49 protein-coding genes and 1 pseudogene (2 of these 50 only partly in view) are annotated in these 57,671 nt (G+C 42.6%); 39 read left to right on the top strand and 11 right to left on the bottom strand.

Going from position 1 to position 57,671, the window contains the following annotated elements; genetic code table 11:
* On the top strand, positions 1-540 hold the final stretch of the coding sequence (locus MKX60_RS22815; protein WP_341061060.1) for an S-layer homology domain-containing protein. Its footprint begins 3,570 nt before the window's first position; the window shows 540 of its 4,110 coding nt (coding positions 3,571-4,110); its start codon lies beyond the left edge, outside the window; it ends in the stop codon at positions 538-540.
* A 112-nt stretch (positions 541-652) separates the two neighbouring features.
* On the opposite strand, the gene MKX60_RS22810 is transcribed toward MKX60_RS22815, so the two are convergent.
* Positions 653-1,138, bottom strand: a complete 486-nt coding sequence (locus tag MKX60_RS22810; protein ID WP_076298799.1) for a DUF2975 domain-containing protein — start codon at positions 1,136-1,138, stop codon at positions 653-655.
* 221 nt (positions 1,139-1,359) lie between these two features.
* Between MKX60_RS22810 and MKX60_RS22805 the strand changes: the two genes are divergently transcribed.
* Genes MKX60_RS22805 through MKX60_RS22795 form a run of 3 tightly spaced genes read left to right on the top strand, consistent with a single transcriptional unit; the run spans position 1,360 to position 2,651 of the window.
* The gene (locus MKX60_RS22805; protein WP_076298800.1) at positions 1,360-1,878 is read left to right on the top strand and encodes an ankyrin repeat domain-containing protein; all 519 of its coding nucleotides are present in this window, start codon (positions 1,360-1,362) and stop codon (positions 1,876-1,878) included.
* A 1-nt stretch (position 1,879) separates the two neighbouring features.
* Positions 1,880-2,242, top strand: coding sequence for a DUF4180 domain-containing protein (locus MKX60_RS22800; protein WP_076283444.1), 363 nt, complete (start codon positions 1,880-1,882; stop codon positions 2,240-2,242).
* A 28-nt stretch (positions 2,243-2,270) separates the two neighbouring features.
* On the top strand, positions 2,271-2,651 hold the full coding sequence (locus MKX60_RS22795) for an iron chaperone (protein ID WP_076298868.1): 381 nt from the start codon (positions 2,271-2,273) through the stop codon (positions 2,649-2,651).
* 85 nt (positions 2,652-2,736) lie between these two features.
* Here MKX60_RS22795 and MKX60_RS22790 read toward each other — a convergent pair whose 3' ends face one another.
* Entirely contained in the window at positions 2,737-3,675 is a 939-nt protein-coding gene (locus MKX60_RS22790) for an ArsR/SmtB family transcription factor (protein ID WP_076298801.1), read from the bottom strand.
* Positions 3,676-3,820: 145 nt separating this feature from the next.
* Between MKX60_RS22790 and MKX60_RS22785 the strand changes: the two genes are divergently transcribed.
* On the top strand, positions 3,821-6,574 hold the full coding sequence (locus MKX60_RS22785; protein ID WP_076298802.1) for a glycoside hydrolase family 2 protein: 2,754 nt from the start codon (positions 3,821-3,823) through the stop codon (positions 6,572-6,574).
* A 96-nt stretch (positions 6,575-6,670) separates the two neighbouring features.
* Here the strand turns inward: MKX60_RS22785 and MKX60_RS22780 are convergent, their stop codons facing one another.
* Positions 6,671-8,365 carry a M3 family oligoendopeptidase gene (locus MKX60_RS22780; RefSeq protein ID WP_341061059.1) on the bottom strand — a complete coding sequence of 565 codons (1,695 nt, stop codon included), beginning with the start codon at positions 8,363-8,365 and terminating at the stop codon, positions 6,671-6,673.
* A gap of 299 nt (positions 8,366-8,664) precedes the next feature.
* Here MKX60_RS22780 and MKX60_RS22775 point away from each other — a divergent pair, with 299 nt between their 5' ends.
* The 8 genes from MKX60_RS22775 (at position 8,665) to MKX60_RS22740 (ending at position 17,381) form a co-directional block, all read left to right on the top strand.
* Entirely contained in the window at positions 8,665-9,087 is a 423-nt protein-coding gene (locus tag MKX60_RS22775) for a VOC family protein (RefSeq protein ID WP_076283449.1), read from the top strand.
* A 226-nt stretch (positions 9,088-9,313) separates the two neighbouring features.
* Complete coding sequence (locus tag MKX60_RS22770) at positions 9,314-10,498, top strand: GntR family transcriptional regulator (protein ID WP_341061055.1); 1,185 nt, start codon at positions 9,314-9,316, stop codon at positions 10,496-10,498.
* 234 nt (positions 10,499-10,732) lie between these two features.
* Positions 10,733-11,998, top strand: coding sequence for a glycoside hydrolase family 125 protein (locus MKX60_RS22765; protein ID WP_341061053.1), 1,266 nt, complete (start codon positions 10,733-10,735; stop codon positions 11,996-11,998).
* Between the two features lie 42 nt (positions 11,999-12,040).
* Positions 12,041-13,345: an ABC transporter substrate-binding protein gene (locus tag MKX60_RS22760; RefSeq protein WP_341061051.1), complete on the top strand. Its 1,305-nt coding sequence runs from the start codon at positions 12,041-12,043 to the stop codon at positions 13,343-13,345.
* Positions 13,346-13,410: 65 nt separating this feature from the next.
* Entirely contained in the window at positions 13,411-14,298 is an 888-nt protein-coding gene (locus tag MKX60_RS22755) for a carbohydrate ABC transporter permease (protein ID WP_341061049.1), read from the top strand.
* 32 nt (positions 14,299-14,330) lie between these two features.
* Positions 14,331-15,218, top strand: coding sequence for a carbohydrate ABC transporter permease (locus MKX60_RS22750; protein ID WP_340970470.1), 888 nt, complete (start codon positions 14,331-14,333; stop codon positions 15,216-15,218).
* A 33-nt stretch (positions 15,219-15,251) separates the two neighbouring features.
* The gene (locus tag MKX60_RS22745; RefSeq protein WP_341061048.1) at positions 15,252-16,307 is read left to right on the top strand and encodes a glycoside hydrolase family 76 protein; all 1,056 of its coding nucleotides are present in this window, start codon (positions 15,252-15,254) and stop codon (positions 16,305-16,307) included.
* A gap of 12 nt (positions 16,308-16,319) precedes the next feature.
* Entirely contained in the window at positions 16,320-17,381 is a 1,062-nt protein-coding gene (locus MKX60_RS22740; protein ID WP_341061047.1) for a glycoside hydrolase family 76 protein, read from the top strand.
* A 103-nt stretch (positions 17,382-17,484) separates the two neighbouring features.
* Here MKX60_RS22740 and MKX60_RS22735 read toward each other — a convergent pair whose 3' ends face one another.
* The 4 genes from MKX60_RS22735 to MKX60_RS22720 form a co-directional block, all read right to left on the bottom strand.
* Complete coding sequence (locus MKX60_RS22735) at positions 17,485-18,411, bottom strand: glycoside hydrolase family 88 protein (protein ID WP_341061046.1); 927 nt, start codon at positions 18,409-18,411, stop codon at positions 17,485-17,487.
* Positions 18,408-18,590, bottom strand: coding sequence for a hypothetical protein (locus MKX60_RS22730; RefSeq protein ID WP_341061045.1), 183 nt, complete (start codon positions 18,588-18,590; stop codon positions 18,408-18,410). Before MKX60_RS22730 ends, MKX60_RS22735 begins: the two co-directional genes overlap by 4 nt.
* 97 nt (positions 18,591-18,687) lie before the next feature.
* Positions 18,688-19,023, bottom strand: coding sequence for an AraC family ligand binding domain-containing protein (locus MKX60_RS22725; protein ID WP_341061044.1), 336 nt, complete (start codon positions 19,021-19,023; stop codon positions 18,688-18,690).
* A gap of 365 nt (positions 19,024-19,388) precedes the next feature.
* On the bottom strand, positions 19,389-20,057 hold the full coding sequence (locus MKX60_RS22720; RefSeq protein WP_341061043.1) for a DUF559 domain-containing protein: 669 nt from the start codon (positions 20,055-20,057) through the stop codon (positions 19,389-19,391).
* 296 nt (positions 20,058-20,353) lie between these two features.
* Between MKX60_RS22720 and MKX60_RS22715 the strand changes: the two genes are divergently transcribed.
* A complete protein-coding gene (locus MKX60_RS22715; RefSeq protein ID WP_042188986.1) occupies positions 20,354-20,731 on the top strand; it encodes a DUF1304 domain-containing protein in 378 nt (125 codons plus the stop codon).
* A 144-nt stretch (positions 20,732-20,875) separates the two neighbouring features.
* Here the strand turns inward: MKX60_RS22715 and MKX60_RS22710 are convergent, their stop codons facing one another.
* A complete protein-coding gene (locus MKX60_RS22710) occupies positions 20,876-21,763 on the bottom strand; it encodes a fructose bisphosphate aldolase (protein ID WP_341061042.1) in 888 nt (295 codons plus the stop codon).
* 771 nt (positions 21,764-22,534) lie between these two features.
* On the opposite strand from MKX60_RS22710, the gene zwf reads away from it, so the two are divergent.
* From zwf to MKX60_RS22695, 3 genes are all read left to right on the top strand, one after another.
* Positions 22,535-24,070, top strand: coding sequence for a glucose-6-phosphate dehydrogenase (zwf, locus tag MKX60_RS22705; protein WP_339796281.1), 1,536 nt, complete (start codon positions 22,535-22,537; stop codon positions 24,068-24,070).
* 72 nt (positions 24,071-24,142) lie between these two features.
* Positions 24,143-25,036: a phosphogluconate dehydrogenase (NAD(+)-dependent, decarboxylating) gene (gene gnd / locus MKX60_RS22700; RefSeq protein WP_042188983.1), complete on the top strand. Its 894-nt coding sequence runs from the start codon at positions 24,143-24,145 to the stop codon at positions 25,034-25,036.
* A 166-nt stretch (positions 25,037-25,202) separates the two neighbouring features.
* Positions 25,203-25,847, top strand: a complete 645-nt coding sequence (locus MKX60_RS22695; protein ID WP_341061041.1) for a class I SAM-dependent methyltransferase — start codon at positions 25,203-25,205, stop codon at positions 25,845-25,847.
* Between the two features lie 86 nt (positions 25,848-25,933).
* Here MKX60_RS22695 and MKX60_RS22690 read toward each other — a convergent pair whose 3' ends face one another.
* Positions 25,934-26,689: a DeoR/GlpR family DNA-binding transcription regulator gene (locus tag MKX60_RS22690; RefSeq protein WP_042194054.1), complete on the bottom strand. Its 756-nt coding sequence runs from the start codon at positions 26,687-26,689 to the stop codon at positions 25,934-25,936.
* A 319-nt stretch (positions 26,690-27,008) separates the two neighbouring features.
* Here MKX60_RS22690 and MKX60_RS22685 point away from each other — a divergent pair, with 319 nt between their 5' ends.
* The 16 genes from MKX60_RS22685 to MKX60_RS22610 all read left to right on the top strand — a co-directional run bounded on the left by MKX60_RS22685 (position 27,009) and on the right by MKX60_RS22610 (position 47,512).
* A complete protein-coding gene (locus tag MKX60_RS22685) occupies positions 27,009-28,160 on the top strand; it encodes an iron-containing alcohol dehydrogenase (RefSeq protein ID WP_341061040.1) in 1,152 nt (383 codons plus the stop codon).
* A gap of 27 nt (positions 28,161-28,187) precedes the next feature.
* Entirely contained in the window at positions 28,188-29,654 is a 1,467-nt protein-coding gene (rhaB, locus tag MKX60_RS22680; RefSeq protein WP_341061039.1) for a rhamnulokinase, read from the top strand.
* 38 nt (positions 29,655-29,692) lie between these two features.
* Complete coding sequence (gene rhaA / locus MKX60_RS22675) at positions 29,693-30,949, top strand: L-rhamnose isomerase (RefSeq protein ID WP_341061038.1); 1,257 nt, start codon at positions 29,693-29,695, stop codon at positions 30,947-30,949.
* Between the two features lie 49 nt (positions 30,950-30,998).
* Positions 30,999-31,844: a rhamnulose-1-phosphate aldolase gene (rhaD, locus tag MKX60_RS22670; RefSeq protein ID WP_341061037.1), complete on the top strand. Its 846-nt coding sequence runs from the start codon at positions 30,999-31,001 to the stop codon at positions 31,842-31,844.
* A gap of 163 nt (positions 31,845-32,007) precedes the next feature.
* A complete protein-coding gene (locus MKX60_RS22665) occupies positions 32,008-33,102 on the top strand; it encodes an NADH:flavin oxidoreductase (RefSeq protein ID WP_042188971.1) in 1,095 nt (364 codons plus the stop codon).
* A gap of 107 nt (positions 33,103-33,209) precedes the next feature.
* Positions 33,210-34,649, top strand: a complete 1,440-nt coding sequence (locus MKX60_RS22660; RefSeq protein ID WP_341061036.1) for an SWIM zinc finger family protein — start codon at positions 33,210-33,212, stop codon at positions 34,647-34,649.
* Between the two features lie 48 nt (positions 34,650-34,697).
* Entirely contained in the window at positions 34,698-36,575 is a 1,878-nt protein-coding gene (locus MKX60_RS22655; protein WP_341061035.1) for a HEAT repeat domain-containing protein, read from the top strand.
* Between the two features lie 6 nt (positions 36,576-36,581).
* On the top strand, positions 36,582-37,676 hold the full coding sequence (locus MKX60_RS22650) for an ATP-binding protein (RefSeq protein WP_341061034.1): 1,095 nt from the start codon (positions 36,582-36,584) through the stop codon (positions 37,674-37,676).
* Positions 37,676-40,015, top strand: a complete 2,340-nt coding sequence (locus tag MKX60_RS22645; RefSeq protein WP_341061033.1) for a DUF5682 family protein — start codon at positions 37,676-37,678, stop codon at positions 40,013-40,015. Before MKX60_RS22650 ends, MKX60_RS22645 begins: the two co-directional genes overlap by 1 nt.
* Before the next feature lie 2 nt (positions 40,016-40,017).
* The gene (locus MKX60_RS22640) at positions 40,018-41,238 is read left to right on the top strand and encodes a VWA domain-containing protein (protein ID WP_076298826.1); all 1,221 of its coding nucleotides are present in this window, start codon (positions 40,018-40,020) and stop codon (positions 41,236-41,238) included.
* A gap of 403 nt (positions 41,239-41,641) precedes the next feature.
* The gene (gene miaB, locus MKX60_RS22635) at positions 41,642-43,228 is read left to right on the top strand and encodes a tRNA (N6-isopentenyl adenosine(37)-C2)-methylthiotransferase MiaB (RefSeq protein ID WP_042188958.1); all 1,587 of its coding nucleotides are present in this window, start codon (positions 41,642-41,644) and stop codon (positions 43,226-43,228) included.
* Positions 43,229-43,256: 28 nt separating this feature from the next.
* A complete protein-coding gene (locus MKX60_RS22630) occupies positions 43,257-43,706 on the top strand; it encodes a RicAFT regulatory complex protein RicA family protein (RefSeq protein WP_042188957.1) in 450 nt (149 codons plus the stop codon).
* A 165-nt stretch (positions 43,707-43,871) separates the two neighbouring features.
* Entirely contained in the window at positions 43,872-44,642 is a 771-nt protein-coding gene (locus MKX60_RS22625) for an NUDIX domain-containing protein (protein ID WP_042128449.1), read from the top strand.
* Between the two features lie 30 nt (positions 44,643-44,672).
* The gene (locus tag MKX60_RS22620) at positions 44,673-45,212 is read left to right on the top strand and encodes a cysteine hydrolase family protein (RefSeq protein ID WP_341061031.1); all 540 of its coding nucleotides are present in this window, start codon (positions 44,673-44,675) and stop codon (positions 45,210-45,212) included.
* A gap of 57 nt (positions 45,213-45,269) precedes the next feature.
* Positions 45,270-46,721: a nicotinate phosphoribosyltransferase gene (locus tag MKX60_RS22615; RefSeq protein WP_076283476.1), complete on the top strand. Its 1,452-nt coding sequence runs from the start codon at positions 45,270-45,272 to the stop codon at positions 46,719-46,721.
* Between the two features lie 101 nt (positions 46,722-46,822).
* Positions 46,823-47,512, top strand: coding sequence for a DUF6273 domain-containing protein (locus MKX60_RS22610; RefSeq protein WP_341061030.1), 690 nt, complete (start codon positions 46,823-46,825; stop codon positions 47,510-47,512).
* 111 nt (positions 47,513-47,623) lie between these two features.
* On the opposite strand, the gene MKX60_RS22605 is transcribed toward MKX60_RS22610, so the two are convergent.
* Positions 47,624-48,967 carry an amino acid permease gene (locus tag MKX60_RS22605; protein ID WP_076298829.1) on the bottom strand — a complete coding sequence of 448 codons (1,344 nt, stop codon included), beginning with the start codon at positions 48,965-48,967 and terminating at the stop codon, positions 47,624-47,626.
* Between the two features lie 322 nt (positions 48,968-49,289).
* On the opposite strand from MKX60_RS22605, the gene MKX60_RS22600 reads away from it, so the two are divergent.
* From MKX60_RS22600 to MKX60_RS22590, 3 genes are all read left to right on the top strand, one after another.
* Positions 49,290-50,300 (top strand): 2-oxoacid:acceptor oxidoreductase family protein, encoded by a 1,011-nt coding sequence (locus MKX60_RS22600; protein ID WP_341061028.1) that lies wholly within the window; start codon positions 49,290-49,292, stop codon positions 50,298-50,300.
* A gap of 25 nt (positions 50,301-50,325) precedes the next feature.
* Positions 50,326-52,632 (top strand): thiamine pyrophosphate-dependent enzyme, encoded by a 2,307-nt coding sequence (locus MKX60_RS22595; protein ID WP_341061027.1) that lies wholly within the window; start codon positions 50,326-50,328, stop codon positions 52,630-52,632.
* A 78-nt stretch (positions 52,633-52,710) separates the two neighbouring features.
* Positions 52,711-53,415, top strand: coding sequence for a hypothetical protein (locus tag MKX60_RS22590; RefSeq protein WP_076283481.1), 705 nt, complete (start codon positions 52,711-52,713; stop codon positions 53,413-53,415).
* A 439-nt stretch (positions 53,416-53,854) separates the two neighbouring features.
* Here the strand turns inward: MKX60_RS22590 and MKX60_RS31750 are convergent.
* Positions 53,855-53,998: pseudogene (locus tag MKX60_RS31750) on the bottom strand (IS110 family transposase); the annotation flags it as partial.
* Positions 53,999-54,202: 204 nt separating this feature from the next.
* On the opposite strand from MKX60_RS31750, the gene MKX60_RS22585 reads away from it, so the two are divergent.
* From MKX60_RS22585 to MKX60_RS22575, 3 genes are all read left to right on the top strand, one after another.
* Positions 54,203-54,943: a LytR/AlgR family response regulator transcription factor gene (locus MKX60_RS22585; protein ID WP_076283482.1), complete on the top strand. Its 741-nt coding sequence runs from the start codon at positions 54,203-54,205 to the stop codon at positions 54,941-54,943.
* A 1-nt stretch (position 54,944) separates the two neighbouring features.
* A complete protein-coding gene (locus MKX60_RS22580; protein ID WP_076283483.1) occupies positions 54,945-56,231 on the top strand; it encodes an ATP-binding protein in 1,287 nt (428 codons plus the stop codon).
* Between the two features lie 121 nt (positions 56,232-56,352).
* Positions 56,353-57,671 carry the 5' portion of a serine hydrolase domain-containing protein gene (locus tag MKX60_RS22575; RefSeq protein ID WP_341061026.1) on the top strand. It continues 736 nt past the right edge of the window, so the window shows 1,319 of its 2,055 coding nt (coding positions 1-1,319); its start codon is at positions 56,353-56,355; its stop codon lies beyond the right edge, outside the window.

Below are 57,671 nucleotides of genomic sequence, written 5' to 3'. Positions count from 1 at the left end.
TGGGCAAAAGATGCAGTGAATGATATGGGTTCCCGTTTAGTTATCGAAGGGACTGGCAATGGTCAATTTACACCTGATCAAGCGATTACCCGCGCAGAGTTTGCGGCGATTGTCGTTCGCGGTCTCGGAATAGAATTGAGTCAAACAGCAACACCATTTTCGGATGTTAAAACTACGGATTGGTATAACAGTGCGATCAATACTGCATATGCATATCAATTAATCAATGGTTTTGAAGATGGCATGTTCCGCCCTGATGACCAAATTACCCGTGAACAAGCGATGTTGATTATCGCCAAAGCGATGAAAATTACAGCGCTAAAGGCTAACCTTCCTAATCAATCCGCTGAAGGATTCTTGAACCCATATACCGATGCCGGCAAAGCATCTGACTGGGCGATTAGCGCAATTGCTGACTGCTTGCAGGCAGGCGTAATCATGGGACGAAGCAGCAATGTACTTGCTCCCAAGGATGATATGACCAGAGCTGAGGTTGCAGCGATCGTTAAGCGGCTTCTTCAAAAGTCTGATTTAATTTAAAAATTGGCTCACAATATACATTGAAAAGAAAGAGTATTCATTCGATAACCTTCGAATGAATACTCTTTTCTTTTGGCTTTATTAAATTCTAATGTTGATATTTGACTGTTAATCATACATTTTTTGGCTTTATATCTGGGGCGTTTTTTAATGGCTTTTGAAGTGCGTCCACAATGGCTGCGATGATGCTTGTTGCTAAAAGACCCATTAGACATAATGATGTAGGACCCGCTGGATCATCACTATCTGTAACTTTAGCAAGCACCCTTAAGCTTACTAGTCCTAACAAAATGAGGAAAATGACAGTAAAAGCACATTTCTTTATAATCTTCAAAGAGTTAAGGGATAATTCAGAGAAAGCATTGTTCTTTTCGATGTTGTTTAATAGTTTATATGCTTGGTACAGCGCAACAGAAAACGCAATACAGAATCCGTAAGCACATACTAAAAAGGGAATCAGGAAGTAAGCCGTATCTGGATGTACTTTTGCATCTCTTACCGCTATCTCAGGCAACCAGATACACAAAGCAAGCACTGCAATTCCAACCAGAAAAATAATTACTTTTAAAAAAGTGGTTGAACCTCGTTTAACATTCATTTAAAACACCTCAATTATTTAATGACTTCATGATTTTAGCATTTAATTTATTGATTTACAATAAATTTGTATTGTTTTTTGTGTTTGTTATTTTACGAGAAATGGTTATCGTCTTTAAAAGACGACAACATCATTTCTTCTTGTTAGCAGGAGAATGGCTTCACTATCCAGAAAAAATAAGCTAAATCATTTCTTCATCAATTGAAAAGAGGCGAAATCTAATGGAACTACGGCAAAGTATTAATGAAGTTTTTCAGTCGGCACAACATGGCGATGCTGCACGGCTAACAGAAATTTTAGAATTCCATCCGGCTCTTGCAAATACGGAAAATAACGAGGGCCTCACACCTTTGGGATATGCAGCACATTTCGGTAAAGAAGCAGCGGTGCAGGTATTGATAGACCATGGTGCTGAGGTTGATGCAGTATCCCATTCCAAGATTAATTTCATTCCTTCTAATACTGCACTTCATGCTGCAATTGCTGGGGAGCGGAATATGGGTGTTATCCAACTGCTATTGAACAAGGGTGCTCAGACACATATTTTTGATAGCGATGGGCACACTGCCTTGCATTCTGCAGCTTTTCATTCGGATAATGTGGAGCTGATATGCTTGTTAATCGAACACGGAGCTGACATCCATGCTAAAATTGAAGGTGGTGAATCAGTATTAGCTATAGCTATCCAACAAGGAAACCACAACGTAAAAGACTTTCTTATTGAAAAAGGAGCAATTTAGAATGCAAATCACATTAAACCGTAAAGACAATTCAACAGTAGCTTTGATTTCCAGCGAAGGTATTGTAATTAATAATGTAAATGATGCACTCGATCTAATGGCAAACGTGAGATATCAAGAATGCGATAAAATGATTCTAAGAAAAGAGCAAATCACAGATGATTTTTTTGAGTTAAAGACGGGCCTTGCCGGAGAGATTCTTCAAAAGTATACAAACTATCAGATGCGAGTTGCTATTGTGGGAGAATTTACTGGCTATAATAGTAAAAGTCTGAATGATTTTATTTACGAATGTAATCAGGGGAATAAAATATTGTTCAAGAGTACAGAAGACGAGGCATTGGCAGCACTTCATCAAAGTTAAATGTGAACTTGAAACAGAGAGGGGACTTATTGTGGAGGCTAAAATCACGTATGAATCGATCGATGACTATATTTCCAAGTTTCCATCTGAGATTCAGGAAATCCTTAGTACAATAAGAAAAGTAATAAAAGAAACGGCACCTGATGCGATTGAAAAGATTAGCTATCAGATGCCTACTTTTACACTGCACGGAAATTTAGTGCATTTTGCGGCTTTCAAAAACCATATTGGATTTTATCCAACGCCTAATGGTATTGACGCTTTCAAAGAAGAATTATCAGTCTATAAAGGAGCAAAAGGATCCATTCAATTCCCTCTTAATCAGCCGATGCCCTATGAATTAATTAGTAAGATCGTGAAATTTAGAGTGGCTGAGAATATCAAAAAAGTTGAAGATAAGCGTAAGTAATTGGTGTGTAAAGAAAACATTGTCCACTGGCACATCTGAAGCTTTCGATCTACACTGGTTTCAGGTGTGCAATTCTTACGTGTTATCATGTACTCGATACTGAACGACGCACAAACGACAGGATAATATCCTGTGAGTAGTCTCCGAAACCACTTCCGAATAGATTAAGTCCTCGTCTATTGAGGGCATCCTCGCGAATCTCAAATCGTACTCGAATGGGCTCATTAAATGCCAGCTTCAGTGAGCTAATTGTAGTAGGGGAAGAAGCAGTTCCATTTATTTTGCTACCCTGTTCTGAGATACTCCACTCTGTCAGCATTCCATATTCTGTACCCCCCTTCCATCGTTCGGGTGTTAACTTTCCTTTCCGGTTACCGAAATCTGATGGACAAGTCCAAGTACCGACATGTAGGTCATTTATAGTTAATGTGATGTCACTTGCCCAATCTTCCCGAAATGCAGGTGCTTCAGAACAAACCTCAGCCGAAATCCGAATCTCATCAAGCTCGACACCAGGGGGTAGTGGATTGGCAAAATAGTATTCGACATAGCCAGAGTCAGCGAACCATAAGAGAGATGCATCAACTCGTTCCGGCATGTAGAATACCCGTGGATCATCCTGAGAACCGATGACTCCGCCGTCTTTTCCAGTCATACCACAAGAGGGTTGAATAGAACAGTGGGAGAACATCCCGATGGGCATATGTATTTCTTCCGTTTGATGCAGACCATCGCCTAGCTTCGAAGGAAGATCGAGATGGATGGATCGGCAGGTGACCGCACATATTTTCTCGCGATTTGCACCCTGTGTAGATGAGATTAAGTTAACTTGCTCAAGGGTCTGTACATTGATTGAAATTGTTGGTTGAGCTACGCCAAGTGTCTCGGCCAATTGACTGACACTCATGGGCTTGTCACCAAGGGCTTCAAGAATACGGACTCTGACATCTCCAGAAAGTGCTTTAGCAACATCTAAGATGCGTGATGCGGGGTACCGTATCGTTTCTTGCGAAATATCATTCATTGGTTGTATTCCTTTTCGTTAGGATAGGTTGAGGATATTGTACACTGAAGATTCTATATTGTAAAATTATAATATACATTGCGAATTTTATATACTGGTGCTAAAATGAGCTCAACTTCTTATTTTGAAAGGCTGTGCTCATATCATGACAACTTCCGTACTGAATGTTGAGAGTCTTCCGATTCCTCGTCCCGAACATCCGCATCCACATTGGCAGCGCAACGAATGGATGAATTTGAATGGGGAATGGTCATTTAGCTTTGATCCGAGCAATGAAGGAATTAGCGAACATTGGTATTCCAATTCCGAAATCGCTTACAGTTCGATGATTACTGTTCCTTTTTCTTGGGTAAGTCCATTATCAGGTATTGGCAGTGATCATAAAGGGATAGGATGGTATCGGCGGACTTTGAAATGGCAGACTACCGACTCACAGACACGACTATTTTTGCGATTCGGGGCAGTAGATTATTCATGTGACGTTTGGATTAACGGAGTGCATGTTGGTTCACACCAAGGTGGATATGGTTCATTTGAGTTCGAAGTTACTCAGTACTGGGTTGAAGATTTAGACAATACAATTGTCGTTAGAGTAGAGGACTTCGATCATGATTACCAAACGCGTGGCAAACAAGGTTATGGAGAAATTCGCGGAATCTGGCAGCCCGTATGGCTAGAATCTCGGCCTCAGACTTATATGAAAGATGCTAAGTTTGTGACCACTATTGATGGGCAAGTGAACGTGACCACAAGAATCTTTGCACAAGAAAATGGATCGGCAGATTTCACGCTGAAATTCGCAGAGAATTCTATATTGCATACTGAGAAAATAGATCTTATCGCAGGGGAGAATGAATTTAAGCTCTCTATTCATATAACAGATCCAATTTTGTGGAGTCCAGATACACCTTATTTGTACGAAGGCGAACTACAACTTAACGGATCTTTTGGCACAGACACAGTCAGTACCTATTTCGGAGTTCGAGAAATCCAAACTGTGCGTTTTGATGAGCGTGGTTATCGCTGGATTACCCTCAATGGTAAGCCGATTTATTTAAATGGTACCCTTGACCAGTCTTATCACAAAATGGGATATTTCACTTATCCGTCTGATGAAGATATGCGGGATGAAATCTATCTAATGAAACGTTTGGGACTGAACTTTGTGCGTATTCATATCAAGCCAGAAGAACCACGCAAGCTATATTGGGCGGATAGACTGGGTATTTTGGTGATGGAAGACATGCCTTGCTTTTGGGGAAATCCCGATGAAAAAGCACGTAACGCGTATGAACGTGAAGCACTTGAGATTATTGAACGAGACTATAATCATCCATCGATTTTCTCATGGGTAATGTTTAACGAGACTTGGGGCTTGAAGACGAACGCTCAGGACACTAGTCTGACGAGTGATGTACAACAGCAGTACAGTTATCTCAAAGTAACACAGGAATGGGTTCGGGAACAATATCGCTGGGCAAAACGACTAGATCCATCTAGAATCGTTGAAGATAACTCGCCTTGTAACTATGATCATGTGGAATCTGATATCAATACTTGGCATTTCTACATTAATGGTTATGATCAGCTTAGAGCTCATTTGAATGAGGTTGTAGACAAAACTTTCCCAGGTTCAGACTTTAACTGTATCGGAGGTAATGTACAATCTGATGCCCCGCTTATGAACAGTGAATGTGGTAACGTGTGGGGAATCGAAGGCGGCGCAGGGGATAGTGATTTAGCGTGGCATTACCGCTATATGATGAATGAATTCCGGCGGCATGATAAGTTATGTGGTTTTGTGTTTACCGAATTTCGCGATGTTACGAACGAGTTCAATGGTTATTATCGGTTAGATGGCAGCGATAAAGATTTTGGTTATGATGACTTTGTTCCCGGGATGACGATTTCTGATCTGCATTCTCCGGACTTCATCGTGATCGATGCACCGCCGTGTCAGACCGTAAACGCAAAGGATGAAGTTAAAGTTCCGCTCCTTCGTTCCAGCTTCTCAGATAAATATCATGGACAGCATGTGCAGATGAAGTGGGAGCTTTGGTACGACAATTTGGGAACAAGAGTTGTTGCACAAAGTGAGCATATGTCAGTGAATTGGGACGGATATGGAGTAGCAGATTTACCACCACTATTTATTATTATGCCCGATCAGGATGCAGTTGCAGTGCTAGCAGTTTCTTTGATAAATAATAAGGGAGAGGTAATCACTCGCAACTTCATTACGTTTGATGTAAGAAGCGGTAATCAAGGCGAAAGGTTTGAAGGGGATGGAGATTGTATTAGTATCCCTGTTGGTGCGTATAAAGAACACAACTTTAATCAACAATGGGAAGCTATTCAATGCGCAAAAATCAATGGAGCTGGGCAAGGCCGTTATGCATATGATGTAACTCTTCCAGATGGTATGGAGAAAAAGATGATTGGCGAGATCGAAATCATGTTCGAAGCCAGCGCAAAGCGAGTATTGGCTCGAAATGTTGAAGGCGCAAAGCAAAATGAAATGGGACTTGATCTCATGCATGGTGCAGATGCTAGGGTGGAGTATAATCCGAATACGTATTATATGACCGACGAAGAACGTCATCCTTCACGTGTGAATGTTCTGATAGAAGGTCAACGGATTGGCTCCTTCTATTTGCCAGATGATCCGGCCGACAGCCGAGGTGTATTATCTTGGCATTATCAGCCATTAGCGAATAAGTTGGATGAGGCGGGCTCTTACGGCTATCTGTGTAAAGTAAGTGTACCGGGGCAGTTAGCAGCTAAACTAGATCGCAATCGTACTTTCCGTTTGGAGCTTCAAGCAGAGGGTGGAGGCTTAGCCTTATATGGTCGCAATGCGGGTCGTTACCCTATAGATTTATTGATTCGTTATCGATAACATACATGGGTGAAGTTGGATCATTCAATTTTAAAAAGCAATCCAAGCCATAAGGCAAGGATTGCTTTTTTTGTGATGAGCTTATCAGAGTATGGATTAAAGCTCTTTATCATTAATGCTGTTCAGCCAACCTTCAATATCCCCAATAACGGAGCTAATGCAGCCATCTTCAAATGGTGAAGTCAGACCCGCTAGTTCAACCAGTTTAATAAAGGACTTGCTTCCACCAGCTTGGCATAGCTCCAAATAATCGCTCCAAGCAGATTTGAAATCTTCGTTCGAACGTTTCCAGAATTGGAAGGCACATAGCTGTGCTAGTGTGTAGTCAATGTAGTAGAACGGTGAGGCAAAGATGTGGCCTTGTTTATGCCAGAAGCCCCCTTGTTCCAGATAAGTGTTACCTTCATAATTACGATGTGGTAAGTATTTCTTCTCGATGTCTCTCCAAGCTTGCTTGCGTTCAGCAGGAGTTGCTTCAGGGTTGCTATAAACAAAATGTTGGAATTCATCGACAGATACCCCGTAAGGAATAAACTGAAGGCTATCAGATAAGTGATTAAAGCGGTATTTATCTGCATCTTCTTCAAAGAACAAATTCATCCAAGGCCAAGCGAAAAATTCCATACTCATGGAATGAATCTCACATGCTTCATAGGTTGGAAAAGCATATTCTGGCACATTAATATTGCGGCTTTCATAAACCTGGAACGCATGACCCACTTCGTGAGTTAAGACATCAATATCCCCAGAGGTTCCGTTGAAATTTGAGAAAATAAAAGGGGCTTGGTATTGGCTGAAATAGGTGCAATATCCGCCGCCTTGTTTTCCTTTTTTGCTTACTAAATCCACCAGATTATTGTCCAGCATGAAGGTGAAAAATTCATCCGTTTCAGGGGAGAGTTCTTTGTACATCTTCTTACCGTTAGCTACAATCCAGTTTGGATCCCCTTTAGGGGTAGCGTTCCCGGTCTTAAAGCTAAAGTTCTCGTCGTAATATTTCAATTCATCTAGACCCAGTCGTTCAGTCTGACGTTTCTTTAACTGCTGGGAGACAGGTACGATATATTCAAGAACTTGTTTGCGGAAATTAGCAACCATTTCAGCATTATAGTCGGTACGCATCATACGGTCATAACCTAGCTGAACAAAGTTGCTGTACCCAAGCTTTTTAGCTATGCGGTCACGGACCTTGACGAGCTCGTCATAGATGCGGTCAAATTCAGCCTCGTGTTCGGACATAAAACCAAACCGAGCTTCAGAAGCGCTTTTACGCATATCACGGTCTGTAGACAATTCGAAAGGTGCGAGTTGAGGCAGTGTACGCTCTTCACCTTCAAAAAGAATCTTGGCAGATGCGATAAGCTGGGAGTATTCAGTTGATAGTTTGTTCTCCAATTGTAAATCTTCAATGATTTCCGGACTAAACGTCCGCAGCGATACTTCAGCAAGCTGGAGTAACTGCGCACCCCATTCCTTTTCAAACTCGGCTCTATATTTGGAATGTACGAGTGCTTTGTAGTAGTCAGTTATGTATTCCTGAACGACAGGCCCGATTTCGTCCATGAATTCTTGTTCGGCTTTGTAAAATTCATCTGTCGTGTTGATAGAATGACGAACGCTAACCAATGTCTGCATCGTGTCAAACTCATTGCGAAGCTTGTTAATGGCAGTGACGGAAGCTTTTTGCACCTCTAGTGGTGATGTGTCGTTGAGATCTTTCAGCAGGGCGTTAAAGTCTTGCTTGAATTTCTCTACATCCGGTCGCTCATAGCGGTAATCATCAAATTTCATAAAAAAATCAACTTCCTTTCTATACCAGATAGTCTCTATTATATAATCTGAACAGCCATTTACGATAGACCTGTGTAAGCTTTTTATGGTCGAAAAAAGAACAAATGTACAAAAGTGTAAAAACTTGTTAAGCGGAATGTGGTTTGATATTATCTATGAATATAGTAGATCTTATCAAGAAAAAATGGTCCATCCAGTTATGCGAGAGCAGATGAAGATGCATTGGGAAGAAGTACTGAACACAATTAATGAGCGCACTCGTACAATTTAACGAAGCGAAAATAGGAGGCTTGATATAGATGAAACCCCGAATTACAGTAATAACACTAGGCGTGGATGATTTGGAGAGAGCTTTGGTTTTTTACAGGGATGGATTAGGATTTCCGACCGAAGGGATCATTGGCAAAGAATTTGAACATGGAGCGGTTGCCTTTTTTGATTTGCAGGCAGGCTTGAAGCTGGCACTTTGGAATCGGAAAGATATGGCCTATGAGGCAAAGGTTCCATTATCCCCAGCCAGTTCAACAGAAATAACGATTGGCCACAATGTAGGAAGTAAAAAAGAAGCAGATCAGGTTATGGAGCTAGCTCAAAAGGCTGGTGCGAAGATCGTTGACCCTTTACATGATACCTTTTGGGGAGGGTATTCCGGTCACTTTATGGACCCCGATGGGCATTTGTGGGAAGTCGCATGGAATCCAGACTGGGAGCTCGAGAATTAAAGGAGTCTATTCAGAGCTTTGTTACTTAGCCTCTCTTAAACCGTATTCTCAGAATACGGTTTATCTCTGTTTCTATACGAATCTTAGAATTTTTTCGCTTTACACTCTGAACCCTTCCTCCCTCTTTTTTCAACTGCTTCAGTACAAATGTCGACAAACTTAATATATCATGATATATTATTATGTATAAAGATGAAAAAATTAGAGTCAGGAGATAACGAAAGTTATGAATGAGACAACGTCATCCAAACCGATGTATGAAAAAATATTTGATGAAGTGAAGCAGCTTATTGTTAATAAATCCTATGGACAAGGGGAGCGAGTTCCTTCAGAAAAAGAACTGGCCGAAACCTATAATGTAAGTCGGATTACGAGTAAAAAAGCTCTGGAAATGCTAGCGGCCGAGCATTTGATTGTGAGAAAACCGGGAAGAGGTTCGTTTGTGGCTGATCCAGCAATCGATTACATAGAATCAGCTATGTCTCCTGAGACGATTTCCGACGATACTCCCTTTAATTCCTTTAACCACGAAGAGAAAACGATTGGTCTGATTATTACCGACTTTGGCAACAGTTATGGAACAGGCTTGATTTATGGGATGGAACAGGCTTCCCGTGATAATGATTGCTTCCTCGTTCTACGAAGAACATTTGGCGTACCAGAGAACGAAGAACAGTCTATTCAGAAGTTGCTTAGCTTGGGTGTGGATGGTCTGATTGTTTTTCCGGCTCAAGGCGAATTTTTTAATGCTGAGATTCTAAAATTGGTGATCGGCCGTTTCCCTTTAGTTCTGGTAGATCGCCATCTGAAAGGAGTAGCGGCTGCTTCGATCGGCACGGATAACATAAAAGCTGCACTTAAAGGGACGGAGTACTTATTTGATCTCGGGCATACTCATATCTCTTTCCTCTCTCCACCTCCAGCGGATACGACCGCTCTTGAGGAGCGGGTGGAGGGGTTTATACAAGCACATGCGGAGCGGGGGATAGCTGTAGATAAGGGGTTGTGGGTTAGTGATTTAACCTCAACATTACCAAATTCCTTTAATGATGAGAATATTGAACACGATATCTCACGGCTAGTTTCTCATTTACAAGAGAATCCAACAATAACGGCGCTTTTTGCCGTGGAATATAATATTGCCCTGCTGGCAAGAACTGCGGTTGAACGACTTGGGCTGCGGATTCCAGAGGATATTTCGATCATTTGCTTTGATAGTCCACCAACTCCACTCGGATCGGGTTATGCGTTCACTCATTTGCGGCAGAATGAAGAAGAAATGGGGCGACTGGCAGTTGAGAATGTCCTGCAAATTATGAACGGACAGACTGTATCGAATAAGATAATATTGGAAGCTGAGTTGATTTCTGGTGAATCTACGGGTTCTGCTAAACTATCTAATTCTAATTAATTTTATGCGATTATCCATAAATTAGTTGTTATAAAAACCTATCTCTTTGGATGGGTTTTTTTGTTTGTTTTAGATAGATGTTTATCATTATAGAAGTATTGATATATCATTATCAATAAATAAACATATTGACATACTAACCGCATGACAATATACTAATTTGTGAAAGCGCTTCAAAGGAAAAAGAAAAAGGGGGTATTATAACTGAAAGCAACCAGAGAAATCCCTGAATCAATGAAGATACTGGCATCTAATGTAAAAGCACAGCTGAGTGATCGTCCAAAATTAGCCGAAATGTTCGAGAAATGTATGGCTAACACCTGGAATACAACCTTAAAAAGAATGACGAATGGCACTACTTTTGTCATTACCGGAGATATTCCAGCGATGTGGCTGCGGGACTCGGCAGCTCAGGTTAGACCCTTTCTGATCCTTGCCTCCGAGGATGAAGAAATTGCGGACATGATTGAGGGACTTGTACAAAGACAATTCGCCTGCATCCAGCTTGACCCTTATGCCAATGCGTTCAATGAAGAAGTTAATGGAAATGGCCATCAGGAGGATCTTACAGAGATGAGCCCAGGAGTATGGGAAAGAAAATATGAGATTGATTCATTATGCTATCCGATCCAACTGGGTTATCTGCTCTGGAAGAATTCGGGCCGAACTAGTCAGTTTAATGATTCATTTGTTAAGGGTGTAGAAAGAATTATTGCATTGTGGACTACTGAACAGAAACATGAGAGCGATTCCAATTATCTTTTTCAACGGATGAACTGTCCACCTACGGATACATTAGTGCGTGAAGGCAAAGGAACGTTGACAGCATATACAGGAATGACTTGGTCTGGATTTCGTCCTAGCGATGATGCCTGTGAATACGGGTATTTGGTTCCTGCCAATATGTTCGCTGTGGTTGTTTTAGAGTATGTGTGTGAAATTGCCCGAGAGATCCTAAGGGATCAGGAACTGGAATTGAAAGCTAGAAGACTTTCTGAACAGATTAATGAGGGAATACGCCAGTATGGAATCGTAGACCACCCAGAGTTTGGGACAGTCTATGCATATGAAGTAGATGGCCGTGGACAGGTGAATTTGATGGATGATGCAAATGTGCCGAGTCTGCTCTCAATCCCTTATTTGTCTTATGTGAGTGCCGATGATCCTATCTACAAAAATACCCGAAAGCTTATTCTAAGTAGCAATAATCCTTATTTCTTCGCTGGAAAGGAGGCTTCAGGTATTGGAAGTCCACATACGCCTAGTCGTTATATCTGGCCTATAGCTTTAGCGATCCAGGGAATGACATCTACCAGCAATGAGGAACAGGAATCCTTACTTAATCTTCTGGAGAAGACGGATGCGGGCACCGGATTTATGCATGAAGGGTTTCATGTGGATAATCCTGACGAATTTACACGTCCATGGTTCTCATGGGCAAATATGATGTTCTGCGAGCTGGTGCTTATGCGCTGCGGGTTACAAGTTAAGCGGGGTTAATGTCTACAAGTTTTTCAATCGACTCTAAAGGGGATAGAGAACATGAAAAAATGGCTTGTTACCACACTTGCTTTGGTTATGACAGCTTCACTTGCTACGGGCTGCGGTGGCAGTAATGGGTCTACCGGTAAAGAGTCCGGAACTGCAAGTAAATCAGGGAGCGGTGATGGAAAAAAGACGGAGCTTACCTTCTGGGGGGATTGGGGCGGTGAGGGACAGAAACAATTTGAGACTATGGTCGATGCCTTTAATAAATCTCAGGATAAGATTCATGTAAAGTATGTGCTGCAGCAGGATATGATCACGAAGTTCCTGACTTCCGCAACCAATGGCGGCACTCCTGATGTGCTGTTTTGGGATCGCTGGAGAACTTCATTGTATGCTCCAAAAAACGTCCTGCATCCTGTTGACGAATACTTAACGCGTGACGGTATCTCCAAAGATGACTTCTACAGCGAATCCCTTCGTGAGCTTTCATACGATGACAAATTATATGGGCTGCCGCTTACCGTAGATGCTCGTGCTCTTTTCTATAATAAGAAGCTGCTCGCAGATGCAGGACTTCAGCCTCCAACAACATGGGATGAGCTAGAGGCGGCTGCTACGAAGCTCACCAAATGGAACGGCAATAAATTGGAAATTGCAGGTTTTTCAATGGGGGATTTGGGGCTTTTTAATATGTATCTTCAACAGGCTGGCGGTACCATGCTTACGGAGGATGGAAAGACCAATTTTAATAATGATAAAGGCAAACAGGTGCTAGAGTTCTGGGATCGCCTGATGAACAAAGATAAGGTGTATAAAGTAGGGTTTGAGCTTGGACTTGGGGAAGGGCAAGATGCTTTTGTCACAGGCAAAGTTGCTATGTTGTATTCCGGTCCGTGGATGCTCAGCACTTATAACAAATATGGTAAAGATCTAGATTATGGAATCGTTCCCCCTCCAGCTGGACCAAACGGGGATAAAGGCAGTGTTATGGGTGGATTTGGTCTGGTGATTCCAGAAGGCTCCAAACATAAGGAAGAGGCGTGGGAGTTCATTAAATGGTGGACAGCGAACAAGGATAACGCATTGCTCTGGGCCAAGACCAGTCTGAATCTGCCTGGCTATAAGCCGTCTATGGAAGATCCATTCTTCAAAGATGATCCCAAGTGGCAGCCGTTTCTAGAAACACTGGAGTTCGCTAAGGTTCGTCCAAACCACCCTGGTTATTCCGTGATGGAAACCGACGCGTTGGCACCCAATTTGCAGCTAAACCAGCAGAACAAGCTGAGTATTGACGAAACCTTGAAGAAATCACAAGAAGAAGGCGACAAAATGCTTAAGGATAATGAGGTCGTGAAGTAATAAGTAAGACATTTGAAGTAAGGGGGAGGTCTTGCCTCCCTTTTGCTTAGGAGGGGGTAGCTGAAATGGCTTCCATCAGAAAGCTAGAGAAACATCAGGCGCGGACGGCTTATCTGTTTATTACACCCACGATATTGTTGTTTACAGTATTCACGGTCATCCCCGTGGTAATGGCGTTGTATTTAAGCTTTACCAATTACGATGTACTTAGTAGAAATGATTGGATCGGTTTTGATAACTATCGCCGTTTGATAGAAGATAGTTTGTTATGGAAAACATTCCGAAATGTATTTTTTTATTCGATCATTTTCGTTCCGCTAAATATCCTGATTTCGCTGCTCCTCGCGATTCTACTTTGTCGAAGCTGGCGTGGGGTGAAGCTGTTCCGCACTCTGAATTATCTGCCAACTCTTACATCCGCCGTTGCTGCTGCTACCGTTTGGATCTGGCTTTTGTATCCTGAATTTGGTTTGGTTAACGGATTGTTGTCCTATGTTGGGATTACAGGTCCAGCTTGGTTATCCGAGACCCGAACGGCGATGTTGTCCATTATTATGCTTACCCTCTGGCAGTCGGTAGGTTCTAATATGATTATCTACTTGGCAGGTCTGCAAGGTGTGCCTGACTATTTGTATGAATCCGCAAGGCTGGACGGTGCCAATAAACTGGATTGTTTCCGGTATATTACTTGGCCGCAACTACGTCCTACGACCTTTCTAGTCAGCACGATGGCAATCATTGGTGCGTTACAGTTGTTCGACCAAGCTTTTGTGCTGACGCAGGGTGGTCCAGCGAATATGACGAAAACTCCAGTTTATCTGATCTATCAACAGGGCTTTAATCAATTGCAAATGGGGTATGCGTCTGCACAAGCTTTTGTGCTTGCTGTGGCGATTCTCATATTCTCACTTATAAACATGCGGATCACAAAGGCGGAGGAGTCCATTGTATAAGCGGGCTTGTCATGCAGAAAGGGGATAGAGGTATGGATACTAGTGGAAGTTCGTTATTAAAAAGACGCTTAAGTAAATCTATTTATTATATAGTGTGCATTGTTATTGCAATCGTAATGTTTCTACCTTTCTATTGGAGTGTTCTTACATCTTTGAAGCCTGACGAAGAGATATTCGCCATGCCCATTCGGTGGTTTCCTTCACATTTGACCTTAGAGCACTATCGTAAGGCGTTTACAACGGTTCCATTTGCCCTCTTTTTCTGGAATTCACTTGTGCTTGCTGTAGCGGGTGTACTGGCGAATCTGTTTTTTGGTTCGATCAGTGGCTACGCATTCGCAAAGTTGAATTTTAAGCTCAATAAGCCAATATTCCGCGTGCTGCTAGCGGCGATGATGATACCGGGCATTGTGACGATGATTCCTACAGTTTATGTCATGCGTCATATTCCATTTTTCGGAGGTAACGATATTTTTGGCAGTGGGGGGAACGGGTTGATGAACTCCTTCTGGGGAATTATTCTTCCGGGAGCTTCAGGAACTTTTGCTGTGTTCTTTATGCGGCAATTCTTTCTTACCCTACCTAGTGACATGATGGAAATGGCCCGGATCGAAGGCTGTGGAGAGTTTAAGATATTTTGGCGTATTTATTTGCCGCTGACCAAACCAGCGCTGGCGACTTTAAGCATCTTTACTTTTCAAGCGGGCTGGAATAGCTTCCTATGGCCCATGATTGTACTAAATGACCCGGATAAAGCAACGATCCAGATGGGACTTCAAGCCTTCTCCTATAATTTCCAAACGGATTACGGTCCAATGATGGCTGGTGCGCTTGTTGCGATTCTGCCGATATTGGTGCTCTTTCTGGCACTACAGCGTTATTTTGTGCAGGGGATTGCATTCAGTGGTATAAAAGGTTAATTCTATAAAAATCGAATCAGGGAGAGAGTTTATATGAACCAATTGGAGATCGGGATTTGGGAGGAACGGGCGAATCAAGCACAAGCTGCGCTAGATTCATTATTCTGGAATGACGCGATCAAAATGTACAATATAGAAACACCTTGTCCAAACGGAGAATGTAATACCATTTTTCATTATTGGTGGATGGCTCATGCTGTGGATGTATTGGTAGATGGAATACAGCGAACTAGAGAGGAATGGTATGCCGAACGGCTTTCCGCCCTTCATGAAGGTCTTCTTCAGCGAAATGGGGGAGTATGGCCCAACGAATTGTATGATGATATGGAATGGATGGCTCTCGCGTGGCTTCGTGCTTATCAAGCAACAGGAGAGGAAGTTTATAAAGATACAGCCCTTCTTTTATGGGAAGACATTCAGACAGGCTGGAACGAGCATATGGGTGGTGGGATCGCTTGGCAGAAGTCACAGTTGGATTATAAAAACACACCTGCCAATGCACCAGCAGCTATACTGGCGGCTCGTTTGTATCAAGCCTTCGGTGAAGCTGAGAATCTAGAATGGGCGCTAAAAATTTATAGATGGCAAAAAGAGCATCTGGTAGACCCGACGACGGGTTTTGTATGGGATGGCATGAATCGCACGGGCAATGGCCAGATCGATAAGGATTGGAGATACTCCTATAACCAAGGTATCTATATTGGCGTAGCTGTAGAACTCTATCGTATCACTAAGGACCCATCCTATTTGGAGGATGCTCGATTAACTTTTTCCGCTGCTGCTCATGAGCTTGCTGAGGCTAAGGGCGGTGTACTTCCAGACGAAGGAAATGGAGATGCTGGATTGTTCAAAGGAATCCTGATTCGGTATACGGCAGAATGGGTCAAAGCTGATGTCGCAGCTGTTGAAGCTGTCGATTTTCTGCGTAGGAATGCTGAATCTCTCTGGGAGCAAGGAAAGTCAGAGGACGAAGCTTTGTTTGGCACAGATTGGACTTTGTCATCTACTGGTGTAATTCAGCTCAGCTCCCAACTTAGTGCAATGAAGTTATTGGAGAAGATGGCTGAATTAACTAAGGATCAGATTTGAGGTGAACTTTTAATGACACAAGCTAAAGAAGCCCTAGAAGCGCTTAACTGGCAGGAAAGGTCGGAGTGGTTCCAACAATGTCTAGAACGTAATTATTATAATGCGGAGACGGGGATCATGAATCAATGGTATCCCAGAGAGTATAACGTTCCAGGTGAGAATTTTTATTACTGGTGGCAGGCTCATGTCATTGATATTCTAGTGGATGGCTACGAGCGTAGCGGAGATCCTGCATATTTACTGAGAATCAAGGAATTGAGTGAACATCTCCAAGCTTATAACGGTGGGACTTTCAGGCATAATTACTATGATGATATGGAATGGACGGCATTGGCGCTGCTACGAGCTTATCGGGTAACTGGATATGAAGCCTACTTAGACGCTGTGCTAGATCTATGGGAGGATATAAAATCAGCTTGGAATGAACATTTTGGAGGCGGTTTGGCCTGGAAGAAGGATCAGCTCGATTATAAAAACACACCTGCCAATGCACCAGCCGTCATTCTAGCAGCTAGGTTATATGAACTTTTTCAAAAGCAGGAGGATCTGGAGTGGGCACTCCGTATCTATGAATGGAACAAAACATATTTAGTGGATCCTGCGACTGGTTTTGTGTGGGATGGAATGAACAGACTTGGGGATGGCCAGATTGATTTCGATTGGGAATTTACTTATTGTCAGGGAGTGTTTCTAGGTGCGGGCTTAGAGCTGTATAAGAATACAGGGGATGTCCATTACTTAGAAGATGCGAATCGAACTGCTAGTACATGTATTGATCGTCTATGCGATCCGATGAATATGATGTTGCCTGATGAAGGCATCGATGATACTGGATTATTCAAAGGGATTCTGATTCGTTATCTGGTTCAACTTTGTGGAGAGGTTCCTGAGGCTAGCGGGATTCGTGAGGTAATCATGGCCAATGCTCAGCAGTTATGGGAAAAAGGTCTGGATAAACAGCTGGGTCTTTGTAGTCCATCGTGGGAATTGAAACCGGAGCTTCCGGTTCAACTGAGCATTCAACTCAGTGGCTTGATGTTGCTGGAAGGGGCCGCTGTACTCATGGAGAAGTAACTTAAAGTCGTATAAAGAAGCTTCTCTTTTGAAATGGTGCATTGTTCTTCCATTTAAAAAAGAGAGGCTTCTTTTTTGTTATTTTAAATTAATCGTTTATCTGTTAGAAAATCCGATGTTTCCAACCATTCAATTTAGCGACAGCTTCAATATAATAGTAGTCTCCATAGATCAGCGATACATCGATAAAGGAAGTGCCGCTGCCCGTTCCATGCAATAAAATCGCTTCATACTCTGGCTGCTCCCAAGTCGCGTAATTTTCGGTCAGTGAGCGGAGAATTCGCTCCGCTGCATTAGCGTAGAGGCTTTTTTCGCCTACAGGTACGATTGCTGCAAGCTCTAACAAACCTGAAGCGGCGATAGATGCCGCAGAGCTATCTTTGAACATCCGTTCGTCATCCGCTAGACGGAAATCCCAATAAGGAACTTGATCCTCAGGTAAAGCCGAGATGAAATAATGGGCAATCCGCTTAGCGGTGTTCAAGAACCGTTCATCTCCACTGTGGCGATAGGTATTGATGAAGCCGTACAGCCCCCAAGCCGTTCCGCGGCTCCATGAGGATTCAGCTGAATAACCTTGACCGCCAAAATTCTCAATATATGCCCCGGTCTCCGCATCGAAAGATAGAATATGTTTGGTTGATCCATCCTCGCGAATACCATGTTGCATCGTCGTCTCTGCATGGCTACTAGCAATATGCTTATACCGTGGATCACCAGTTACTTTGCTCGCCCAGAACAGTAGAGAGATATTCAACATGTAGTCGATAATTGCCCAGCCATATTTATCTTCATTCCATGCGCGGATGAATTTGCCTACAGGATTATAGCGGGCAGCGAGGAAATTCGCCGCTTCAATCCCCCTACGCAGGGCATCTTCGTCACCCGTAATCGTATGTTTGATTACAGCCGTCGGAAGGAATTGAAATCCTACATCGTGATGCATCTCAACCGTTGGTTTGATAAACCATTCTTCCAAGGTTCCGTCCCAATGCCAAGCGGCTTCCTTGTATAAGTCTTTTCCAGTCATATTATGCATGATCCAGAGGAGCCCAGGCCAGAAGCCTGTGGTCCACCAGTCTGAACCATAACATCAAATTTTCCATCTTTCCCTGCAAAATGTGGGCATTTGTCACCAATCTGCTCTACCATCTGTTCTACTTTTGTGTCGAGTCTGCACATAAGCTCTTGCCAATAGGATGATGTCATAATTACTGCCTCCAGTGTGGTGGTTAAGATATTATGAGTATAGCTTTCCTAGCGGCTGAAAAGTTTTGTTTTGCTACAATGAAATGTTTGAATATTGTCATGATAAAGGGTTGGAGGATGGTGAAAATGTTGGCAGGTTCTCCGCAACATGTGGATCAATATAGAAGATGGATCTTTCAAAAGGACAAGCGGGAGAGACCTCAGAATAGATCCGGTGCAGCTGATAGGGCTGGAAAAAGAATAACATCCCCCTGCGGATATCGTACATCTGCTGATTGACAACAACATTTCCCTGCCCGCCATGCACGAACATGATTTCACAGCATTGATGCCAGTGATAATAACCTTTGTAATAGTCGTCTGTATATATTTTGTAATCCCAAACTAAGGGCTTATGTTCTACAAAAACAACGGGTTCGAATAGCTGCTTCATAGGCCCTCCAAGATGACAAAATACAAACATTTTTTTATTCCATTATAACTTTAAGGGTTATGAAAGCGATACAATAAAATGAATTGAGTAATTCTATCGGGAGACAGGTCGCCATGTTAGATTACATAAACAGAAGGCCAGAATCCAGAATTCAAAATCTTAAAGCTGAACTCGACTTAAAAACTGCAAAAGTGCAGTTTTTATCAGTTAATTAGGTGTTGGTTAAGGATATTGCTGCAAATATACAGGAATATGACTCTAAATTAACCTTGGTTATCTATAAAATTAGTGAAAAACTGTATTTATGCAGGAAAACTCCTCCGTGGATGAATAAAGGACTTAAAAGATGTAAAATTGCAGGATTTCTACAAGCGGTTCATCGCGTTGGGCTGGAGTTCATACTTTACAACATATTTGCCTTCTGGTCCGGTTACAGGTGAGAGCGCCCCTTTGGTGCAGAGGGAATGCAGCATTCGAACGGCTGATCGATGATTGATATTTAAATGAATCTCTACATCAATTGGGCGTAATGGGCGAGCAAGCGTATAGGCAAGTCGGATGATTTCCCGTTCCGCCACACTCTCCAGACTAACTGGAGAAGATTTTGACTGATATCGGCTAAGCAGCATTCGCAACAGTGTCATGCAAATCTCGGGACGACTAGCGACGTCGTCGTATGCAAATGAAATAACTTGAAATCCCATTGCAGATAAGAAGGTTTCTCTGTTCAATTCATTACAGTATTTATTTCTATCCATATCTCGAACATGTGGACCAAAACCTTTGATTTCGATGACTAGCTTCACATACCGAGTGATGTATGCAAAGTCACAGAAATAGGATTGACCCCGCCAATCGAGCACTTCGAATTCTGGATGTAGATCGTCAAAATTCAATCGAAGAGACCACCAAACGTTGCGGCAAAATAGCTTCTCCGCTTCCCGATGTCCACGTTCCAAGCGACCTTTGCGTTCCCCTGATCTTTTTTGTAAATGGTATTGAATAAATGAAGCATGCGCCGTTTCGAAGTTCATCTTTAATCATTCCCCCTTAATCAACAAAAGAACGTCCCGATCCATTCAAAAAGGAATGAATCGGGACGTTCTTCGTCTCGTACATTTAATTATAGTTAAGATTCTATTAGTTGACCAGACGAATAGGACTTTAAAAACTTCATAAATCAGTAGCTTGATTTCCGCATTCTTTTGTTGATTACTAAGAAGGGGATTTGAGTGGCTTTAATATGAAAATGATGATGGAATGTACATCTTTTAATTAATATGTGATACAATTAAATTGCACACAAACTAAATTAAGAGGAGTTAATCAAATGATCATAGCAGGTAATATCATGGTCGGTCTCGTTGCGTTAATACATATTTATATTGTCTATCTGGAAATGTTCGCTTGGTCAAAGCCCAAAGGGCTTCGAGTTTTTGGAATGACGCAGGAAGTTGCGGATGCTTCTAAAACTCTAGCAGCGAATCAAGGGTTGTATAATGGATTTTTAGCTGCTGGTTTAATTTGGGGACTGGTTCATCCGAATGTGAATTTCGGCCACCAAGTTGTAATCTTTTTCCTCTGCACTGTTATAGTGGCGGCGATTTATGGTGCACTGACGGTGAAAAAATCTATTTTGTTTATGCAAGGCCTTCCAGCTTTCATCGCTTTAATACTAGTAGTTTCGACTTATTTTCCTGTGACTTAAGCAGAAGCGGCAACTAACTGTTTGCTAGCAATACCCTTAAAAAAGTTAATCCAAATTAAAAAAAAGGGCTGTTTCCCAGCAGGTAATATCCTGTCAGGGAAACAGCCTTTTTATGTCTTACGTCTTCACGAGGGGAAGGGCTACTTATTGAATAGATGCAGCATAAATCGCTTCGACAGATTTGGAGAGGAGTGCGTTAAACTCTTCGTCTGACTGCCCGGCACTTAGTCCTTGCGATAAAGCACGTGAGAAGCTGGCGATTAATCCTTGATTATGGGCGAGCTTATCGTTGGCCTCAGCTTGAGTGTAACCGCCGGACAAAGCGACAATTCTTAAAACGTGAGGATCGTCCATTAACTCGCGGTAGAAGTTATTCTCCGTGGGTATGGAGAGCTTAAGCATGACCTTTACGTCTTGGCCCAGCTTAGACAATTGAGCTGAAAGTTCTTCTTTTAACAGCTTTTCCGACGCTGTTTTATCAGCAGAATGGATATCAACCTCAGGCTCGATAATCGGAACCAGTCCCGCTTCTAAAATTTGCTTGCCGACTTCAAACTGCTGTTCAACTACTTTTTTGATGCCGGAAGGATTGGCTTCTTTAATCACCGAGCGCATTTTCGTTCCAAAGATATTCCGTTCGTTGGCCCGCTTCAGAAGATCACTTAAGCCGGGAATTGGCTTCATGAGCTGTACCCCGTTTTCTGGCTCGGCAAGTCCTTTATCGATTTTCAGAAATGGGACAATGCCTTTTTCCTCCCACAGATAATCAGCAGTATATTTTCCGTCGATGAGACGGTCCATTGTGTTCTCAAATAAGATTGCACCCAGTATATTCTTCGAATCAAATGCAGGGCTCTTGATAATGCGCGTTCGCATCTCGTGAACCATTGCATACATTTGATCTTCATTGGAGTAGCTGTCCTCTTTAATGCCATATTGCAGCAGCGCTTTAGGTGTACTTCCACCACTTTGGTCCAAGGCAGCTATAAATCCCTGTCCCGTCCGAATTCGATCCCATTGCTTCATATTCATGAAAAAATCTCCTTCCTTTCGTAAACTGAATGGAAATTCATGCGTTCTTTAATTATAACACTTAAAATACTGGCCTTAAACAAGAGGCAGGGTGAACAAGGAGGTAACCGTCCAACATGAGTTGGTAGCAACCAAAGAATTAAGGACTTCTGAGTCCGATTCAACCAAGGAGATCAGCGCGAGTTGACGTAAAGGACTGCATTGCAGCTATTTGTTTAGTTGGCGCATTTTTGAGAGAAATCGGACTGTATAGCTCTTATCATCTCTCCGAAGCGTACTCTGATAATCTTCCTCGAAGATGACCTTTTTTATGCTTAAAAATCTAAGTTGAGATTAAAAGCAAGATCGATTTGTAATATTTTATGGACGTCGTCCATTTCAAAATGATCAATTACTTGAAGTTAGTTTGAAGATACGAGCGAACACGAGTAAAGGTGGCGACTGGAAATTTTATTCTTGTTACAAAGTGGCTGGTGTGATGATTTTCTAATTGGAGGGGGTGGATCGAAATTGGCTAAAGCCGCACTGGGATTGAGATTTTTCTTTAATCAACATGAATATCCGAGTAATTTAATGCGAATGATCCAATACTATTTTCTTTGTGACATTAATCATAATTACCAATTCATAGCTTTGTGAAAATAATAACTTTTCGTAAATGTCGAAATGAGGTTGACGTATGAAAATATCAGTCGTATGATTGATTCTACTGAGTATGTTAGTAATTAAAAGTAAGTATATAAATAATGTATAACAACAGGAGGAATGAAAGTGGAATCATCAACATTTGTGCTATTCGGCGCTACAGGAGATTTGGCAAAACGTAAAATCTATCCTGCACTATATAACCTCTTTTTAGATGGTCAAATTTCAGGTCCTCTTTCTGTGATTGGATTAGGAAGAAGAGAAGTTTCGAACGAAGCCTTCCGTAAGCAAGTACTGCAATCCTTACAGACTTTTTCTAGACAACCAGCCGTTGACTCACCGCAATTGCAGGTGTTCTTGGAGGCTTTTGAATATAGCGTACTAGACGTAGGGAATACCGAAGATTACTCCAAGCTGCTGGAGCATGTTAAACGTCGCGAGCAGTTGTTCAATATTCCGGAGAATCGGATGTTCTATTTGTCTGTGGGTCCTGAGTTCTTCAAGGAAATCGCAGCTAATATTCACTCAAGCGGTCTGGGTTCCACGAAAGGCTGGAAGCGTCTGATTATTGAGAAGCCTTTTGGCACAGATTTGAAATCAGCAAGAGAGCTGAATGATAGCTTGAATGCCGTATTTACTGAAGAAGAAATCTTCCGGATTGACCACTTCCTAGGTAAACCGATGGTGCAAAATTTAGAAGTTCTGAAGTATTCTAATCCAGTGCTAAGAGCGCTGTGGAAAAATAGATATATCGCGAATGTTCAAATTACGGCGAGTGAGACTGTCGGCGTTGAAGAGCGGGCAGGCTATTATGATAAAGCTGGCGCACTTCGTGATATGTTCCAGAACCATATGCTGCAGTTGATGATGATGATGGCAATGCAGCTTCCTAAAGGCAGTACACCTGAAGAAATCCGTGGGAAGAAAATATACGTCATGGAGCATCTTATTCCAATTAGCAAAGATGAGGTTAATAAACATGTTGTCCGTGGACAATATACAGAAGGTGAAATCAAAGGGAACCCTGTTGCAGGTTATTTGAATGAGCCAGGCATTAACCAATCCTCGCAAAATGAGACGTTTATCGCAGCGCGTTTATTTATAGATGATCCGCTCTGGAATGATGTACCTTTCTACGTTCGTACAGGTAAGAGAATGAAGGAGAAATCCACACGTATTGTTATTGAGTTTAAAGAACCGTTTAATGATAGTAATAACTTGAACAAAGGAAATGACGTACCGAATTTGCTGATTATCGAGATTGGACCGAATGAAGCCATAACGCTACAACTTAACACGAAAGATCAGCTGCAAAAAGGAAAGCTTGAGCCTGTCCGCGCTACTTATGAAGCGGGTACTTCAGATGTTCCGGAAGCCTACGAGAATCTAATCTTCGATGCACTTCGTGGAGATGCTACCTTCTTCGCTCACTGGAGAGAAGTAGAACTGTCATGGCAGTGGGTTACACCTATCCAGGAAGCGATGGAAGAGGGGCTTATGCCACTTCACACTTATGCTTCAGGTTCATATGGTCCAGATGCAGCTATGGAGCTATTGGGTGAAGATCGCTGGTGGTTCGATGAGGCAGATCAGGAGACAGAAGTTCTCTCTGCTCAGGCAGAAGTTGCAGCAACAGAGGAATCTATACGGCCAGGGGCGTAAGCCCCTGCCTGTTTTTTTTACCAATTTTGGAGAAATTACATCATAAGAATCTATATATCGGAGGGGAATTACATGAAAGTAGGATTAGTTGGATTAGGAAAAATGGGCTTCAATTTGGGCCAGAATTTGCTGGATCATGGACATGAGGTTGTTGCATTTGATTTGAATGCACCTGCTGTAGAGGAAATGAAAGCTAAAGGTGCCAGTGGAGCAGTAACGCTCCCTGAGTTGGTACAACAATTGGAAACGCCTAGAATCATTTGGATTATGGTTCCACATCAGGTTGTGGACTCTGTCATTGCTGAGATCACACCTTTGTTATCAAAAGGAGATATCGTTATTGAAGCGGGCAATTCACATTATAAGGAATCCATTCGCCGATATGAGCAATTGAAGGAACATGGAATCAGCTTTATGGACGCAGGTACATCCGGAGGGATGGAAGGAGCGCGTAACGGCGCTTGTTACATGGTTGGTGGAGATCCTGAAGCTTGGGAGGTTGTTGAGCCCATCTTCCGTGATACAGCTGTGGAAAGCGGCTTTTTATATGCCGGCAAAGCTGGTAGTGGCCATTTTCTAAAAATGGTTCATAACGGTATCGAATACGGCATGATGGCTGCCATCGGTGAAGGCTTTGAGGTGCTGGAAAAGAGTGAGTTTGATTACAACTTTGAGGAAGTCGCTCGGGTGTGGAATCATGGATCTGTCATCCGTTCTTGGCTGATGGAACTGGTTGAACGTGCGTTCTCGAAAGATGCTAAATTGGATGAGATCAAAGGGATTATGCACTCCTCCGGAGAAGGCAGATGGACGCTCGAAACTGCATTTGATCTGCAAGCAGCAACACCGGTCATCGCGATGGCGTTATTAATGCGCTACCGTTCACTTGAGACTGATACCTTCACTGGTAAAGTAGTGGCTGCGCTTCGGAATGAATTTGGTGGACATGCCGTTGAAACGAAGTAATTAATGTTAATCATTAGCCCGAATTTCCTCGCAATTCATTCTGAGGTGAGATTTGGGCTTTTGTTTTGCAAAAATTAATAAATGGAGAGAATAGATCGAGTACGACTTTAACCTTTTTAACATATTTTAGAGTTAGATGGGGAAATTACGATAAGGGGGAGTTGACATGCGAAGCGGAATTCGAGAAAGACTTCATTTTCTGTATAAATTTCTGCATGCGCCCCGACAACTAGGAAGCGTTACTCCCAGTTCGCGCTGGCTGGCAAAAACGATGCTCGACATCATTCCGTGGCAACAAATGCATAATATAGCTGAGCTGGGTGCTGGTACTGGAGCCATCACAAGATTTATTCCAAGCGGGAAAGAGACCGGGATGAATGTGCTCCTGTTTGAGAAGGATTCTGATTTTCGTCATCAACTAAGACTTAATTTCCCTGACCGTATTTTTTTTAACGATTGCCTGCGGCTACGACTTGCGCTTCATAATAGAAGTTTGGAGAAGTTAGATTGCATTGTAAGCAGTTTGTCTTTTAGGAATTTCTCAGCCTCAGATCGGACGCTTTACATTGAGCAAATCATATCTTCTTTAAAAGAGGGCGGCTGGTTCATCACTTTTGAATATTTTCCTCAAATGAAGAAGGAATTAATGCAGCATTTTGATATTGTGAGTGTTAAATGGGTGCTGTTAAATTTCCCGCCAGCGCTTGTTTATATTTGTAGGAAGAAGGCTTCTACACAAGTAAAGCAGGCAGATCATATTCATTCTTCCATAGATGTAAAATCAATTACTCGGGTTTCTACGGAAAGATAAGGATGAAAAATACAACAAATGCCGTCACCCATAGCTCACTGGGGAACGGCATTTTTTAAATTAGGCTCAGTATGTTATTACCTCTGTCAATAGAGAACCTCAATATTGTCCTCGTTCAGACGTTTTAGCCAAGCTTCAGAAGGCTTACGGTCAGTGATCAAGAAATCAATATGGCCAAGCTCAACCAGCTTTGTAAAAGCAGTTTTATCGAATTTGGTGTGATCCGCCAGGAGTATGACCTTATTGGCTTGTCGTAGCATGTACTTCTTGAGCTCACACTCCGGTTCGTTGGAATCTGTGATGCCTCGTTCCATATCCATTCCTTTGCAACTGATTACAGCTGTATCCACATTGTATCTTTGAATGGTGTCATGAGCTACCGGTCCCACCAGCGACAACGATCGGTAACGAAGTGAACCGCCAGTAGAGATGATATCCATCCCTGAATTCGAGAACTCATGCAAAATATTAATAGAATTTGTGATGATGGTTAGATTGTTTTTGTTTCCCAGCAATTTTAGAAACTCAAAGGCTGTAGAGCTTGGATCTACCATTAATGTATCTCCATCATTGATTAAATCGAGCGCCTTCAAGGCGATTCCCCGTTTAATATCTGTATTCAAGGCATTACGTGTAACAAAAGGCAGATCCTCATTCGTATGGCGATTCAGCATAGCACCGCCATAGGTACGACTAAGGATGCCATCCTTCTCTAGCTTCTCCAAATCTCTGCGTATCGTTTCTTCAGTGACCTCAAACATTTTACTTAGATCGGAGACTAGAACGCGTTTATCTTGATGGACGAGATCTATTATTTTTTTGCGTCTTTCGGCTGCAAGCATAGGAATCACCTTTCCAAAGCTATATTTTACAATCATAGCGCTTAATATCTGTGTTTTACAATAAAAACAACTTAAAAACATCTGTACTTTCCAATAACATTCACAAAACAGATATAAAACAAACAAAAACAACATAAATAATATTTAAGATGTTGACAATAAAGATTTAGAGGCATACGATGAAGAAGGGAATAATTCCCTTAGAGATTAATCGAGTTAGTGTGATGCAAGGCCGGCCCAGCTGCTATTCAGAGGCCAGCCTGAGGCGCAGCAGACGGAATACAACGATTATTGAACTCATTAGGAGGCTGGTCAAGCAATGAGCACGCATGTGTATTACGTTCCATCGATCAATATTATGGGCAAGGGATGCTTACAGGAGATTGGTCCTTACATTCAAGAACTTAATTTGAAGAAGGCACTTGTAGTTACAGACAAATTTCTTATGAAGAGCGGCATTGCCGGTAAATTGCTGGCGGTATTGGACGAAGCGGGGATTGAATATGCCATTTATGATGAAGTGAAGCCCAATCCGACCTGTAAAAATGTCCACGATGGCGTAGATTATCTCAAAGCGCAGAATTGTGATTATCTGATTTCCATCGGCGGTGGATCACCACAGGATACTGCCAAAGCCATTGGTATCCTTGCCACAAATGGCGGTCACATCAAAGAATATGAGGGCGTACACAAGTCGAAACATAAATCGCTGCCGATCGTTGCTGTGAATACCACCGCAGGGACTTCAGCTGAAGTCACTATTAACTATGTAATCACAGACGAAGAACGCAAAGTGAAGATGGTAATGGTGGATAAGAACAGTATTGCTACAATCTCAGTTAACGATCCAGAGCTTATGGTTGATAAACCCGCTGCACTTACGGCAGCAACAGGAATGGACGCTTTGACGCATGCAATTGAGGCACTCGTAACGCCAGGGGCTTATCCGGTAACTGACGCTACGGCACTAGCCGCAGTGGAGATTATTTTCGCTAACTTGGCCCGTACCGTGAAGAATGGCCATGATATTGAGGCTCGTGAGCAAATGGTGTATGCGATTTTCCTAGGCGGACTTGCTTTCAATAATGCAGGGCTTGGTTATGTGCACGCGATGGCGCATCAGCTTGGCGGTGTATATGATCTGCCACATGGCGTATGTAACGCAATGCTACTCCCATATGTGGAAGAACAGAATGCCAAATATGTGCCTGAGAAATTCAGGGCTATTGCTAAAGCGATGGGGTTAAACGTTGAGAGTCAAACTGATAAGGAATGCGCGGACTTCGTAATTGAGTCGATCAAGGCGTTGTCTAAAGAAGTAGGCATTCCATCTAAACTATCCGAGCTTGGAGTAGATGAGGTCGATCTTGATCTTTTAGCAGAGAACTCCATGAAGGACGCTTGTGCACCGGGTAACCCTTTTATTCCAACGAAGGAAGAAGTCATTGCACTATTCAAAAAAATACTATAACTCATCCCTTACTTTAGGAGATTCTTTATGAATAATCATATCGCCGTTGATATTGGTGCCTCTAGTGGGCGGTTAGTACGCGGAATATTGCGAGAGGGCGTCCTCATTTTAGAGGAGCTTCATCGGTTTAGCAATCGTTTTATAGCACAAGAGGATTCTTGTTTTTGGGACATAGATTATTTATTCGATCAGATCATTATAGGGCTTCAGAAAGCCAAGGGGCAAGGCATTACAGCGTGTACGCTGGGTATAGATACATGGGCTGTAGATTATGTTCTTGTGGATGCAGAGGGAACCCGTATTCAAGAGGTTTACGCTTATCGTGATCCTAGAACTGATAAGGCTATGGATGAGGTAGCTAAGCATATTTCTCCTCAAACTATATATGAAAAGACTGGTATTCAACAGTTATCATTTAATACATTGTATCAGCTTTATGTTCACAGTGAAGAAGAAATAGCCAAAGCGGATCAAATCTTACTCGTGCCTGATTATCTGTATTACAGATTAACGGGTCGCAAGATCAATGAGGTTACTAACGCATCTTCAACTCAGCTATTGAATCTAGAGAGTCGAGATTTCGACAATGACCTGTTGGATTTTCTGAATATTAAAAGAGATCAATTCGCTACATTGACTGAACCTGGAGTAATTATTGGCCCCCTCGATGAAGCACTATTTCAGGAATATGATCTTCCGGATTGCCAACTGATCTGTGTAGCCACACATGATACAGCTTCTGCAGTGCTGGGTGCTCCTCTTCAAAGAGACTCCACGTATATCAGCAGTGGAACATGGTCATTGCTCGGCGTTGAACGAACTCAGCCACTCAATTCTATGATGGCCATGAAGGCCAATTACACCAATGAATGGGGTGCATACGGAACCTATAGATTCCTCAAAAATATTATGGGCCTTTGGCTCATCCAAGAGGTTCGCAGGCTAATGGACGATCGTTATAGCTTTGCGGAACTAGCAGAGCTTGCAGATGGAGAAGAAGGCTTCCGGAGCCTGATCTCCTGTAATGATCCAAGATTTCTCAATCCTTCAAATATGATAGAAGAGATTCGTAATGCCTGCACAGAGAGCGGGCAGCCTGTTCCTGAGATGCCAGGTCAGTTGGCTCGCTGTATTTTTGACAGCTTAGCATTATCGTACCTTACTTACTTGGAAGAACTAGAAGAACTATTAGAAAGCCGAATCGAGGTTCTGCAAATTGTGGGTGGAGGTGCTAACAACAGCCTGTTATGCCAACTGACTGCTGATGTTATAGGCAGAGAAGTTAAGGCTGGCCCAACGGAATCCACAGCACTTGGTAATATAGTGGTGCAGATGATTAGCACGGGAAGCATAACTGATATTAATGAAGCAAGAGATATTATCGCCGAATCATTTGAGATAAAGGCGTATACACCGCGCCCGACCGCCCATCTTGAAGACATTCTAATTCGCTGGAAAGAGCTTCAGTTGTCCAAAATACAACATCAAATCTAATTAAACTTACGCTATATGATTTTAGGAGGAACTACAGCATGGATCAGAGTATTATCACTAGCTATAATGAAGCCAAAAAATTATACGCAGCCCATGGGATTGATGTGGAGAAAGTGCTGGAGCGGCTCGCGCAAATTAAGATTTCCATCCATTGCTGGCAGGGCGATGATGTACAAGGGTTTCTTTTTAAAGATAAAGAACTAAGCGGGGGAATAGCAGTAACAGGAAGTTATCACGGCCGAGCTGGCACGCCAGATCAATTGCGCCAAGATTTAGAAAAGGCATTATCCCTCATACCAGGCAAGCACAAAGTAAATTTACATGCGATCTATGCGGATACAGATGAAAAAGTTGATTTAGATGAATTGGAGCCGCGCCATTTCCAATCTTGGGTAGACTGGGCGAAGGAGCAGAGGCTGGGACTTGATTTTAACCCTACTTGTTTCTCACATCCTAAAGCTGCGGACGGTTTTACGCTAAGTCACTCGGACGAGGAAGTTCGTAACTTCTGGATTAAGCATTGTAAGGCTTCTCGGACGATTGCCGAGTATTTTGGTAAAGAACTGGGTCAACCGTGCGTGACTAACTTTTGGGTACCAGACGGATATAAAGATACACCAGTCGATCGTTTAGCTCCAAGAGTGCGGTTAAAAGAGTCACTGGATGAGATTTTTAGTGTGGAAATAGATCCTCTCTATAATATTGATGCTGTAGAAAGTAAATTGTTCGGAATCGGTTCTGAGAGTTATGTGGTTGGTTCACATGAGTTCTATATGGGCTATGGTTTAACTCGCGGCAAAGCCATCTGTTTGGATGCCGGACATTTCCATCCTACTGAGATGATCTCAAATAAGCTATCTTCGATTCTTATGTTTAGTGAGCAGCTGCTGCTGCATGTAAGCAGACCCGTCCGTTGGGACAGTGACCACGTTGTAACTATGGACGACGAGCTGCTGGAAATCGCCCGTGAATTGGTACGCGGGGATTTACTCTCCCGAACGAATATCGGACTTGATTTCTTTGATGGCAGTATTAATCATATCGCTGCTTGGGTGATTGGTACACGCAATACCATTAAGGCGTTACTTCGCGCAATGCTCGAACCGGTGGAAGAATTGAAGCAAATCGAGCGGATAGGTGATTACACTTCACGACTAGCGTTGGTGGAAGAATTCAAATCGTATCCGTTTGGAGCCGTGTGGGATTACTATTGTGCATCACAAGATACACCCGTTAGGGAGCAATGGCTGGCTGAAGTAAAGCGTTATGAGCAGGAAGTTTTGTCTGCAAGATAGAGTGTTAGAGTGGATGTGGAGAGCAACATATACAAAGGAGAGATTGACAATGAGTACATCTGTATTAGAATCCAAAGGGTATATTGCCAGTAGTGAGGCTCCATTTATTCAGGAAATGTCAGAGATTACCCGTCATATGTGGGAGCTTGGCTGGGATGAGCTGAATGGCGGTAATGTCAGCTATCTGCTGGATGAGAATGAGGTTGCTAAATATATTAACGTTCTAGAGCCACTACGCACCATTAAACTTACCTTCCCTGTAAAAGAATTAGCCGGCAAATACTTCATCGTGACAGGTTCTGGCAAGTATTTTAGAAATGTGATCAAAGACCCGGAAGCCAATCTCGGTGTGCTTCGTGTTAGTGCCAATGGTGAAAGCGTAGAAGTGTTATGGGGATTACGGAACGGCGCTGTACCTACTAGTGAATTGGCTTCCCATTTCATGAGCCATATTGAGCGACTGAAGGTGGACCCTACGCACCGTATCGTACTGCATACACATGCTACGAATGTTATCGCGATGACCTTCACGCATGATCTGGATGAATTGAAGTTTACGAAGACGCTTTGGGAAATGTGCACAGAGTGCCTTGTTGTTTTCCCAGATGGTGTTAGTGTCATTCCATGGATTGTTCCTGGCAGCAGCGAAATTGGCCGCGAAACCGCGAAGAAAATGAAGGATCACCGCCTAGTGATCTGGCCGCAGCACGGGATATTCGGCACTGGCTCCACTATGGATGCCACCTTTGGTCTAGTAGAAACTGTAGAAAAGGCTGCTACGATCTACAACCTAATTGGTGGAAGAGAAATTAAGCAAAAGATCACAGATCAGCAACTGTGGGATTTAGCTAAGGCGTTCGGAGTAACTCCAAAGGCTGGTATTCTTAAGGTTTAGGAAGTTCGTAATGGGATGAAAACCGGGCGTTCGCAGATTTTGCGGGGTCCGGTTTTCTATGATTTTCCCTACATAAAGATCTTAAAAATTTGCATTTTCCATCTTCTGGGGAGATAATTAGCCTTACTTAAAGTAATCAAATAATCAATTGGAGGTAATATGTATGAACACAGAGCTATTATTTTCACCTATTCAAGTGGGAAATCTTTCGCTGTCAAACCGAATCGTCATGGCGCCGATGACTCGTGTATACTCACCGGATGGTGTACCAGGAAGTAATGTTGCCGCATATTACCGTAGACGGGCAGAAGGTGGAGTAGGATTGATCGTTACCGAGGGTACAGCTATTAATCATCCTTCGGCAGTCAGCCACGCCAATATTCCCAATATACATGAAGAAGCAGCTTTAGAGGGCTGGAAGCAGGTAGTAGAAGAAGTTCACGCAGCTGGAGGTAAGATCATACCCCAATTATGGCATGTGGGAATGGCGCGAACTATAGGGGAAGGTCCAAATGTTGAAGCCCTTCCTATTGGCCCTTCTGGTCTGAATTTAGCAGGAGAACCTGTGACAGAGCCACTTACTACAGCTGAAGTTGAAAGCTTAGTCTCAGCATTTGCTCAAGCAGCAGCGAACGCGAAAAAAGTGGGTTTTGATGGTATCGAGATTCATGGTGCACATGGTTATCTGATAGACCAGTTCTTCTGGGAAGGAACGAACAAACGTACCGATCGTTACGGTGGCGATTTGGTTGGTAGAACTACATTTGCAGTAGAGGTTATTGAAGCGTGCCGTAAAGCGGTTGGGCCAGATTTTCCGATCGTGCTACGCTTCTCTCAATGGAAATTGGGTGCCTATGATGAGAAGCTGGCAAAAAATGCAGATGAGCTCGAAAGATTCCTTACTCCACTTAGCGATGCTGGCGTTGATATTTTCCACTGCTCCACTCGTCGCTTCAGCCAACCTGAATTTGAGGGATCTGAGCTTAATCTCGCAGGGTGGACCAAGAAAATCACGGGGAAACCATCAATTACGGTGGGTTCTATCGGTCTTCACAGTGATTTTTTTGCAGAAGACTCAGCTCAGAAGACAGAAGATAACATTAATGAATTACTAGAAAGAATGGACCGTGAGGAATTTGATTTGGTTGCTGTTGGCAGAGCATTAATTAGCGATCCGGCTTGGCCTGCCAAAGTTCAAAGTGGAGCAATAGACGAGATCATTCCATTCACGGCTGAATCGACAAAAACTCTATACTAAAGGGAAAGAACAGCGGGTTATGGACAGCTCTGTTTTTAGAATATTTTTCATTAAGGGCTAATATTATCATAGATATTAAAAAGCGTAATAGGTAAGGAGGATATGGGTTGATAGATATCACAGAAGTCTTCATAGATACTCTAGCACCGAACAGTGCAGCAATTAAGAACGGGCAAGGACTAGTTAAGAAGAGACGATTCGTACATTTGAATCAGTCGGAAGACGGCGTGGTTCTGTTTGGTGAATGTGGTGGTAGCGGTAGCAGCAACTATTATCCTTCTGCTGATTTTGTTGTTTCTGACAAACCGGTGATGCGTTGTACTTGTCCAAGTAGGCAGATTCCTTGCAAGCATGTCCTCGGATTGCTATATGCCTATGTAGGCAAGGAGACTTTCGTATCTGCAACGATACCTGAAGATCTTGCTGTTAAACGAGAGAAGATGAGTAAGCGTGAAGAACGAAAATCTGAGCTTGCTGCGGAAGGGGCTAATGTTAAGCCCAAGAAAGTGAACAAGTCCGCACTTAAGAAAAAGATTGGAGCTCAACTGGAGGGCTTGGCTGTACTGGAGAAATTGACCCAATCGCTTATACGTGCAGGACTTGGAACAATAGACGCCAAAGGTGTAAAGGATATTCAGATGCACGTGAAGATGATGGGCAATTATTATTTAACTGGTGCACAAATTGAATTAAGACGATTAGCTTTATTGCTCTCTTCTTCTGACAATCGTGAGAAAACTTATTCATTAGCAATAGAGCAGCTAACCCGAATTCATGCGTTCATTAAGAAAGGGCGCGCTCATCTAACAATGAAGCTGGAAGATCCGGATATGTCTTTGAATCATGAATCTACGATTGAAGAATGGCTTGGTCATGCTTGGCAGCTAACGGAGCTTAAGGAATGCGGTCTGATGAGCTCGGATGTAGAGCTGATCCAGCTTTCATTCCTCAGCTATGATGATGAAGCTAGACAGGAATATGTAGACCTCGGCTACTGGATAGAAAAATCTACAGGTGATATACATCGTACGCTCCAATATCGTCCTTATAAAGCAGCTAAATATATTCATGAAGAAGATAGCTTCACTGATGTTGCACTTATTCCTTCCTTCTATCGTTATCCTGGTGACTGGAACCGGAGAGTTCGTTTCGAGAATATGTCAACACGGCCTCTGACTAATCAGGATGTAGAGTGGATCGCTTCTAAGGCAGTTCATTCTTATTCCGACAGCTTCAAGCAGATAAAAAATCAGTTGAAGAATCCGCTAGCGGACAAGAATCCTGTGTTGCTGCTGCATGTGAATAAGATTAGCAAATCTCAGCAAGATCAGTTCGTCATTATGGACGAATCGGGCCAGCATTTGGTGTTAGACCAAATAGTAGCACTCGAGCAGGATACACTTGCACTGTTACAATACTTTACACTCGAAGAATTATCGGATACTACGATGCTGCTTATGTTTGAACATCAACTCGATACAGGACGATTGAAAGCACAACCGTTAACCCTTATCAAAGGGATGGAGATGATCCGTCTCTTATATTAAAAAAATTAAGAAAACATAAGATTCACATAAACTTTGGGAGGAATATCCATGAGTACAGCTTTACTACAAGAGCTTCATCAAGAAGTAAACCGGCTGTATATAGCTGGAAGTGAGCTCGCTGCTGAGGATTTCCGCTTAAAGCGGCTATTGCCACAGTTTCAACAGTTAGGTGAACGTGCGCCCATATTCAAAAGGTTAGGAGAGGGAATCGTTGCGGTCATTGAACCAGATCATTCCGAGGGATCTTCCTCTGCTCAGAACCTACAGGAGCTCAGCGTGCTGCTTAGCTCGGTGCTATATACACAGGGGGCGACTTCGCCTGATGGTGAACTGCTTGAGGTGGAAGTCCATCCGGTGAGATTGCCTACTCAGTTCTCATATCGTAAGCTGTCAGCGGTACAGACGGCATTAAAGACTCGTGGGGGAGGACGATATGAGATTATCAAGGAAGCTTTTGAGACAGGATTGTTTCAAGATCTTCGAATGATTCATCCCGCGTTAGCAGCCCTCCAAGATCCATATGTTGAGATCGCCGAGCTTGTGATGAAGCAGATCCTGCCAGCTTATGGGCCTCAGATTATTCCGATCCTTATCGATCAATTTGATCCTGCTGGAGGAATAGTAGAGACGAGAAAGCTGTACGTGATCGCAGTATTAGGTGGTGATAGCGTTCAGGATCTGATCTATCAAGCTGCAGATTCAGGATCAGAAGATGTTCGAGCCATGGCTATTTCTCTGCTCGCAGGTCAGGGACAATATGAAATCGAATTACTGGCTTGGAGTACAGATAAGAAGAAAAAGATTCGCGAAGCTGCCTATAATGCGCTGGCTAAGAGCGACTCGGTAAATGTGGTGAATCGGCTGCATGAGGCGTTTACGGGAAAAGATAGTGAACTTGTAGTTCCTGCATTGAGACAATGTCAAGCCCAAGAGCTCACAAAACGACTTGTTGTAGAGTTATCAGATATGCTTCAAACTGTCTCAGAGATTATGGGCGATACGAAGAAAAAAGACGGATTATGGAATAAGGTAGTCCAGTATCTTCGGGTTTTATCTTACAAACGCAGTCCTGAACTAGAGAAACTATATTTTAATGTTCTCGAGCAGTATCCATTATATATGAATCAGCTAAAGTGGAATTCATTGATCGAGGAAGCAAACTCCTATTTTAGACAGATAGATTCTATCGAAGCGAGACGTATATTACAGCAAACACTTGAGCGTGATCTTGTCTACTATAGAAACAATAGAAGATATGTGAATGATGTTTTTAAAGATGCGTATCTCTACTTGTCACCAGAGCGTGTGTATGAACAATATGTTGAAGTTCTAAAGCATTATGCGCCATCTTCAACTAGCCATGCTTCTTCAATGGCGCAGCAACTGCTACGCACCATATCTGAAGTTGTAGTTCAACGATATCATGGGACTTATGATGCAGTTTGGAATTCACCTGTAGACCAGATTCAATATATGTATAAGGTCGAAATGCAGCCGCCCGAGGTACTGGCTGTTCAATGGGATTCACGGTGGCTTGATGCTTTTATAGAGCTGGATCAATACGAACTGGTAAGTGCCTTTGCAAGGCCGGGACATGCCGAAGCAATGCAGTATTTGCTTCGTAAATTGACCGATAATCCTGAATTCCGCCATCGGTTTTCCAATATTCTCTTGATGGGCTTAGCACGTACAGGGATAAATAAACAACGTTTGCAAGAAGCTCTCCTAGTGGCTTTGGAAGATGATAGAAATACAGAATGTCGATTAATTGAACCGTATACATTTGAACAGCTATGTCAGCTTCCAGCGAGTTTTGCGAGTCGAATAATAACTGTTCTACCTCGATTTAGTGAGGTTGCAGAAGAACAACTTGAGTATGTCATTCGTCTCATGCAAGGACCATCAAACCCAAAAGAAGAGGTGTAGCTAACGATGAGTCAAGAACTATTACAAGATATTATGAGGCTTCCAGCAGAAAGACTGTATGAGCATGAGTTGGAAGCGCTTCGTAAAGCGGACACTGGTAAGGTTCCAGCAGGATGGCAGATGTCGCCCCAATCAGTACTGAAGTTTATCGTTGGTGGTAAAGCAGGGAGTACCGAGATTACACCTAAGTACATTGGTAATAAACGATTAATAGAGATGGCGATAGCCACACTGGTAACTGATCGTGCACTGCTATTAATCGGTGAGCCGGGTACAGCAAAGTCATGGTTATCTGAGAATTTATCAGCTGCTATATATGGACAATCAGGACTTGTCGTACAAGGTACTGCGGGTACGAGTGAAGAGCAGGTGCGCTATTCGTGGAACTACGCAATGCTGCTTGCACAAGGCCCTACGGCGGAAGCGCTAGTGAAAAGCCCCATTATGCGAGCGATGGAGGATGGGGGCATTGCACGTTTTGAGGAGATATCTCGTTGTGCATCTGAGGTACAGGATGCGTTGATATCCATCTTATCGGAGAAGACGATATCCGTTCCTGAGCTAGGTAAGGAGATGAGTGCGCGCAAAGGCTTCTCGATCATTGCAACAGCTAATACGAGAGACCGTGGTGTAAATGACATGTCAACTGCCTTGAAGAGACGGTTTAATATTATCGTCCTTCCAGCCCCTGCAGATTTGTATACTGAAGTTGAGATTGTGAAGAAACGGGTTCGTGAAATTGCCTCTTCCTACGATTTGCAAGCGGCGCTCCCTGCAGACGAAGCTTTACATAAGGTCGTGACCATCTTCCGTGAGTTACGTAGCGGGATGACATTGGATAAGAAGGAGAAAGTGAAGTCTCCAGGAGGTGTGATTTCCACAGCTGAAGCGATCTCGCTCTTAACGAATAGTATGGCGCTGGCCGCAAGCTTTGGTAATGGAGAACTGACGGACGAAGATCTGGCCGCAGGGCTGCAAGGTGCCATTGTGAAAGATGATGATAAGGATCAACTTGTCTGGAGAGAGTATCTCGACAATATTATGAAGAAACGTGGCGCAGATTGGCGGGGGTTATATACGGCTTGTAAGGAGATGAACTAGTGGAGAGCGTAACTACTGGAGCAGGCGTGCATATTTTTGGGGTGCGGCATTTGTCTCCTGGTGGTGCGCAGCATCTATTGAGCTTCCTTCATGAAATAGAGCCCACAGCTGTGTTAATTGAGGGTCCATCGGATGCCACACCTGAGATTCGCCATGTCATCAACATGACAACCAAACCTCCTATTGCCATTCTAGCTTTTACGGAGGAAGTTCCTGTGCGTACAGCCCTTTGGCCGCTTGCGCTATATTCCCCCGAATATCAAGCGATGAGATGGGCGGAGCAGCAAGGGGCTTATACAGCTTTTATAGATTTACCTTCATCAGTGGTCATCGCGTTACAGGATATACGAACCAAAAGTAGAGATTCTGTTGAACAGAGCGATGAATCTGAAGTTAATAATACAGGTGAGAAGGCTCCTGAAGAAGTATCTCTATATGATAGAGTAGCTGAGCTGGCTGGTGAGCTTGATTATGATATGTATTGGGAGCGCAATTTCGAACACAACACTAACAAGGGTGCATATCAGGAAGCAATTATTTCCTTCTCATCCCAAATGCGTCAGATTTCTGAAGAAAATGAGAGACATAACAACGTAATAGAATATGCACACAATACTATACGTGAAGCTTATATGCGTCGTCAGGTTCAGGATACAATCGCTGCTGGCCATCAACCAAATAAGATCGTTGTTGTATGTGGAGCATACCATGCAGCGGCGCTTGCTGATCTGGCATCTGGTATGTCAGATGAGGAAATAGATGCTCTTCCTTCTCTAAATTCGAAGCTAACACTTATGCCCTACACGTACTATAAGTTATCTTCTTTGTCTGGCTACGGAGCAGGTAACCTCGCTCCTCATTATTATCAAATGATGTGGGAACGTATGATGAATGGCTCACTTGAAGACTTGCCGAATCATTATCTGTCTACCGTAGCCAGATACTTGCGTAATACAGGGACACACCGTTCCACAGCGGAAATTATCGAAGCCGTTCGCTTAGCTGAATCATTAGCTGCCCTTCACGGTGGAAGTGCTCCGACGTTAAGAGATCTAAGAGATGCTGCGCTGACTTTACTGGGGCGTGGAGAGCTAAGTGTGATCGCAGAAGCGCTTGCTCGTACAGATATCGGTACTGCTATTGGTGAGTTGGCAGAGGGGATTAGTCAGACGCCGATTCAAGATGATCTGAATCGGCAATTAAAGCGCTTGAAGCTTGAGAAATATAAAACCCCAGTGGCAAATGATCTTGAACTAGATCTCCGAGAGAACCGAAGAGTGTCTTCTGAGGAAGCAGCTTATTTAGACTTAAATCGTTCCTTTCTTTTTCATAGGCTCAGATTACTTGGGATCGATCTAGTGAACATAAGAGCAAGTGGTCAGACTGGCGCAACGTGGGCAGAGCATTGGGTAATGAAGTGGTCTCCTGAAGTTGAGATCCAGGTCGTTGAATCTACGCTACTTGGGGAAACAATTGAGATTGCTTCAGCTTATGTATTGCAACAAAAATTAGATGGCAGCAGTACCATTGCGGAAGCGTCAGCACTTATTCGAACGGCTTATGAGTGTGGAATGATACACCAGATGGAAGCGGGACGGCAGACGCTTCAGCGTCTAGCTGTTGATACTCGAGATGTGGTGCAGATTGCTGCTTCCATTCATGAGTTATCTCTTCTGATTCAATATGGCGATGTTCGACGGATCGATACCAAGCCGCTCATTCCTTTGCTTGAACAACTGTTCAGACGAGCCTGTCTGTTCTTGCTGGATGCGAGCCAATGTAACGATGAGGCTTCAGGTGAGATGCTTAAAGCTATGAACATACTGAATCAGGCAGCTATTGCGCATAGTGAGGAATTAGATGAGCTGTTGTGGATACAAGAGCTGAAACACTTGTCAGAGAGGGATGACTGCAATCCGCGTTTATCTGGAGTGGCGTGTTCCATTTTATTGGAGCGTAATGCGATGACTGCACAGCAATGTTCAGAAGAAGTATCGAGGCGCCTGTCGCCAGGTATACCCGCAGAACTTGGAGCAGGCTGGTTCGAAGGGATGTCTATGCGTAATCGATATGTACTGTTGTCTCGATTAAGTCTGTGGGAACAATTGAATGAGTATATTAATTCATTAGATGATGAAGAATTTGTACGTGCATTAGTATTTTTACGGCGTGCTTTCAGCACCTTTGAACGAAGAGAAAAGACGATGATTGCCGAACTTCTAGGGGAGTTGTGGGGTGTGAACACCGAGCAGGCTGCTGAGATTCTGACGGGTGAGCTGAAGGAGGCCGAAGCGAAGATGATTGAGGATTTGAATGAATTTGACTTTGGAGATATATGACGATGAGTACATCCGTGGATTCAAGTGTTGTAGCTCGGTGGCGCCTTATTCTTGGTCAGTCTGCAGAAGCGCAATTGACGGTTTCTAGCGGAAACGCAAGTATTCACCTGTCTGAAGATGAACTCATCATGGACCAAGCACTGGCTGCTATCTATGATGAGACGAGCGATATCGTAAATAGTGGTGCTGCTAACTCTTCGGCTACGGGACAAAGAGGAGCGGGATCAGGTAAATCTGCACCCCGGTTGGCAAAATGGTTAGGAGATGTTCGCAATTTCTTCCCAGAGGATATCGTATCGGTTATTCAACATGATGCGATGGAGCGGAAGGGCTGGAAGCAATTATTGTTTGAGCCGGAAGTTCTGGCAACAGTGAAGCCTGATATACAGCTAGTAGGTACACTACTTTCGCTAAAAGGGAAAATTCCTGAGAAGACAAAAGATACGGCTCGCCTGTTAGTGAAGGCAGTTGTGGATGATCTTGTAAAGCGTATGGAGGAAGATCTGCGTCGGGCGGTGACGGGTGCACTGAATCGCAGAGAGCATTCTCCATTACCGTCACTTAGTGGTATAGACTGGACACGGACGATAAAACGCAATCTGAAGCATTATGATGCAGAGCGACAACAGATTATCCCTGAGAGATTCTACTTTTATGATCGGGCAAGACGCAGTAAGGAATGGACAGTCATTGTGGATATCGATCAGAGTGGTTCTATGGCAGAATCAATTATTTGGGCTTCAGTAGTTGGTTCTATTTTTGCAAGCATCCCATCGCTTAGTACCCGAGTAGTTGTATTTGATACAGAGGTCGTTGATCTGACAGAGCAATGTGCGAACGATCCTGTTGACATGTTATTCGGGATTCAGTTAGGTGGCGGTACAGATATACAAAAGTCTGTTGCTTATTGCGAACAGTTTATTGATCAACCGAAGAAGACATTATTTATCGTGATTTCGGATCTTTATGAAGGTGGGAACCAGGCAGGCTTAATCCGTCGTATGCGTCATCTGAAGGAATCTGGAGTTAGAACGATGTGCTTGCTGGCTTTATCTGATGAAGGCAAACCTTTCTATGATGAGCATGTGGCGAGATCTTTGACTCGCGATGGAACACCCTGTTTTGCGTGTACACCTGCACTGCTGCCACAGTTAGTAGAAGGTGCACTAAAAGGACAGGATCTTACTGAATTAGCAAAGAAACTTGGTACAAAAGGGATTTAACAAGAGTCGTGCTATTACAAGTTTCATTAAAAGCGATATTCAGACAAGAACTGTGATTCATTACAGTTTTTGTGGCGTATATAAATATCATACCCCCCTTTATAGAATATAATTTGGCCCTGTCGCTCGTCGGCAGGGTATTTTTTTTATGAAAGTCTTTAGAAAAGCAATTATCCTGACCTATTAAAATTTTCATTTAGAGTATGCTCTGCTCTCACGCTGTGGTAAAATAGACCTGATTTTTCAAAAAAATACGCAAGTTAAGTTTTTGCTTGATAAGCCTAAATCAGTGCATAATGGGATTGACATCTAAGATGGATGTAATGTTATAGAATGTGCTATAATTTTATATTAGGTTAAAACATCAATAAGCTACATTTTAGATAGAGGACGTGAAAACAGCATGACTAAGGGGAACCATAACTCACCGGACTTAAAATCCGGCAAGGGTTCGAAAGATTATTCGAAATATTTTGATTTTAGCGATGCGAAGGTAATTAGTGAAGAAGAAGGTAAGATTACTTATCGGATTAAAGGAAGAAACGTTCAAATTAATAGCCAGCCTGATTATAAAGAAGGAAAACGGCGTGGCAAGGAAGAAATAGAAGTGCATTATGATTTCGAGATTCCTGAAGAGATGCAGAATTTCGGAGTAGACAAATATTATCATATAACGACTTATGGCTGCCAAATGAATGAGCATGACACGGAAACGATGAAGGGCCTGTTGGAACAGATGGGCTACAAAAGCGTCGATGATCGGAATCATGCGGATCTCATTCTGCTCAATACTTGTGCGATTCGCGAGAATGCCGAGGATAAGGTGTTTGGAGAGCTTGGTCACCTTAAGAACTTGAAGATTGAGAAGCCAGGTCTTTTGCTGGGCGTGTGTGGCTGCATGTCGCAGGAGGAAGGCGTAGTTAATCGAATTATGTCTAAGCATGGATTCGTGGATATGATCTTCGGTACGCATAATATTCACCGTCTGCCACACCTCATTAAAGAAGCTGTATTCAGTAAAGAGCTTGTGGTGGAGGTATGGTCTAAAGAGGGCGATATTATTGAGAACTTACCGAAAAAACGTGAAGGTATGCGGGCTTGGGTAAACATTATGTATGGCTGTGATAAGTTCTGTACGTACTGTATCGTACCTTTTACACGAGGAAAAGAACGCAGCCGCCGTCCGGAGGACGTCATTGCTGAAGTAAGAGAGCTAGCGCGTCAAGGATTCAAGGAAGTGACTTTGCTGGGGCAGAACGTAAACGCATACGGTAAGGATTTTACAGACATCGATTACACCTTTGGTGACCTAATGGATGATATGCGTTTAATTGATATCCCGCGCATCCGCTTCATGACATCGCATCCACGTGATTTTGACGATAAATTGATTGAAGTACTCGGCAAAGGCGGCAACCTGGTGGAGCATATCCATCTGCCGGTTCAATCGGGAAGTACTGCCGTACTTAAGAAAATGAGTCGTAAATATACTCGTGAAGCTTATCTGGAGTTAGTTCGTAAGATCAAGATAAGTGTGCCTAATGCGGTATTAAGTACCGATATTATCGTTGGTTTCCCTGGTGAGACGGATGAGCAATTCGAAGATACTCTTTCGCTAGTGCGCGAGGTTGGGTATGATATGGCATATACGTTCATTTATTCACCTCGTGAAGGTACCCCTGCAGCTGCTATGGAGGACAATGTACCGATGTCAGTGAAGAGCGAACGTCTGCAAAGACTCAATGATCTCATTAAAGAGAATAGCCGGATCATTAATGACCGTATGCTAGGTGAAGTCGTCGAGGTACTGGTAGAAGGCGAGAGTAAGAATAACTCGGAAGTCCTTTCTGGCCGTTCCCGTGCGAACAAGCTGGTCCATTTTGAAGGTTCGAAGGAGCTTATTGGCACATTTGTAAAAGTGAGAATTACAGATACCAAAACATGGTACATCAAAGGGGATATTGTGGCAGAAGCTGCTGCTGTTCATTAATCATCACATACGAATGGGGAGATGGCTTGTGAGTACAGAGGAACAACGTTTGAATAAATATGGAATGAAGACTTATAATACCCGTGACTTGATCGTACGCGAGGATATTATGGGTAAAGCCAAAGAACTGGCTACATTGATCTCGACAAGTGAAGAAGTAAAGCATTTTCAGCAGGCTGAGCAAAAAATCCTGAACCACGAGCGTGTACAAGGTCTGATTGCAACGATTAAGAAAAAGCAGAAGGAGATTGTCGCCTTCGAAAGCTTTAAAAATAAAGATATGGTAGCCAAGATCGAGCGTGAAATTGAAGTGTTGCAGGATGAAATTGACGGCATTCCAGTCGTGAACGAATTTCAGCAGAGCCAGAGTGACATCAATTATCTACTCCAGCTTGTCATTTCCGTGATTAGAGATACCGTTTCGGAAAAAATAAATGTGGAAGCCGGCACCGAGGCGCCTCCGACCACATGCGGATAACCCACACTCAGTTTAGGGGGCGGATGCAGATCCGCCCCTTTAAGTTTCACACTATACATAATCCTAATCTTTCTATGTCCAGTTGTTGATTTTAGAAGTTAAGGTTTGGTACATTTAAAGATACGATTTAGTAAAATTATAGCTTCGGAAAAGGATGGGGCAAATATGAGCGAAAATGGGGAACAAACCTATAACGCCAAAAAATATCGTACACCGGACGGAGTTCCGGCCGACATCGTAATGTTTACACTGACCAAACGCGAACGTAAGACGGTCACGAAGACGCTTCCCTTACGTGAGCTTAAGGTAATGTTAATTAGACGAAAGAAATGGCCATGTGCTGGAATGTGGGCTCTCCCAGGCGGATTCTGTCAGGAGGATGAGTCCATTTATGCTGCGGCTACACGTGAACTCAAAGAAGAGACTGGTGTAGATGGTGGTCATTTGGAATATCTGGGCGTTTACAGTACACCAGGTCGCGACCCTCGCGGATGGATTATCAGTCATGCTTTTTTTGCCCTTGTAGAAGAATGGATGTTGGAGCAAAGACAAGCTTCGGATGATGCTGGCGAGGTAGGTTTATTTACGTTGCAGGAAGCACTTGAAGAGCTGGAGCTCGCTTTTGACCACCATGATATCATCAAGGATGCATACTTGCGTATTCAACAACAAATGCTTCAGACTACGATCGCAAGACAGTTTTTACCTAGACATTTTACCCTTAGTGAGCTCTATCAAGTCATTCAAACGGTAGTGCCGGAATTTAAGGAACCGAATTTTATTCGTAAAATCACTTCAACACGTAGTCGTCAGGGTATATTAAAAGAAGTAAGAGATGAAGAGGGGAATGCGCTTAGTTCAAATCAATACTCCCAGCGTCCCGCACAGCTCTATATGTTCACAGATCATGAGCCTTTGTTATCCATCTACACGTAGTGGCTTAAATCAGGAGAGGGGATTAATCTCATGAGAGCACTAATAGTGATCGACTTTACGAATGATTTTGTTAACGGAAATCTGCCGGTTGGCCAGCCAGCCGTAGATATCGAGCCTAGAATCAGCCAATTAACGTCGGAGTTTGTCCAAAGTGGCGATTTTGTCGTTATGGCCGTGGATTTACATGAAGAGAATGACCCTTACCACCCGGAGAGCAAACTTTTTCCTCCTCATAATATACGCGGGAGTGAAGGACGTGAGTTGTTCGGAAGTTTGAAATCTGTGTATGAGCATAACCGCGATTCCATCTATTGGATGGACAAAACGCGTTATAGCGCTTTTTGTGGAACTGATCTGGAAATCAAGCTGCGGGAGCGTGGCATTACTGAACTTCATTTAATTGGGGTCTGCACCGATATTTGTGTACTGCACACAGCAGTGGATGCATATAACAAAGGGTTTGCAATTATTGTGCACGAAGATGCAGTTGCCAGCTTTAATCCAAATGGACATACTTGGGCGTTAGAACATTTCCGGGGAAGTTTAGGAGCAGACGTTGTTAAGGCATAATACTAGAACAGAACAGAACATACACATATAGCAGCGTAGATATTAGGAGATGAGGACTTGAGAAGAGAACTTGCGCTACATACGGATAAATATCAGATCAATATGATGTACGCTCACTGGGTGAATGGAACTCATAAACGGAAGGCTGTATTTGAGGCTTATTTCCGTAAGCTACCTTTCGGTAACGGCTATGCTGTGTTCGCAGGGTTAGAGCGTATTGTTGGTTATATCGGCGGCTTGCGGTTTACCGAAGATGATATCCGTTATTTGTCTGAGCAAGAAGAGAACTATGCACCCGCTTTTTTGGAGGAACTGTTGCAGTTTCATTTTCAGGGAACCGTTCATTCGATGAAAGAAGGCGCTTTGATTTTTCCAGATGAGCCATTAATCCGTGTGGAAGGGACAATTATGGAGGCTCAGCTGGTGGAGACAGCCATTCTGAACTTCATGAACTACCAGACGTTGATCGCTACTAAGGCTTCACGAATTAAGCAGGTGGCTCCGAATGACATCTTGCTGGAGTTTGGTACCCGGCGTGCGCAAGAAGCAGATGCAGCGGTGTGGGGGGCTAGAGCAGCCTATATTGGCGGCTTTGATGCTACTTCTAACATGCTCGCAGGCAAAATGTTTAGTATTCCGACCAAGGGAACACATGCACATTCCTGGGTTCAGAGCTTTGGCAGCGAGCAGGAGGCTTTTGATGCCTACGCTAAGGTGATGCCGGACGAAGTTACGCTATTGGTAGACACCTTTGATACACTCCGTAGTGGTGTGCCTAATGCAATCAATACAGCTAAGAAGCTTGAGGCACAAGGTAAAAAAATGGTCGGTATCCGTTTGGATAGCGGTGACTTGGCTTATCTATCCCGTCAAGCGCGTAAGATGTTGGATGATGCTGGCCTGGATTATGTGAAGATAGTCGCTTCCAACGATTTGGATGAGAACACGATCATGGATCTGAAGCTGCAAGGCGCAGCGATTGATACGTGGGGTGTGGGTACACAACTAATCACCGCCTCTGACCAGCCCTCTCTGGGTGGCGTCTATAAGCTGGTGGAAATTGAGTCCGCTACTGGAGAAATGATCCCGACGATCAAGATTTCTTCCAATCCTGAGAAAGTATCTACGCCTGGCAAGAAGGACGTATTCCGGATTATCGGTAAAAATGGCAAAGCGCTTGCGGATTATATCTGCTTTCCAGAAGAGGAAGCTCCACGTAACGGTGCGCGGTTGAAGCTGTTTAATCCGCTGCATCCATACATGCATAAGTATGTCGAGCGTTACGAGGCATTGCCTATGCTAGAACCGATATACGTTAACGGATTTCAAGTGTATACTTTGCCGGATTTGAATGAGGTTCGACGTTATCATCGGGAGCAAAAGGATCTATTCTGGCCGGAGTATCAACGTAAGCTGAATCCCGAAGTATATCGGGTGAATTTGAGTGAAAAGGTCTGGACTAGCAAGCAGCAATTAATCGCTGAGCATATACGACCGGATATTGAATAGATTTTGCAGGATTAATTCTGTCAACAGTGTTAACGCGGGAGAGTGATATACCCGCGTTTTTTTTGTTTTTTCAGAGGCTTGTAAATAAGGAGGAGAACTTAATGGAAAAGGGGAAGCTTGCTTTAGCGCTGAACAGAAACGTTAAACTGGGCGAAATCATTACTTTCGGCACGTATTCACAATCGAAGGATGGTAAAGAGCTGCCGATTGAATGGCGTGTTCTCCATAACTCAGGTAGCGAACTGTTCGTTTTGAGCGAAGACATTTTGGAATGCAAGAGGTATCACGGCAAGAGCGCAGATATTAAATGGCGTGATTGCGTGGATATTACGTGGCACGACTGTGATTTGCGTGAGTGGCTGAACGATGAATTCTATAACAGCGCATTCAATGCTGCCGAGAAGGTATTAATAAAAACGACCCGTTGCTCAGATAACGGAGAGGGTACCCCAGATACAGAGGATAACGTTTTTTTGCTTAGCGTTGATGAGATAAAGGCATTCTCAGAGATACACGGAAAAGAACTACGGCGTGCGGTTGGCACGGAATTTGCTAAAATGAAAAAGCACGATGGATGCAGCCTATACATTTACGATAAAACGGATAAAGATAACTATATAATTAAAGACGGCGAAGAAGTTGGCTGCTCTTGGTGGTGGCTGCGAACACAGGGAAACAAACCTTCGCGTGCGTTTTTTGTCGGACCGAGTTACAGTATTCGCAGCTATGCGAATGTCAGTGTAGCCCGTGACGGCGTCCGTCCCGCTATGGTAATTAATCTTCCACGATAAAGACAATCGGTTTAGAGTGGCAATAATTAAAAAGAGGCGTGTCCCTCTCTTCGCTAATGTGAAGAACAAGGGATACACCTCTTTTTGATAAATCGGTCCGAGCTAGAACCTTTAATTCTTTTTCTTGAATTTTACGAACGACCAAATCGTAAGCATCAACAGAACTGCTAAGCATGTTCCTATGCTGATACGGTTCTGAACATCGAAGAGAAAAGAAACCGCGATAACAGTTAAACAAACCAGTGTAACAACGGTTATATAAGGGAATCCCCATACCTTAAAGGTTGGTTCTTTCGGATAAGATTTTCTCAGTTTAAGTTGTGACATACAAATGCTGATCCATACGAGAATAACCACAAAGCCTGGAACCGCCATTAGCAAACGGAACAATCCATCCTGGGCGAAGTACGCTAATAAGGAACCAATAACAAGAACAACGGCACAGAGCTTCAGACTGTTGATGGGTACACCTTTTGCAGAGGTTTTTGCCAAGCTGCGTGGTGCTTCGCCCTGTGACGCCATAGAGTGCAGCATCCGAGTGGCGCCATAAATACCAGAATTGGCAGCAGAGAGCACCGCTGTAATCAGAATAAAGTTCATGATATGATCGGCACCCTTAAGTCCTGTTGCGGCTAATACCTGAACAAACGGGCTTGTATGCTCATTCAGTTGATTCCATGGTATTAATCCACAGATGATTAGGATCGGCAAGGTATAGAACAGAATAACGCGCAGAATGAAGCTTTTGACAACCTTAGGTAAGACCTTCTCTGCATCCTGTGTCTCCGTCAAGGTAAGTCCAATCAACTCTGACCCACCGTAGGAGAACATAACGACAAGAAGGGCAGAGAAGATGGGGGTCCAGCCTCGTGGGAGAAATCCACCATAGTCTGTAAAGTTGTGTAAGTAAGGCGTAGCTTCAGTCATTGGCAACAGCCCGAAAATTAATGAGCTTCCTAAGATAATGAAGATGATGATCATAGCAATTTTGATCCCGGCTAACCAAAACTCCGTTTCTCCATAACCACCTACACTCATCATGTTGATGCCGATAATTAAAGCTCCACTTGCAAGACTGAGCAGCCATAAAGGAACATCCGGTAACCAGTATTGCAAGAAGCTGCCTGCTGCCAGCACTTCAATCACACAAACGGTCAACCACATGAAGCAATATAACCAGCCCACGATAAAGGAGAGTCGTTCTCCAAAAGCCTCACGTATGAAGTCCTTCATATTCCTATTCGGGTACACCGTAGCCATTTCGGCTATTGCCCCCATGACCACTAAGAGTAGCAGGCCTGCTAATACATAAGTAAGAATAACCGCAGGTCCGGCAATGCTTATGGTCTCAGAACTTCCTTTAAAAATCCCCGTACCGATTACTCCGCCCATCGCCATAAAGCTGATATGCCGAGGAAGCAATTTCTTCTGTAATGATGCTTCGTTTGACTTCACAATTAATGCCTCCTAAGCTGTCTTCGAAAAATTACACCAAGCATCAGTTTATCCTGAAACGGACTAGTTGAAAAGTAAAAATAACACACATTTTTATGAAGAGGCGCGACTTTTCACTGGAGTGTGATATTTATCATGCAGAATGTGATGAATTTAACATCTTAATTTTTAATTTTATTGCTAAATAAAAGTAGCTAAATAAGCTTAGGTAACACATGGAAAATGCAAGATTTGTCACTTCGCGACTTGCAAAATCAAGATACAATCGTTGAAAAAGTCAAAAGGATATTATACTGATGACATTCTGAAAGGGGCTATGTCGGTGGTACAGTTACCAAAAGTGAACGAACTCGGATTTTTTGAGATTCGTCTGGAATCAATTGGAGGGCTAGGCGCGAACTTAGCTGGTAAAATGCTTGCAGAAGCAGGCGTTGTCGGTGCTGGAATGAATGGAGTGAGCTTTTCATCCTATGGTTCTGAGAAAAAGGGATCAGCGGTAAAGGCACATATCCGTTTTTGTGATTTGAACACACATATTCGTGACACTTCACCGGTAGAACGACCTCACGTCGTAGGCATATTCCATGAAGCGTTGGCAAAGACCGTCAACGTGACTAGCGGAATTTATGATCATAGCACGGTGCTAGTGAACTCGGCTAAGTCGCCAGAAGAATTGAAGTCCTCCCTGAACATGATGGCAGGAACTATAGCTGTCGTTGATGCTACATCGATCGCATTAGATGAGAAGAACCGCGTAAACATGGCAATGTTAGGTGCGTTGTTCCGGATGTGTGATTTCTTGGATCCTGAAATTATGAAGGGGGTTATCGAGAAATCACTTGGCAAAAAATATCCGCAGGCTGTTCAATCCGCACTAACTACTTTCGAACGTGGATTTAATGAAGTTACTTTCATGCATTTCCCTTTGCCTGAAGGTGCGATTATGCCTGAGTTCGTTCGGTCCGATATTTCGGCCTTAGGTTATGAAACTCAGCCTATTGGTGGTACCATTACGAATCCTGGCAGCAGCTTTTTAAAGAATCTTAGCATTTCAAGATCCGGTTTATTGCCTCATTTTAAATTAGAGGATTGTATTCATTGTGCGCAGTGCGATACGGTATGTCCTGATTTATGTTTTGTTTGGAATGAGCAGCCTGATAAGAAGGGACGTCCGCAAATGTTCCTGCAAGGCATTGATTATCAATACTGCAAAGGCTGCTTAAAATGCGTAGAAGCTTGTCCTACAACGGCTTTGTCTGGCGAACGCGAGGAAGATGGCTACGCTGAGAGCCATACGGTCCGGCATATTTTTGATCTTGTTACTGAGGCTTAATTAACGGAGGAAAGGTGGAACACACGTGGCTATTGATTATGAAAAAGAAGTAAGCTCTACGAAGGTAGAGCAGAAATTCCTATATGAATCCGGCAATGAGATGGCGGCTTATGCTGCCCATCAAATAAATTATCATGTCATGGGTTATTTTCCGATCTCCCCATCGACAGAAGTCGCTCAATTTCTTGATACCATGAAAGCGAACGGTCAGCATGATATTATGCTTATTCCATCAGACGGCGAACACAGTTCTGCAGGAATCTGTTATGGAGCTTCGACGGCTGGTGGACGTGTATTTAATGCTACCAGTGCTCAAGGTTATATGTTCATGCTAGAGCAATTGCCGGTACAAGCTGGTACACGGATGCCTATGGTAATGAATTTGATCTGCCGCTCGATTTCCGGTCCGCTTAATATTCATGGTGACCATTCTGATTTGTATTTTGCGCTAAATACGGGCTGGCCGATTCTGATGTGCCGTGATCCACAATCCGTTTATGATATGAATCTGATGGCACTTAAGCTTGCTGAGCACGCCAAAGTTCGTCTTCCAGTAATGGTAGCATCAGATGGGTATTTTACTTCTCACCAGAAACGTCGCGTACAGGCATTTACTCACCGTGAGGATGTTCATAAATTCGTTGGCCCACAACCACCGGTAGGCTTCACAGACACACTAGACCGCAATAATCCAGTTACCGTAGGTCCTTACATGAACGAACCTGATTATATCAACAACCGTTATCAGCAGTCGGTAGCGATGTATAATGCGGGTGAAGTCTTCGAAGAAATTGCTAAGGAATTCGCTGAATTGACTGGACGCCACTATCCAATGATCGAAGAGTATCGGATGGAAGATGCGGAAGTAGCCGTATTCTTGATGAACTCTGCCTCAGAGATTATTAAAGATGTTGTGGATCAGCTTCGTTTGCAAGGGATCAAAGCAGGTGCAATTTCGCCGAATATGATTCGTCCTTTCCCACAGAAGCAAATGGCTGAAGCGCTGGAAAATGTTAAGGCAATCACCGTAGGCGACCGTGCGGATTCGGTTGGTGGTCACGGCGGTAATATGGTAAATGAGATCAAGGCAGCCTTGTTCACCTATGGTAACACTACTACAAAGGTAATTAGCCGTATTTACGGGTTGGGCGGTAAGGACTTCTACGCAGAAGATGGTCATGCATTCTTCCAATTAGCATTGGATGCCGTTGCTGCAGACCGTGTTGAAGTTCCATTTGACTACTATGGTCACAATCCAGGTGCACCGGACAAAGCGCCACAGCGTCTATTGAAGCCGATGGACTTTGATTCGCTGAAGACAGGATTAATTACGGTTAAACAGGATGAAGCAACAGGGAAATTAAGTGTGCGGATACCCCCACTGCGCAGCTTGACGAAGAAACCTAAACGGCTTGCACCAGGTCATGGCGCTTGTCCAGGCTGTGGGATTTTCTCAGGACTGGAGACGTTCTTCAAAGGCATCGAAGGGGATATCGTAGCGCTTTATCACACGGGTTGTGCGATGGTAACAACTACGGGTTATCCATATTCTTCTCATAAATCTACGTTTATTCATAACCTGTTCCAAAATGGTGCAGCTACCTTATCCGGTGTCGTAGAAATGTTCTGGGAACGCAAACGCCGTGGTGAATTGGACGGACTTGGGCTTCAAGACGACTTCACATTTGTAATGGTAACTGGTGATGGCGGTATGGACATCGGAATGGGACCTGCAATTGGGGCTGCACTACGCGGTCACAAAATGATTATCGTAGAGTACGATAACGAAGGTTACATGAACACAGGTGCTCAGCAGTCCTATTCCACACCACTGGGTCACCGTACATCTACATCCAGCATTGGTAAGAATCAGCAAGGTAAAGTTACACAGCATAAGGATACTGCGCAAATCATGGCAGCTACTAACATTCCATATGTCTTCACAGGTTCCGAAGCTTACCCGCAGGATCTTGTGAAGAAAGCGGCAAAAGCACAATGGTACGCTCAGAACGAAGGACTTGTGTACGGTAAAATCCTGATCGCATGCCCACTGAACTGGATGTCTGAGGATAAAGAGGGTACCAACATCGTTTCGCTGGCTGTTGAATCTTGCTTCTTCCCTCTATATGAAGTGGAGCACGGTTCTACGAATATTACGTACAATCCAGAGGATAAGGGCAAACGCGTTGAGCTCTCCGCTTGGTTGAAGACAATGGGCAAAACCCGTCATTTACTGAAGCCTGAGAATGAGCCAGCTTTACGCAGCTTCGAGGCAGAAGTGGAGCGTCGCTGGAATCGTCTGAAAGCGAAACATGAGCATCCTGATTTGTAAAATATAAATGATAAAACACCCGGCAGATTCGTCTGTCGGGTGTTTTGTATATAATGAAAGAAGGGAGGACTGATACTATTGAGCTGGATTTTATGGATCTGTTTTTTTGTTTCATTACTGTTGTCTTATTTGGATCAGCGAAAGATATTAAAGTTAAAAGACTGGGTGATCATAATTGCAGCTTTTTTACTTTGTGAATTGTATGTCGATTTATTTGGATTACTGATTCCTGTGGGTTTTATCATGGGCTTGATTTATATGAATAAAAAGAAAAAGTTTCTTTACGCAAAGGCGCTAATGTTTGGGTTGATTACCGTCTTCGTCATTTTCTATACCCCTAAGATTAGTTTTCAACAAATCAAAGCGCTTTCGGAGAGTAACAAATATACGGAGCAATTTAATCAGGTTAAAGCCGTTTCTAATTTTAAAATTGAATCAGATATTAACAATGTACTTCAGAAGGCAGCAAATCATTTAAAAGATAAAAATCCAAACTCAGAAATACCTGTAGACGATCCTCATGTAGTCTTCAGTATATGGGTTCTCCAACACAGAAATGTAGCTCTTCAAGATTTAGATTGGTTATGGTACAAGGCGCCGTTAGAATTACATTATTATTGGCAAATTAATCGTCCCGATCCATTGGTTACTCTTGAATATGTTGTATTTAATGAGGTTGGGTACATGGGTGTTTTTGAAAGAGAGCATGAAAAAGAACCCTATCATCTCCGAACGATCTATGAGTTTGACCGCCTTAAAACATGGACTCCGATGATACCCTGATTCTGAGTTTAACAAAGATAAATCGTGAGCACCGACTCACAACCTAGAATGGAATTTATTTCTCATAGTCATACAAACCTTTCGCTAGACAAAAGAAAACTGCAAATGTGCATCTTTTTGCGCAGATTTTTTCTTTTATTAGGTCGAAACCTGCGAATATACAGGAATATCCATACTTATGACACGAAGACTTATTCTTAAGCAATAATTACTGTAAATTTGCAGGAATCTATACTTTAGTCCGCCACGTATCATTTAAAGATGTACTTTTGCAGGTTTATTCGACATTTCGTCATTTACAGTGAGCGATTAGTCGACCCAGCGGTGGATTTGATTAACTGCGCTTATAAGCCGCTTAACAACGGTCTCTCGATTTGCCATAAGGACTCAATGAAAACGGACAGGATCTTCGTACACATAAAGATGCCATCATCTCTGTTAATTTTTCCTCTCCAGCGCTCAGAACTTCATCTGAGGTAGGGAACGTCAACAATGTTTTTAAAGATACAACAGATTGTAAACCCTAAAATACACCCTTATATTCAGGAAATACCTGATCTAAAACAGCTTGGAATTGCAGCTTAACTCCATATGGATGTTATAAAAAAGAAATTCACAATACCTCTGAACATGGGTAAGATGCAGTCAAGGAAATATTCGTTCATGTGGTGTTGAGGGATTTTAATTTGCATTTCATCCAAAAGCTATCTATACAAAGTCAAAAGGTTGTATCATGTTTATATGGAGTTTTAGAATAAAGGTATAGAAAATGAGAGGTGTATTATTTTTGTATAGAGTGGCTATTTGTGATGATGAGGAAAAACAAAGAGAGCTTGTCAAAAGTATCCTGATTACTTTGTCGATAAAGACTAATATAGATTTTGAAATTGAATTATTCGGCTCGGGAGAGCAATTGGTATCCCATTATGAGCGCTTTGAAACTCCATTCCATATTTTAATTTTGGATATTGAAATGGGGGGGATAAACGGGATTCAAACAGCCCGAAAAATAAGAGAGTTAAATAACCTAGATGAACAAATTATTTTTCTGACAAGCTATCCTGAATATATGGTGGAAAGTTTTGATGTCATGACATTTCAGTATTTGATAAAACCCATTGCTCCTTCGATCTTGGAGGAGAAAATGATCAAGATATGCCAATACTTTCAAGCACTTGATAAAAAGTTTATGGTTATCAAGTCAACCTATGAAGAAATCGTTTTAAAATATGATGACCTCATTAGTATTCAAGCTGCCAAAAGCTTAACTATAAAAAGCAAACTACATTTTACGACCACTAATCAAACCTATGAAAGCAAAGGCATCATTTCAGATTATGCTTTGGCCTTAAAAGACTGTAACTTCTTGCAAATCCATCGTTCTATTATTATTAATCTGCTTCATGTGAAGAAATTTTCTAGCGGAGTTGTTCTAATGTCCAATGGGTTGGAATTACCCATAGGTCGTTCTAAAATTAATGAGGTTAAAGATACTTACACCAAATTTATGATTATGAAGGTCGATTGATATGATTCAAAATAATTTTCCTATTGTCTTTAGCATTGTACTTGTGATGGGTGTTCAAATTAATTTTTTCTTCAACTCGGTGTTTGATAAATCAGCTAAAAAACATAACCGATTTATTTATTTCATTATGTTTGGGTTGCTTGATTACATGTATCTGGTTATTCCCATCTCTCCTATTTTATCTTTGATTCTACCTTTGCTCATGATATTTAGTTTTGCACAATCTTATCAAGTAAAAATTAAAGACAAGATCATTTTTTCTATGTTTTACGGTGTTTTAATATCTCTCGTTAATTTTATATCCCTTTATATTTTTTATACCCTATATTCAATTGAGTTTAGCTTTGACCCTGTAAATGAATATGATCAAATAGCCTACACAAAAGCTATTTTACTCAGTTGCATGATCATGTTTGCTATCATTCAGATCATACGTCTACTTGCAAAACGTAGAAGTTACTCTTTGGATTATCGTTACTACATATTTTTTTCGGTTATTCCTATCGTAAGTATAAACCAACTGAATATTCTAACTTATAAGGACGCCTATTCTTTCATATCCGTCATTGTATTACTATTCTTAAACGTTATGATTTTCTATGTTTTTGATAATATCATTGATAAATTTCAATTCATGCATGAGAATGCTCAGCTGCAACAGCAGATGGACCATCAGGATGCGAATTACGAAAAAGTCGTTCACAGCTTTAAATCCATTAAAAGAATCATTCATGATACGAATCAACAGTTTTTGTATATTGAAGAGTGTATTGAGCGAAATGAGTTAGCAGCAGCAAGGGAACATATTAAGACTACATTAAATAAAGTTGAAGGGGCTTATCAACGGGTAAACACAGGGAATCTAGTTATAGATGCCCTTGTCACAAATACACTTAATATTGGACAAGCCAATGGCATAAGAATAGATACAAAGCTTAGCTTATGTTCACAAAAAGTCCATATTGACCGTTATGACTTATGTGTTGTCATTGGAAATATGCTAGATAACGCAATAGAGGCTTCTAAAAAGTTGAAGATCGCAGAAGATAGGTACATTCTTATAAAAATACATTCTACCGAGTCTACCCTTCTCATTCACATCATGAATCATATGGAGAATGAAGTTACCCACTTAAACAGCCAAAAATCAAACCCGGAATTTCATGGTATCGGATTAACGAACATAGCTAGAATCTGCGACAAGTACGGTGGTCATATGACCATTGAAACGAAACATAAAGTATTTAATAATATGGCACTAATACCATTATATACCAACAATCCCTAAACAACCTGTTGTTTAGGGATTGTTTTTTGCGTTTCAGGGCGATTTTCATTCTAACGGCGTTCTTCCTTGTATGATGATTTCAGTAAGTCACATCTAGAAGGAATACGAGGAGGGATTAATAATGAAGAAGATGGTTTCCGTAGTAATGACTGCAATACTTTTTGCAATACCAGTCACCCCTGCTTTTGCTCTAACGAATAATGATACTGTAAAAGAAAAGGCACAGGAGCTGGCTGCGAAGATTGTGTCCGATTATGGTGCAAGTGGATTACAGTATGCAATTATGGATCATGGATCCATTGTTTTATCGGATAGCGCTGGTGTCTACGATAAAGCGACCAAGAGTCCGATAACCAAAGAGACGATGTTTGGAATAGGCTCAGTAAGTAAAACGTATGTGTCTGCTGCAACGATGATGCTAGCTGATTTTAATCAAATTGATATTGATCAACCACTAACCACGTACATTAAGGACTTTAAAATGGCAGATGAACGATATAAAGAGATTACGCCACGCATGTTGATGAATCATTCTTCAGGAATTTACGGTAGTCACTATGGGAATAGTTTTTTGTTTGATGATAATGATACGAAAAATCATGATGAATTATTGGTCAAATTACAATCAGATAACTTAAAGTCAAACCCCGGCGAATTTTCGGTATATTGTAATGATGGTTTTCAACTGCTTGAAATCTTGGTTGAAAGAGTGAGCGGTTTAAGTTACAGCGAATTTCTTGAAACCCATATTAGCAAGCCTCTTCAATTAACCTCTACCCAAACACCACGTGATTCGTTTGATAGAGACAGACTCACAAAAACTTATTTTCCCGGGATCGATCAAGCTTTACCCACCGAGAATGCCAATCTCATTGGGACAGGAGGCATCTACTCCACGGCCGAAGAAGTAAGTAAGTTTGCTGAAGTATTAATCGGGAATCGAACGGATATTTTATCTGAGAAGTCAGCAATGGCTATGCAAAGTCATGAGTATAGAAAGGGTGTGTGGGTTTCTGAAGAGACAAACACCATTAATTATGGCCTGGGTTGGGATGCCGTCCGTTTAGCACCATTTAGTGATTACGGAATAACCGCATTATTCAAAGGTGGAGATACGTATATGTATCATGCTGCTTTGACTACCCTACCCGAACATGACATTTCTATAGCTGTACTTTCATCGGGAGGTAGTGGTATTTACAATAGTATATTTGCATCTAATATTTTATTAGAATATATAAGCGCCAAAGGCATCATTAAAGAAATCCTACCTAAAAAAACATTTGAACCTCCATTGAAAGTGGAAATGCCATCCGATTTGCTTGCTTACTCTGGATTATACGGTACCGTAGGTAAAACGGTAAATCTGGAGATAAAGAACGGAGAGATTGATTTACCCGATCTAGGATTTGGATCGATACCGCCTCAAAAATATGTATA

The sequence above is a fragment of the Paenibacillus sp. FSL R5-0914 genome, from assembly GCF_038004525.1.
Classification (GTDB): domain Bacteria; phylum Bacillota; class Bacilli; order Paenibacillales; family Paenibacillaceae; genus Paenibacillus_AQ.
The sequence above is the reverse complement of the archived record's forward strand: the minus strand, read 5'-3'. Positions and strand labels throughout refer to the sequence as shown.

Excerpts from the sequence above, each read along its gene's own strand:
- rhaB (WP_341061039.1), top strand. The coding sequence starts at position 28,188 with ATGAATAATCATATCGCCGTTGATATTGGTGCCTCTAGTGGGCGGTTA.
- MKX60_RS22755 (WP_341061049.1), top strand. The coding sequence starts at position 13,411 with ATGGCTTCCATCAGAAAGCTAGAGAAACATCAGGCGCGGACGGCTTAT.
- MKX60_RS22760 (WP_341061051.1), top strand. The coding sequence starts at position 12,041 with ATGAAAAAATGGCTTGTTACCACACTTGCTTTGGTTATGACAGCTTCA.
- MKX60_RS22580 (WP_076283483.1), top strand. The coding sequence starts at position 54,945 with ATGATTCAAAATAATTTTCCTATTGTCTTTAGCATTGTACTTGTGATG.
- MKX60_RS22690 (WP_042194054.1), bottom strand. The coding sequence starts at position 26,689 with ATGCTTGCAGCCGAAAGACGCAAAAAAATAATAGATCTCGTCCATCAA.
- MKX60_RS22620 (WP_341061031.1), top strand. The coding sequence starts at position 44,673 with ATGAGAGCACTAATAGTGATCGACTTTACGAATGATTTTGTTAACGGA.
- gnd (WP_042188983.1), top strand. The coding sequence starts at position 24,143 with ATGAAAGTAGGATTAGTTGGATTAGGAAAAATGGGCTTCAATTTGGGC.
- MKX60_RS22730 (WP_341061045.1), bottom strand. The coding sequence starts at position 18,590 with ATGACATCATCCTATTGGCAAGAGCTTATGTGCAGACTCGACACAAAA.
- MKX60_RS22790 (WP_076298801.1), bottom strand. The coding sequence starts at position 3,675 with ATGAATGATATTTCGCAAGAAACGATACGGTACCCCGCATCACGCATC.
- MKX60_RS22685 (WP_341061040.1), top strand. The coding sequence starts at position 27,009 with ATGAGCACGCATGTGTATTACGTTCCATCGATCAATATTATGGGCAAG.
- MKX60_RS22610 (WP_341061030.1), top strand. The coding sequence starts at position 46,823 with ATGGAAAAGGGGAAGCTTGCTTTAGCGCTGAACAGAAACGTTAAACTG.
- miaB (WP_042188958.1), top strand. The coding sequence starts at position 41,642 with ATGACTAAGGGGAACCATAACTCACCGGACTTAAAATCCGGCAAGGGT.
- MKX60_RS22625 (WP_042128449.1), top strand. The coding sequence starts at position 43,872 with ATGAGCGAAAATGGGGAACAAACCTATAACGCCAAAAAATATCGTACA.
- MKX60_RS22750 (WP_340970470.1), top strand. The coding sequence starts at position 14,331 with ATGGATACTAGTGGAAGTTCGTTATTAAAAAGACGCTTAAGTAAATCT.
- MKX60_RS22740 (WP_341061047.1), top strand. The coding sequence starts at position 16,320 with ATGACACAAGCTAAAGAAGCCCTAGAAGCGCTTAACTGGCAGGAAAGG.
- MKX60_RS22735 (WP_341061046.1), bottom strand. The coding sequence starts at position 18,411 with ATGACTGGAAAAGACTTATACAAGGAAGCCGCTTGGCATTGGGACGGA.
- MKX60_RS22725 (WP_341061044.1), bottom strand. The coding sequence starts at position 19,023 with ATGAAGCAGCTATTCGAACCCGTTGTTTTTGTAGAACATAAGCCCTTA.
- MKX60_RS22665 (WP_042188971.1), top strand. The coding sequence starts at position 32,008 with ATGAACACAGAGCTATTATTTTCACCTATTCAAGTGGGAAATCTTTCG.
- MKX60_RS22765 (WP_341061053.1), top strand. The coding sequence starts at position 10,733 with ATGAAGATACTGGCATCTAATGTAAAAGCACAGCTGAGTGATCGTCCA.
- MKX60_RS22785 (WP_076298802.1), top strand. The coding sequence starts at position 3,821 with ATGACAACTTCCGTACTGAATGTTGAGAGTCTTCCGATTCCTCGTCCC.
- MKX60_RS22695 (WP_341061041.1), top strand. The coding sequence starts at position 25,203 with ATGCGAAGCGGAATTCGAGAAAGACTTCATTTTCTGTATAAATTTCTG.
- rhaA (WP_341061038.1), top strand. The coding sequence starts at position 29,693 with ATGGATCAGAGTATTATCACTAGCTATAATGAAGCCAAAAAATTATAC.
- MKX60_RS22650 (WP_341061034.1), top strand. The coding sequence starts at position 36,582 with ATGAGTCAAGAACTATTACAAGATATTATGAGGCTTCCAGCAGAAAGA.
- MKX60_RS22720 (WP_341061043.1), bottom strand. The coding sequence starts at position 20,057 with ATGAACTTCGAAACGGCGCATGCTTCATTTATTCAATACCATTTACAA.
- MKX60_RS22800 (WP_076283444.1), top strand. The coding sequence starts at position 1,880 with ATGCAAATCACATTAAACCGTAAAGACAATTCAACAGTAGCTTTGATT.
- MKX60_RS22770 (WP_341061055.1), top strand. The coding sequence starts at position 9,314 with ATGAATGAGACAACGTCATCCAAACCGATGTATGAAAAAATATTTGAT.
- MKX60_RS22655 (WP_341061035.1), top strand. The coding sequence starts at position 34,698 with ATGAGTACAGCTTTACTACAAGAGCTTCATCAAGAAGTAAACCGGCTG.
- MKX60_RS22745 (WP_341061048.1), top strand. The coding sequence starts at position 15,252 with ATGAACCAATTGGAGATCGGGATTTGGGAGGAACGGGCGAATCAAGCA.
- MKX60_RS22775 (WP_076283449.1), top strand. The coding sequence starts at position 8,665 with ATGAAACCCCGAATTACAGTAATAACACTAGGCGTGGATGATTTGGAG.
- MKX60_RS22805 (WP_076298800.1), top strand. The coding sequence starts at position 1,360 with ATGGAACTACGGCAAAGTATTAATGAAGTTTTTCAGTCGGCACAACAT.
- rhaD (WP_341061037.1), top strand. The coding sequence starts at position 30,999 with ATGAGTACATCTGTATTAGAATCCAAAGGGTATATTGCCAGTAGTGAG.
- MKX60_RS22810 (WP_076298799.1), bottom strand. The coding sequence starts at position 1,138 with ATGAATGTTAAACGAGGTTCAACCACTTTTTTAAAAGTAATTATTTTT.
- MKX60_RS22640 (WP_076298826.1), top strand. The coding sequence starts at position 40,018 with ATGAGTACATCCGTGGATTCAAGTGTTGTAGCTCGGTGGCGCCTTATT.
- MKX60_RS22710 (WP_341061042.1), bottom strand. The coding sequence starts at position 21,763 with ATGAATATGAAGCAATGGGATCGAATTCGGACGGGACAGGGATTTATA.
- MKX60_RS22780 (WP_341061059.1), bottom strand. The coding sequence starts at position 8,365 with ATGAAATTTGATGATTACCGCTATGAGCGACCGGATGTAGAGAAATTC.
- MKX60_RS22715 (WP_042188986.1), top strand. The coding sequence starts at position 20,354 with ATGATCATAGCAGGTAATATCATGGTCGGTCTCGTTGCGTTAATACAT.